A 43,546-nucleotide genomic window follows, 5' to 3' on the forward strand; every position below is an offset into this window, starting at 1 on the left:
GCCACGCCGTGTGGTAAGCCAGCAGCGAATAGGCCGCCGCGTGCGACTTGTTGAAGCCGTAGCCGGCGAACTTCTCCATCAGGTCGAAGACCTCGTCGGCCTTGTCCTGGCTGATGCCGTTTTTGGCCGCGCCCTCGCGAAAGATTTCGCGGTGCTTGGCCATCTCCTCGGGCTTTTTCTTGCCCATGGCGCGGCGCAGCAGATCGGCGCCGCCCAGGCTGTAGCCGCCCAGCACCTGGGCGGTCTGCATCACCTGCTCCTGGTAGACCATGATGCCGTAGGTCTCGGCCAGCACGGGCTCCACCAGCGGGTGCGGGTACTCCACCGGCTCGCGGCCGTGCTTGCGCGCGACGAAGCTGGGGATCAGGTCCATCGGGCCCGGGCGGTACAGGGCGTTGAGGGCGATCAGATCCTCCAGCCGGGTGGGCTTGGCGTCGCGCAACATGCCCTGCATGCCGCGCGATTCGAACTGGAACACTGCCTCCGTGCGGCCCTGCTGGAACAGCTCGTACGTGGCGGCGTCGTCCAGGGGAATGCGCTCGAAGGCGAAGTCGCGCTGATCCGGGTGGCGCGCGACGATGAAATCCTTGGCCAGCTCCAGGATGGTCAGCGTCGCCAGCCCCAGAAAGTCGAACTTGACCAAGCCGACCGCCTCCACGTCGTCCTTGTCGTACTGGCTGACGGTGGAGGTGCTGCCGGGCTGCTGGTACAGCGGGCAAAAGTCGGTCAGCTTGCCGGGCGCGATCAGCACGCCACCGGCATGCATGCCCACGTTGCGCGTCAGGCCTTCGAGTTTTTGCGCCAGTTCGATGAGCTGGCGCACCTCCTCCTCTTTCTGCACGCGCTCGGCCAGCAGCGGCTCCATTTCGATGGCGTAGTTGTTTTTGTCGCCCTCTTTCTTGGGGTTGGGCGGGTACTGCAGCGTGACGCTCATGCCCGGCTTGTTGGGCACGAGCTTGGAGATACCGTCGCAAAAACCGTAGGCGAAGTCCAGCACCCGGCCGACGTCGCGAATCGCCGCGCGCGCCGCCATGGTGCCGAAGGTGGCGATCTGGCTGACCGCGTCCTTGCCGTACTTGTCCTTGACGTAGTCGATGACGCGGTCGCGGTTGGTCTGGCAGAAGTCGATGTCGAAGTCCGGCATCGACACCCGTTCGGGGTTGAGGAAGCGCTCGAACAGCAGGTTGTAGCGCAGCGGGTCGAGGTCGGTGATCTTCAACGCATACGCCACCAGCGACCCGGCGCCGGAACCCCGCCCCGGCCCGACCGGGCAGCCATGCGTCTTGGCCCACTGGATGAAGTCCGACACGATCAGGAAGTAGCCCGGAAATCCCATCTTGACGATGGTGTCGAGCTCGAAGTCCAGCCGCTGCAGGTAGCGCGGGCGCTGGCGGTCGCGCTCGGTCTCGTCCGGGTAGAGGTGCAGCAGCCGCTCCTCCAGCCCCTGGCGCGAGACGTGGCGAAAGTACGCCTCGGTGTCGAGCTGGCGACCGTCCACCGGCGGGATGGGAAAGTCCGGCAGGCGCGGCTTGCCCAGCGTCAGCGTGAGGTTGCAGCGGCGCGCGATTTCCACTGTGTTGGCCAGCGCCGAAGGCAGATCGGCGAACAGCGTCGCCATCTCGGCCGCGGATTTGAAGTACTGCTCCCGCGTGAAGCGCCGCACGCGCTTGGGATTGGCCAGGATTTCGCCTTCGGCGATGCACACACGGGCCTCGTGCGCCTCGTAATCCCCGGGGGCCAGAAACTGGATCGGGTGTGTGGCCACCACCGGCAGGCCCAGCCGCGCGGCCAGCGGCACCACAGCCTGTACGTGGCGCTCGTCGTCCGCCCGGCCGGCGCGCTGCACCTCCAGATAAAAACGGTGCGGGAACGCCTGCGCCAGACGCAAAGCGCATTCGGCGGCGCGTGCCTCGTCGCCGGCCAGCAGGGCATGCCCGACCGGGCCCGCCGCGGCGCCGGAGAGCAGGATCAGTCCCTCCGAGAGCGACTGCAGCCACGACCAGCGCACGAAGGCCTGGTCACGCACCACGCCCTGGGTCCAGGCACGGGCCAGCAGCTCGCACAGGTTCAGGTAGCCTTGGTGCGTTTGCACCAGCAACAGCACGCGCTGCGGAGCGGGCGCGGGCCCGCCAGCCGGCGGGGGGACGCGGGTGTCACCCTCCAGCCCTTCCAGGTTCACCTCGGCGCCCAGCACCGGCTTGACGCCGGCCGCCCGCGCCGCCTTGTAGAACTTGACGCCCCCAAACAGGTTGTTGAGGTCGGTGATGGCCAGCGCGGGCTGGCCGTCCGCGGCGGCGCGTTCGATCGCGTCGTCGATGCGCGTCGTGCCATCGACGACGGAAAACTCGGTGTGCAGGCGCAGGTGGACGAACATGCGCCCGATTGTAGGGAGCGGACCGCCGCCGCCCCCGGGTCTTCAGCCCCGCAGGCGGGCCGTCACCTCGGCCACGCGCTGGCCGAACAGGCGGGCGGTCTCCAGGTCGCCTGGCAGCATCTCCTGCGCGCTGGCATCCGATGGGGTGGTGGCCATCGCGCCGGCCGACGATCCGACATAGTTGACATCGTTGCGCTGGGCGGCCTTGGCGTTCGACGGCATCAGGCCGGTGCCCACCCAGATGCCGCCGTGCTGCATGGCCAGCGTAAACAGGTAGTGCAAGGTGGAGAGCTTGTCGCCGTTCATGGTCGCGCTGTTGGTGAAGCCGGCAAAGACCTTGTCCTTCCACTTCTGCACGAACCAGGCCTTGCTGGACGCATCGGCAAACTTTTTGAACTGCCAGCTCACGCTGCCCATGTAGGTGGGACTGCCCATGACGATGGCATCGGCCGCGTCGAGCTGTTCCCAGCCGCCTTCGGGCAGGTTGCCGTCGGCATCGATGGCCAGCAGTTGGGCGCCTGCACCTTCGGCGACGGCCTGCGCCATGCGTTGGGTGTGGCCGTAACCGGAGTGGTAGACGACGACGATGTGAGGCATGAGAAAACTCCTTGAGGTCGATGAACGGCCCCCAGCAGGGGGGGGTGGACGATCACCGGGGGGTGATCGGAAACAACGGGCGCCGGCGCGCCACCATCAGCGCGCCAGATCGAACAGCAACACCTCGGCATCCTCGCCATCGGCGAGGGTGACGGCCGCCTCGTCGGCGACCATGGCCGCATCCCCGCGGCCGAACGGCTGACCGTTGATGGCGATGCGCCCGCGCACCACGTGCACATAAGCCAGCCGGCCGGGGGCCAGGGCATGCGTCGCCGACTCGGCACCGTCGAACAGGCCGGCGTACAGCGCCGCGTCCGCGTGGATGCGCACCGGCGGATCGTCGGCGCTGGCCAAGGCCTCGGCCCGCTGAACCGGCACCGCGATCGGCCACAGCCGCCCGCGCTTGCTGGCCGCGGAAAAGGCCTTCTGCTCGTAGCCGGGCTCGATACCGCGCACATGGGGCTCGATCCAGATCTGCAACAGATGCGTCGGGCCCTGGGCATGGTTGAACTCGCTGTGCATCACGCCACGGCCGGCGCTCATGCGCTGCACCTCGCCGGCGCGGATCGTCTCGACATGGCCCATGCTGTCGCGGTGCGCCAGCTCGCCCCCGAGCACATAGGTGACGATCTCCATGTCCCGGTGCCCGTGCATGCCGAAGCCGGCCCCCGGCGCAATGACGTCTTCGTTGATCACGCGCAGGTTGCCCCAGCCCATGTAGCGGGGATCGAAATAACCGGCAAACGAAAACGAATGGTGGGTCTGCAACCAACCGTGGTCGGCGTAGCCCCGCTCCTGACTGGCGCGCTTGGCGATCATGGCATGTTCCCGATGGGGATGGCGTTGGGTGAACTGTAGGGTGACAGACATGGACCTACAGCGCATGAGGTTTGATGGCATCATTCAAATCGTTTGAATATCGAAGGCCTGATGCGCGCCCAGCCCCCAACCCCAACCGCCCGTGCGGCGCGGGCCGCCCTCGGCCCGGACCAGCTCGCCCTGCTGGCGACCATCGCCCGCTGCGGCAGCTTTGCCGCAGCCGCCCGCGAACTGGGCCTGGTCCCCAGCGCGCTGACCTACCGCGTGCGGCAGATCGAGGACGCGCTGGACGTGCTGCTGTTCGACCGGCGCGCGCGCCGCGCCCAGCCCACCCCCGCTGGCGAAGAGCTGTTGCGCGCCAGCGAACACCTGCTGCGGGAGTGGGACGCCGTGGCGCAGCGCGTGCGCCGTGTCGCCACGGGGTGGGAATCCGAGCTGACCATCGCCGCCGATGCCGTCATCGACCCGCGCACCCTGCTGGAGCTGTGCGAGGCCTTCTATGCGCTGGGCGCGCCCACCCGCTTGCGGCTGCGCAGCGAAACGCTGTCGGGCACGTTGGAGGCACTGCTCACCGGCCAAGCGGATCTGGCGCTGGGGGTGGCGCTGGATCGGCCACCGGGCGGCGATGTGCGAATGGAACTGCTCGGCGAGGTGGCCTTTTGGTTCGTGGTGGCACCGTGCCATCCGCTCGCCGACGCGCCCGAGCCGCTGACGCCGCATCTGATCCGGGAGCACCGCATCGTGGCGGTGGCCGACTCGGCCCCGCGTGGCGGGCTGACCCTCGGGCTGCTGCCCGGTCAGGATGTGCTGACCGTGCCCACCATGCAGATGAAGCTGGAGGCGCAACTGCGCGCGCTGGGGTGTGGCTGGCTGCCCCAGCCCCTGGTGCAGCCGTATCTGGACGCCGGCCATCTGGTCCTGCGCCAGACCACGCTGCCGCCGCGTACCGCACGCACCGCCTATGCTTGGCGGGCCGCAGCGGCCCGGCGGGGCGCCAGCCGCCCGGTGGGGCCGGCGCTGCAGTGGTGGCTGCAACGACTGGCCGAACCCGTCACCCGCGAGGCCCTGCTGATGCGACGACCGCGTGGCTAGCCCCGGAGTGCCCCGTGCCGGTCAGTTCCCCCTGCGCCGGCCGCTGCGGCCTCAGGGTCTGCTAGATTGCACCCCATCCCCCACCCGAAAGCCTGCCATGCCCCGCCGCCCCGCCCCGCCCACCCCCCCATCGCGCACCCGGCATCTGCGCCGGCCAGTCACGGCCCCCCAACCGACCGCCCCGACCCCCGCCGCGCCGCGGCACGTGGCGGTGGTGGGGGCGGGAATCGCCGGCATCACGGCGGCGCGCACGTTGGCGCAGGCGGGCTGGCGGGTGACGGTGTTCGAAAAAAGCCGGGGCGCCGGCGGTCGCATGGCTACGCGCCGCACCGCGTTCGGCGGCTTCGACCACGGGGCGCAGTTCTTCACGGTGCGCGACGCGCGCTTTCGGCTCGCCCTCGATGCCACCGACGCACCGGTGGCCCCATGGGACGCCAGCCTGGTGCGTGTGCTCGATGATCTGGGCCGTCACGTCGTCGCTGCACCCCTGCCGCGCGAGACGCGCTGGGTCGCCACCCCGGGGATGAGTGCGTTGGTCAAGGCCTGGGCGGAGCCGCTGGTGGACGGCCCGGGCGGAAAGTGCCACTGGGAATCCCGCGTCGTGCGACTGGAGCCGGACGCCATCGCCCCCGCGCACTGGCAAATCCGGGTCGAAGGCCCCGATGACACCCCCGCCGTGCATGGCGGCTTCGATGCCGTGCTGTTGGCCATCCCCGCGCCGCAAGCGCTGGAACTCTTGCGAGCCAGCGACCTGACCGCCGACTGGCAGGCGCGCTTGGCGCAGGACGTGGCCATGGCCCCCTGCTGGACGCTGATGGCGGCCTGGCCCCAGGCCATGCAGCCCGGGCTGAACGGGCTGGGGCCGCGCTGGCACGCCGCCCGCAGCGACCACCACCGCATCGCCTGGGTAGCGCGCGAACCCAGCAAGCCGGGGCGCGATCCCGTCGAGCGCTGGGTGGTTCAGGCCAGTCCGGCCTGGTCGGCCGAGCACCTGGAGGACGACCCCGACCGCATCACCGCCAAGCTGCTCAAGGGCTTTGCCGAGATCACCGGCATCCACGCCACTCCCACCCACGCCGTCGCCCACCGCTGGCGGTATGCGCAGACCCAGCGGCCCCTGGGCGAGCCCTGCCTTTGGGATGTCCGGCGCGGGCTGGGCTTGTGCGGCGACTGGTGTCTGGGGCACCGGGTGGAGAGCGCATTCCTGTCCGGGCTGGAACTGGCGCTCACCGTGTTGGAGGGCTGAGGGTGCGGCCCGGCACGGCCTATCGCGGACGCTTTGCCCCCTCGCCCACGGGTCTGCTGCACGCCGGCTCGTTGGTCGCGGCCCTGGCCAGTTGGCTGGATGCGCGCGCCCATGGTGGCGCCTGGCTGGTGCGCATCGAAGACGTGGACCGGCCGCGTTGCGTGGCGGGGGCGGATGCCGCCATTCTCGAGCAACTGCGCACCTGCGGTCTGACGCCGGATGAACCCGTGTGGTGGCAGTCTCGGCGAGAGGCCGCCTACACCACCGCCCTGCAGCGCCTGATCGACGCGGGATGGGCGTACCCGTGCGCCTGCACGCGGCAGGACATCGAAGCCGCCTGGCTCGCCCGCGGCGTGCCGCGCGCGCGCCACAGCGCCCGCCCCTACCCCGGCACCTGCCGGCCGGAGCACGGCGGCCTGCGCGGCCGCGCGCCGCGCGCATGGCGGCTGCACGTCGGGCGGGTGATCGCCGAGCGGGGCCTGCCGGTGCCTTTGACCTGGCGCGACCGGCGCCTGGGCCCTCAGGCCCAGGACGTCGAGGCGGCCGTGGGCGACTTCGTGCTCAAACGCGCCGATGGCCTGTGGGCCTACCAGCTCGCGGTGGTGGTGGACGATGCGGCGCAGGGCATCACCGACGTGGTGCGTGGCGAGGATCTGGCCGACAACACCGCGCGTCAGATCGTGCTGCAGCAGGCTCTGGACATGCCGACGCCACGCTACCTGCACACCCCGCTGGTGCGCGACGCCCGGGGCGAGAAGCTCTCCAAGCAAAACGGCGCGCAGGCGCTGGATCTGCGCGATCCGCTCGCCGCGCTCGCAGCCGCTGCCGCCGTGCTGGGGCTGCCGGGTCCGGCGGCCCCCGAGGTGCCTCACAGCCTGCAGGGCTGGATCGATGCGTGGCGGGAGCGCTCTCTACAATTCGGCCCGTGACCGCATCCCCGCCTCTCCCCCCTACGCCCGCAGCCCCACCCGGTGTGGCCCACCCCAAGACCATCCGCAGCTTCGTGCTGCGGGCCGGCCGCACCACGACCGGTCAGGCCAAGGCGCTGCAGACATTGGGTCCCCGCTACCTGCTGCCCTATGCCCCGGCGCCGCTGGATGCCGACACGGCCTTCGGCCGCCACGCGCCGCTGGTGCTGGAAATCGGCTTTGGCATGGGCGAGGCCACGGCCCACATCGCGCGCGTGCGGCCCGACGACAATTTTTTGTGCTGCGAGGTGCACGAGCCCGGCGTCGGGGCGCTGCTCAAGCGCATCGGTGAGCAGGGCATCGCCAACATCCGCATCCTGCAACACGACGCGGTGGAGGTCCTCACCCACATGCTGCCCGAGGCGTCTTTGGACGGGGTGCACATCTTCTTTCCCGACCCGTGGCACAAAAAGCGCCATCACAAGCGCCGGCTGATCCAGCCGCCGTTCGTCGCGCTGCTGGCCAGCCGGCTCAAGCCCGGCGGCTATGTGCACTGCGCCACCGACTGGCAGCCCTACGCCGAGCAGATGCTGGCCGTGCTGTCGGCCGAACCGCGGTTGGCCAACACCAGCACCGATCCTGCGCTGGCGGGTTACGCGCCGCGCCCCGACTACCGCCCCTTGACCAAGTTCGAGCAACGCGGCTTGCGCCTGGGCCATGGCGTGTGGGATCTGGTCTTTGTGCGCCGCCATGGATGAGGCCCGGGTCTGGGACGACCTGACCGCGCTGGCCGAGCGCGCCGTGGGCCTATCGGACCCCAACCCGCGTGTGGCCTGCCGGCTGGTGCTGCCCGATGGCCGCGCCTTCGACGGCCACACCCAGGCCGCAGGCGACGCCCACGCCGAGGTGATGGCGCTGCGCGCCGCGCAGGCCGCCGGTGCCGATGTGCGCGGCGCGACCGCCTATGTGACGCTGGAGCCCTGCAGCCACCACGGGCGCACGCCACCGTGCTGCGATGCGCTGATCGCCGCCGGCGTGGCGCGCGTGGTCGTGGCGGCCATCGACCCCAATCCCCGCGTGGCCGGCAGTGGCCTGCAGCGCCTGCGCGCCGCCGGGGTGGTGGTGGACCAACTGCCCGACGACCACCCGGCCGCGCGGGCGACGCGCGAGCTCAACATCGGCTTTTGGCAGCGCATGCGCCACGGCCGCCCCTGGGTGCGCATGAAGGTGGCGGCCTCGCTGGACGGCACCACCGCGCTCCCCAATGGCGTCAGTCAGTGGATCACGGGCGAGGCCGCGCGGACCGACGGCCATGCCTGGCGGCGCCGGGCCGGGGCGCTGCTCACCGGCATCGGCACCGTGCGCAGCGACGACCCGCGGCTGGACGTGCGGCACGTGCCCACGGCCCGGCAGCCGCTGCGCGTGGTGCTCGACTCGGCGCTGGAGATCGACCCCGCAGCGCGCATCCTGCAACCGCCAGGAACGGTGATCGTCTACACCGCCAGCGATCCGACCACCGCCGCGGCCCAGGTCGACAAGCGGGCTGCGCTGGCGGCGCTGGGGGTGACCGTGGTGGACCGCCCCGGTCCACCCAAGGCGGCGGGTGGGCAGCCCAAGGTGGATCTGGCCGCGGTGCTGGCCGATCTGGCCGCGCGGGAGGTCAACGAGCTGCACATCGAATCCGGGGCCAAACTGAATGCCTCGTGGTGGCGCGCCGGGCTGGTGGACGAGCTGCTGCTGTATCTGGCGCCACGCCTGCTGGGCACCGGCGTCGGCTTGACCGACCTGGGGCCGCTGACGCGGCTGGAGGATGGCTGGTCCCTGTCCTTCACCTCGGTACAACCGGTGGGGCCAGACCTGCGCGTGTTGGCGCGCGTGCCGGGCCGCACCCCGTTTTGACGCCTGCCACCCCGCGATGGCCCGGCTGCCCAAGAATGCGGACATTCCCATGCGCGACGGGGTGTCGCCCAGTTGCGTGGCGCTGCCGCGGCTGCGGCAAAGCCCCTGGCCCACGCTGCTGGAGTTTTTGGCCGAGCGGCTGCCGCGCATTCCTCGCGACGAATGGCGGGCCCGCCTGCGCGCGGGCGAGGTGGTGGATGACGATGGGCGTGCGCTGGACGAGCACACCCCCTACCTGCACGGTCAGCGCGTGTACTACTGGCGCACGCTGGCCGAGGAAGCGCGCATTCCGTTTCGGGAAGTGGTCCTGTTTCGCGACGCGCATCTGTTGGTCGCCGACAAACCGCACTTCCTGCCCGTCACGCCGGGCGGGCGCTATGTGCGCGAGACGCTGCTGGTGCGCCTGAAGCAGGCGCTCGGCTTGCCGGAGCTCAGTCCGCTGCACCGCATCGACCGCGAGACCGCGGGGCTGGTGGTGTTCAGCGTGCGCGCCGCCGAGCGGGATGCCTACCAGCGGCTGTTTCGCGAACGCCGGGTGGACAAGATCTACGAGGCCATCGCCCCGTGGCGCGACGATCTGGCCTGGCCTCAGCGGCGCGTGAGTCACCTGCGCGAGGACGAGACCGCCTTCTACCGCATGCGCGAGGCCGCCGCCGAAGAAGCCCTGCCGCCCAACAGCGAAACCTGGATCGAGCCGCTGGAGCGCCTGGGCCCGGACGGCCGCTACGCCCGCTACCGGCTTCGCCCCGTCACGGGCAAGCGCCACCAGCTCCGGGTGCATCTGCATGCGCTGGGGCTGCCCATCGTCGGCGACCAGTTCTACCCCGTGGCCCGGCGTGGCCCCGACGACCCCGAGGACTACACGCAACCGCTGCAACTGCTGGCCCAGGTCCTCGCATTCGACGATCCGGTCACCGGCCAGCGGCGGCACTTTCAAAGCCGCCTGCGGCTCGATTCGCACAACCTTCCACCCGCCAGCGCCCAGGCATGAACCGTGCGCGCCAACCCCTGGTCGATGCGCTGAAAGTGCTGGCCGCGCAATGCATCGTCTGGCACCACCTGTCGGCCTACGGCCCCCTGTCGGATGCCCTGTGGACCCAGGCGCCGGCCCTGGCCGACGCCCTGTACGACCACGCCCGCAAGGCGGTGCAGGTGTTTTTGGTGGTGGGCGGCTTTTTGGCGGCGGGCACGCTGCTGCGCGCCACCGATGGGCGACTGCTGCGAACCGCGCTGCTCCAGCGCTACCGGCGTCTGGTGCCACCGTTTCTGGTCGCAATGATGTTGGCGGCGGGGCTGGCCACCGTGCTGCACCCCTGGCTGTCCGACGATCTGCGCTTGCAGTCGGCCACGCCGGGGACTTGGTTGGCCCATGCGCTGCTGCTGCACGACATCGTCGACGTACCGGCCATCGCCGCCGGTGCATGGTATGTGGCCATCGATTTTCAGCTCTACGCGCTGGTGGCGGGGCTGGCCTGGATCGCCACCCTAGTGGCGCCTGCACCACGGCGAAACGCGCTGGCCCTGGCGCTGCTGATCGGCTGCATCGCCGTCTCGCTGCTGCACGTCAACCGCCACCCGGACCTGGACCTGTGGGCGCTCTACTTCATCGGCAGCTACGGACTGGGGGTGCTGGCGGCCCAGGCGGTACGCGGGCCGCGTTGGCCGTGGTTGATGGGGATCGTCGCCATCGGTGCCGCGGCCCTGGCCGTGGAGTGGCGCGACCGTATCGCCCTATCGCTGGGAGTGGCCGTACTGCTGGCGGGGTGGGCGCGCCCGGCGGCACCCGGCCCGGCATCAACCGATCCGGCGTCGCCCGCGCCGAGCATCCAAGCGCCCGGCGCGGCGTCCAACTTGGCGCGCGGTTTGACCTCCCGGTTGGCCGCCGCGTTGGCCGCCGGGGCGGAGCGCTCGTATGCCCTGTTCCTCACCCACTACACGGCGGTGCTGGCTGGCAATGCGGCGCTGGCGCGTTGGCCGGCGCTGACCGGGCACGCGTGGGCATTGGCCGCGGTGTGCTGGGGCGCCAGCCTGCTGCTGGCCTGGGCGTTCGAACGCGCGGTGGAGCGCCCGTTGGCGCGGCGGCTGCGCTGACCGGGCACCCCGCCCCAGCGCCTCACTGCCCCTGGCCGAATGCATAGCCGCGCGCCGTCAGCGCCTGCAGCGGACCCCTGACGTCGGCATGGGTTGCGACGCGATGGAACAGCCCATCGGTCATCTTCATGGTGTGGTCCTTGGTCCTGCAGGTCACCTTCTTGCGGCCGTGGCGGCGCGCGTACCCGAAGGCGTAGCGCACGATCCGCTCGCACCCTGGGTGCGGCGTGTTGATCGGACCTTTGAGGAACACGCGGGTGCAGCGCAGGCTGTCCCCGGCTTCGGGCGCGATGCGCGCGACGGTGATGGGGACCGGTTGGCTCCTCTCGATCCTTCTCGAGGGGTTGACGATGGGCGCAGCGTGGCCGATCATTTCATCGACTTAAATCATCATTTCTGATTTTTTTACATTGATTTTTTTGAATGAATAAGATTCGCCCCCCGCGCGTCACCTTCCACCAACTGCGCACCCTGGAGGCCGTGGTTCGGCTGGGCTCCATCACCCGTGCGGCGGGCGAACTGCATCTGACGCAGCCCACCGTCTCCGCCCAAATCCACGAGCTGCAATCGGCGCTGGACACGGCGCTGGTGGAGCCGGTCGGGCGCGGTATCCGCCCCACCGAGGCCGCGCGCCTGTTGCAGGCAGCGGCGCTGGACATGTTTGCGCGCTGGCAGCGCTTCGAGGAGGATCTGCAGGCCCTACACGGCCTGGAGCGCGGGCTGCTGCGCATCGCCGGCGTGACGACGACCGAGTACTTCATCGCCCGCTGGCTGCGCCGCTACACCGACAGCCACCCGGGCATCGAAATCGAGCTGGCCGTGGACAACCGCGATGCCGTGGTGCGCCGCCTGCGGCAGGACGAGACCGAGCTGGCCGTGATGATGATGCCGCCGGACAACCTGCCCCTGCAGAGCGTACCCCTGATGCGCAACCCGCTGGTGCTGATCGGGCCGGCCGGGCATCCGTGGGCCGGCGCCCGACGCGTGCCCCGCCAATCGCTGGACGGCCAGCCCATGCTGATGCGCGAAGCCGGCTCCGGCACCCGTCTGGCGACCGAGGCCTATCTGCGCACGCACGGCCTGACCCCGAAGCTGCGCGCGACGCTGGGCAGCAACGAAGCCATCAAGCACGCCGTGGCCGCGGGCCTGGGGCTCGCCGTGCTGTCGCGGCACGCCCTGGCCGAGGACCCGGCCCAGGACGGCGTGGCCGTGCTGCCCGTGGCGGGTTTTCCGATCGAGCGGCGCTGGCTGCTGGTCTGGCGCAGCGACCGGCGCCTGTCACTGGCCGCGCGCCGCTTCGTCGAGCACGTGCAGGACCATCCGCCCAACGCGGACGCGGCCCCCACGGGCAAAAACCGCAGGCGCTAGGCCAGGCCCAGCCGTCAGGCGCGCTCGGCGACCCAGGCTGCGACGCTAGCGAGCGCCTCACCCAGCCGGCTGGCGTCGGTGCCTCCGGCCATGGCCATGTCGGGCTTGCCGCCGCCCTTGCCGCCCACCTGCTGCGCCACCGCATTGACCAGCTCGCCCGCCTTCAGTCCCCGGGCCACCGCGTCGGGGGTCACCCCCGCGGCCAGTTGCACCTTGCCCGCCTCCACGCTGGCCAGCACCACCACGGCGTGGCCCAGCTTGTCCTTGAGCTTGTCCACCGTCTCGCGCAGGGTCCTGGCATCGGCGCCGTCCAGGCGCGCGGCCAGCACGCGGATGCCCTTGACCTCCACCGCCTGCGCGGCCAGCTCGTCGCCCTGGGCCGACGCCAGCCGGCCCTTGAGCGCGGCGACTTCCTTCTCCAGCGCACGGATCTGCTCCAGCGACTGGCCGATGCGGCCGACCAGATCGGGCACCGGCGCCTTGAGCGTGGCGGCGGCCTCGTGCACCTGGGCCTCCAGGCCCTGCAGATAGGCCAGCGCGTTCTCGCCGGTGACGGCCTCCACGCGCCGCACCCCGGCCGCCACCCCGCCTTCGGCGACGATCTTGAACAGACCGATGTCGCCCGTGCGCCGCACATGCGTGCCGCCGCACAGCTCGCGGCTGCTGCCGATGTCGAGCACGCGCACGGTATCCCCGTACTTCTCGCCAAACAGCATCATCGCCCCGGCCGATTTGGCGGACTCCAGATCCATCACGCGCGCCTGCGTGTCGGTGTTGGCCAGAATCTCGGCGTTGACGCGCGCCTCGATCGCGCGGATCTGCTCGGCGGTGACGGGCGCGTTGTGCGCAAAGTCAAAGCGCGTGCGCTCGGCGTTCACCAGCGAACCCTTTTGCTGCACATGCTCACCCAGCACCTCGCGCAGCGCCTTGTGCAGCAGGTGGGTCGCGGAGTGGTTGCGCATCGTCGCCGCGCGCCGCGCCAGATCCACCTGCGCCTGCACATGGTCGCCCACCGCCAGGGTGCCCTGCTCCAGGGTGCCGTGGTGGCCGTACACATCGGCCTTGATCTTCTGGGTGTCGGCGACCGCAAAGCGCGCCGAGCCGCTGGTGATGACGCCCGCGTCTCCGACTTGGCCCCCGCTTTCGGCGTAGAAGGGCGTGGTGTCCAGCACCACGACGCCGCTTTGGCCGTGCTTGAGCTCCGCCACCGGCGTGCCCTCGACGTACAGCGCCACGACCTTGGCCGAGGTCTGCAGCGATTCGTAGCCGACGAAGGCGTTCGACGGACCCGCATAATCCAGCACGCGGTCCATCTTGAACTTGCCCGCGGCGCGCGCCTGCGCCTTCTGGCGCTCCATCGCCGCCTCGAAACCCGCCACGTCCACGCTCACCCCGCGCTCGCGGCAGACGTCGTTGGTCAGATCCAGCGGAAAGCCGTAGGTGTCGTGCAACTTGAACGCCACCTCGCCCGGCAGCGTCCCCTGACCACCGGCCAGGGCGCCGTCCAGAATCTCCATGCCGTGGGCCAGCGTTTCGAAGAAGCGCTCCTCCTCCGCCTTGAGCACCTCCATCACCCGCTGCGCGTTGGCGGCCAGGTTGGGGTAGGCCTCGCCCATCTGCGCCACCAGGTCCGGCACCAGCTTGTGGAAGAAGGGCGCCGTGCAGCCCAGCTTGTAGCCGTGGCGGATGGCGCGGCGGATGATGCGCCGCTGGACGTAGCCGCGTCCCTCGTTGCTGGGGATGACCCCATCGGCCACCAGGAAAGCCGTGGCGCGGATGTGGTCGGCAATCACGCGCAGGCTGGGGCTGTCGAGGTCGCGGGTGCCGGTGGCGCGCGCGGCCGCGGCGATCAACGCGCGGAACAGGTCGATCTCGTAATTGCTGTGCACGCCCTGCAGGATGGCGGCCAGCCGCTCCAGGCCCATGCCCGTGTCCACGCACGGCGCCGGCAGCGGCCGCACCGAGCCGTCCGGCTGCATGTCGAACTGCATGAACACGTTGTTCCAGATCTCGATGTAGCGGTCGCCATCGGCCTCCGCGCTGCCGGGCGGGCCGCCGGCCACCTCCGGGCCGTGGTCATAGAAGATCTCCGAGCATGGCCCGCAGGGGCCGGTGTCGGCCATCATCCAGAAGTTGTCGCTCTGGTACTTGCCGCCCTTGTTGTCGCCGATGCGCACCACGCGCTCGGGCGACAGGCCGATCTCCTTGGTCCAGATGTCGTAGGACTCGTCGTCCTCGTGGTAGACGGTGGCCCACAGCCGCTCGGGCGGCAGCCGGAACACCTCGGTCAGCAGCTCCCATGACCACTTCAGGCTCTCGCGCTTGAAGTAGTCGCCGAACGACCAGTTGCCCAGCATCTCGAAGAAGGTGTGGTGCCGCGCGGTGTAACCGACGTTTTCCAGGTCGTTGTGCTTGCCGCCGGCGCGCAGGCAGGCCTGCACCGACGCCGCGCGCACATACGGACGCTTGTCGGTGCCCAGGAACACGTCCTTGAACTGCACCATGCCCGAATTGGTGAACATCAGCGTCGGGTCGTTGCCCGGGACCAGCGGGCTGGACGGCACCACCGTGTGCCCACGCCGGGCAAAGAAGTCCAGGAACGTGCGCCGGATGTCGGCGACGGAAAAGAACGGTCGGTCGGCGGCTTGGCTCATGTCGGTCGGGAAGCGTTGGGGTAACCCTTCATTTTACGGGGCCCAGCCCGCCGCGAGGGCCTGGGTCAGCTCCGCCGCGGGCTGCGGGCGGCACAGCGGTGCGGCCTGCCCCGCCCACAGCGGCGACCAGTCGTCGCGCCCGGCCGCCTCGGCTTGCGCGCGCAGCGGCGCCAGCGCATGGGCAGCCAGCGGAAAGTCCGGCGCATCGGCGCACCAGCCCACTGCCCCGTCGGCGAGCGCACGCATCGCGTGGTTGACGATGCCGCGCGCCGGCCGTCCGGTAAAGACGTTGGTCAGCGCCGTGTGCGCCGCGCGCGGGCCCTGCAGCGCGGCGCGGTGCAGGGAATGCGGGGTCGCCTCCGGACACAGCAGGTAGGCGGTGCCGACCTGCACCGCGGCCGCGCCCAGCGCCCGTGCCGCCGCCACCCCGGCGGCGTCCGCGATCCCACCTGCAGCGATCACCGGAACCCGCACCGCGCGCACCACCTGCGGCAGCAGCGCCATCGTGCCGAGCTGCGTGGACATATCCTCGGTCAGGAACATGCCGCGGTGGCCGCCCGCCTCGAGGCCCTGGGCGATGATGGCGTCGGCGCCGTGCGCCTCCAGCCAACGGGCTTCCTCCACCGTGGTGGCCGACGACAGCACCACCGCGCCCCACGACTTTACCCGGGCCAACAGCTCCGGCCCCGGCAGACCGAAGTGAAAGCTCACCACCGGTGGCCGGAAAGGCGCCACCAGTTCCGCCACCGCGGCGTCGAACGGCGCACGCGCGGCCACCGCCGGCCCGGCAGGCGGGGTCAGGTCCGCGGCACGGTAATGCGGCGCCAGCCGCGCCATCCACACGGCCTCGCGCGCCGCATCATGCCTTGGCGGCGCGTGGCAAAAGAAGTTCACCGCCCACGGCCCGCGCGCCCCGTCGCGCAGCCGCTGCAGCTCCGCGCGCAGCGCATCGGGCGACAGCGTCGCGGCCGGCAACGAGCCCAAGCCCCCCGCCGCCGTGACCGCCAGCGCCAAGGCGCTGCCCTGCGAACCTGCCATCGGCGCCTGGATGATGGGCAGACGCAAGCCCAAGCGGTCGAGCCAATCGTTCATGACCCCATTGTGAGGCACACGACGATCCCATAGAACACACACGGGCTGCCGCCGTCGGCCCGCCCCGGCTGCGCTATGCTGCCCGCATGACCCTGCCCCAGCCGCGACTCAATCTGATTCTGGCCCGCGCCGCCAACGGCGTCATCGGCTGCACCCGCGACGGCCACCCCGCGATGCCTTGGCATCTGCCGGAGGATCTGGCGCACTTCCGCCGGCTGACACAGGGCTGTCCGGTCATCATGGGCCGCACGACGTGGGCGTCGCTGCCGCCGCGCTTTCGCCCGCTGCCCGGGCGCGTCAACCTGGTGCTGACGCGCGACTCGGCGCGGGCGGCGGAACTGGCCGCCGCCGGCGCGGTGCCGGTCGAAAGCCTCGAGGCGGCGCTGGCGCACTGCCGCACGCTGCGCGGGCCGGACGGGCAGCCACCCGCGGAAGCATGGGTGATCGGCGGCGCGCAGGTCTATGTGCAGGCTGAGCCGCTGGCGCGCCGCGCCATCGTCACCGAGATCGCGCGCGCCTTCGACGGCGACGCCTTCGCCCCGGTGCTCGGCCCCGGCTGGCGCGAGACGGCGCGCGAGGCGCACGTCAGCGCCGACGGGCTGCCGTTCGCCTTCGTGACCTACGAGCGGGATTGAGCGTCAGCCTGCGCCAGCCGCTGCAGCCACTGCCTCAGCAAGGCTCGGTAGCTTGGCAGCGCGGAGAAAATCGCCTCGGCCAAGGCTTCATCGTAGGTGTGCGCCGTCAAGTTCCGATGGTCGACCATCGCGAGCGCCTGCCGCGCCTCGTCCTCAGTCAGCAAACCGTTTTCGAAGCAGGCCCGCACGACCGGCTTTGGTGAGGCCAGCTCGACGCCATAGTGCTGCTGCAGCACGGCCTGCGCCGCCTTCCAGACCGCCTCGAAGGTGTATTCGAAGCGCTGGATCGAGGCGTCGCGCACGAGCGGCGAGACCGGCAGGGCGGCCAGCTCCTCCAGCGTCGCAAGCGCCCGGCTGGCCACCTCCAGCCGCCGGATCAGTCGGTCCATGCGACACCCTCGCGCTCGATCGCTTGCCGCAACGCCGGTGCTGCACGGGCGAGGTCGACCAGGTCGACACGGAACGGAATGCTGGATTCCTCCAGCGCCTCGCGCAGCGCGGCCAATTCGTCCAGCGGCAGCGGGCTGCCCGAGCACAACGCCACGTCGATGTCCGACTGCGGGCGCGCGTCCCCTCGCGCCCGCGAGCCGAACAGACGGAGCTGCGCCCCGTGGCGGCACGCCACAGGCTTCAGCAACCCGAGGATGACGGCCCGATCGCGCGGATCGAGGCCGCTCCAGCCGGCCAAGGTACCCATGGCAGCCATTGTAGGACGCCGGAAGGCGTCTTGGTGCGCGGGCCCGTCACCCTTGGGGCGGCGGGCGCAGGTAGCGCTCGTCGGACCAGGTGGCCAGCCACTGCGGGGCGAACGCCACGAACACCGCCGCGAACAGCCCGGTCAGGAACGCATCGCCCCACGCCATCAGCCAGCGCGCCACCAGCGCCTCGTGCACGGTGACGCCCTCCATGAGGTGATGAATGCCCTCGTACAGCGCGCCGGAGGCAAACAGCGCCACCGCGGTGCCGAGGAAGCCGCGCCCCAGCGTGTAGATGAACACGTTGGGCGGCAGCCAGCGCCGCAGCGCCCAGCCGATCAGCAGCGCCAGGGTGGCCGGCACCAGCCCGACCCAGACCCACTGCGACAGCACCGCCTCCCAGCCCGCCTGCCCCAGCAGCCAGACCAGCAGCGCCACCAGCAGCAGCACCGGCACCGCCAGCGGCCAACCCAGCATCAACACCAGCAGACTGGCCCCAGAAAACTGCACGGCCATGCCCTGCGGCAAATGCTGGGGCAACAGCCAGAACCACGGCAGCAGCGCCGCCGACGCCAGGGTGGGCGTGAACAAGGGGCCGCGCAACAGCCGCCAGGGCCGCACGGCCAAGGCGGCCACCAGCGCCACCCCCGTCAGCAGGAGTTCGAACGTGACCACAGCGGCCGAATGGTACGCCGCCGAACGCTGGCAGGGCTTGCGATGGATCAATGGCCCTGCCCGTGCCCGCGGATCCCGGCCGCGATCACAGGCCCGGCAACCCGCCGGGCAGGCCCTTCATGCCGCCCAGGCGCTTCATCATCTTCATCAGGCCGCCGCCCTTCATCTTCTTCATCATCGCCTGCATCTGCTCAAACTCCTTCAGCAGGCGATTGACCTCCTGCACCTGCACACCGGCGCCGGCGGCGATGCGGCGCTTGCGGCTGGCCTTGATGAGCTCGGGCTTGCGCCGCTCCTCGGGCGTCATCGAACAGATGATGCCCTCCTTGCGGCGGATGTCGCGCTCGGCGCGGTCGAGGTCGGCCTCGCCCGCCTTGGCCGCCAGTTGCGTCGGCAGCTTGTCGAGCAGGCTGGAGAGCCCCCCCATCTTCTTCATCTGCCGGATCTGCTCGAGGAAGTCCTCCAGGTCGAAGCCGCCGCTCTTGACCTTGGCGGCGAGCTTCTGCGCCTGCTGCAGGTCCACGCCTGCCGTGACCTGCTCCACCAGCGCGACGATGTCGCCCATGCCGAGGATGCGGCCGGCGTGGCGCTCGGCGTCGAACAGCTCCAGCCCGTCGAGCTTTTCGCTGACACCGGCGAACTTGATCGGCGCGCCGGTGATGGCGCGCACCGACAGCGCCGCCCCGCCACGCGAGTCGCCGTCGAGCTTGGTCAGCACGATGCCGGTCAGCGGCAGCGCCTCCTTGAAGGCGCGCGCGGTGTTGACCGCATCCTGCCCCTGCATCGCATCGACGACGAACAGCGTCTCGACGGGCTTGAGCTCGGCATGCAGCGCGCGGATCTCCTGCATCATCGCCTCGTCGATCGCAAGGCGCCCGGCGGTGTCGACGATCAGCACGTCGAAATAATGCTTGCGCGCATGGTCCAGCGCCGCGCGCGCGATGTCCAGCGGCTTCTGGTCCGGCGAGCTGGGGAACCACTCCGCCCCGGCCTGCTTCGTCACCGTGCGCAGCTGCTCGATCGCCGCCGGGCGGTAGACGTCGCCGCTGACGGTGAGCACCTTTTTCCTGCGCCGCTCGATCAGCCACTTGGCGAGCTTGGCGGTCGTCGTCGTCTTGCCCGCGCCCTGCAGGCCGGCCATCAGGATCACCGCCGGCGGCTGCGTGGCCAGGTTGACGTCGGCCACGCCCTCGCCCATCGTGGCGGCGAGCTCCCGGTGGATGATGCCCACCAGCGCCTGCCCCGGGGTCAGCGAGCCGACCACCTCCTGCCCCAGCGCCTTGTCCTTGACACGGGCGATGAAGTCGCGCACCACCGGCAGCGCGACGTCCGCCTCCAGCAGCGCCAGGCGCACCTCGCGCAGCATGTCCTGCACGTTGGCCTCGGTGATGCGGGCCTGGCCGCGGATCTGCTTGACCAGGCGCGACAGTTTTTCGGTAAGGGCGGATGCCATGGCGGGGCTTCGTTACACTAGGCGGATGATTGTACCGGTCAGCCCCTGGTGGACGGTGGCGCCCGCGCTGGGCGCTGCGGCGGGCTATGCCGCGCTGGCCGCCGGCGCGGCCCGGCTGGGCCGCGCCGCCGTCGCGTGGCTGACGCTCGGCACCGTGCTGCTGCATGGCCTGGCACTGGCGGCGGCGTTCTCGGCGACACCGGTGCGCTTTGGATTTGCGCTCACCCTGTCGGTCACCGCCTGGCTGGTGCTGGCGGTCTATGCGCTCGAAACGCGGCTGTATCCCCAACTGGGCACCCGCTGGACGCTGGCCGGCCTGGGGGTGCCCGCGGTACTGCTGGCGCTGATCTTTCCCGGCACGGCCTACCCGGCGCTGGCGTCGCCCTGGCTGCCGCTGCACTGGGCGCTGGGCTTTGCGTCCTACGGGCTGCTGGGCGCGGCCGTGGCCCACGCCTGGATGATGCAGCGCACCGAGCAGACCATCCGGCGCGGGGGCGCCCAGCCCACCGCGCTGCCGTTGCTGGCGCTGGAGCGGCTGACCTTTCGTTTCGTCACCGGCGCCTTCGTGCTGTTGACGCTGACGCTGCTGGCGGGGTGGTACTTCACCGAACTGCTGCAGCCAACCGCCGGCTGGATCACCCACAAAACGGTCTTTACGGTGCTGTCGTGGGCGGTGCTGGCGGTGCTGCTGTGGGGCCGCTGGCGCTGGGGCTGGCGCGGCCGGCTGGCGGTGCGCATGCTGTACGCGGCCGGCTCGCTGCTGCTGCTCGGCTACGTCGGCTCGCACTTTGTGCTCGAGGTCATCCTGCGCCGCGGCGGCTGACCCCCCGCGCCCGTTTCCATGTTCAAGTGGTTGCTCGTCATCGCCGTCGTCGTGCTGGGGTATGTCTGGTGGCGACACCAACGCCAACTGGCGGCACACGAACGCACCGCTGAACGGGCTGCTGAAAGCGCCCGACAAAACGGCGCTGGCCCCGGCGCGGCACAGCCCGACACCATGGTCCGTTGCCGCCACTGCGGCGTACACCTGCCGGCCGCCGACGCGGTGCGCGGCGGCCTCGGCCCCTATTGCAGCGATGAACACCGCCGCCTCGCCGAAGGCTGAGGACACCGACAGCCCCCCCTTCGCCCCGTCGTGGTACGCGCCGGCGGACCCGGACGCCGCAACACAACCGTGGCCCCAGTATTCGACAGGGGAGGACGGCCCCGTCTCGCCCCGGCTGTGGCGGCTGCTGATGGGCGCGCGGCTGCTGGTGGCCACGGCGCTGCTCCTGCTGCAAGCCGCGGCTTGGTGGTACGGCAGCGGTCCGGGCTGGATCGTCGCCGTGTGCGGCGCGCTGGCGCTGGTCAGTGCGGCTGCCGTCACCCTGCCGCCCGTGTCGACGCGCGGCGGGGTGGGCGCGCCACGCTGGCTGCTGACCGTGTGGGCCGATCTGGGCGTATTCGCGGTTCTGCAGGTCTTTGCGCCGGGCAACCTCAATTTCACGCCGTTGTTCGTGTGGCCGGTGCTGTTGGCCGCCGTCATCGGGCCGCGGCTGCTTGCGCTGGGGTGCGCGGCCGCCGGCACGCTCGCGCTGCTGGCAGCCGCCTGGCACGATGGCCGCGGCGCGTTGGGCACCGCGGAATGGATGCAAGCGGGCGTGACCGGCAGTGGCCTGTTCATCGTGGCCTGGCTGGCCAGCCACCTGACCGCGCGCTTGGTCGGCGAGCACGATGCCGCACGGCGCAGCCGGCAACTGGCCGATCTGCACCGCCAAATCAATCGCCTCATCGCCACCGGTCTGGGCGAAGGCATCGTCGTCATGGAGGCGGGCGGCGCCATTTGGTACGCCAACCCCGCTGCCACACGCATGGTGGGGGTGGACCGTCCGACGCCCGATCCAGAGCGCGAGGCCGACGATGCCGCGGGCGCCGGGCGTTGGTTGCGCCAAAGCCCGGCGTGACCGCCGCTGGCGGCCTGGGCCCGCGGGACCTTGCGCCGGCTGGCGGCACCTCACCCAAACGGTCGCCCCGTCCCCACGAGCGAATTGACCCTGCCCTTGCCCAGCGGCGCTCAGCGGCGCGTGCGGGTGCGCTTGCACCCGCTGGGCACGCCCCAGCGGCTGGAGGCGGCCGTGCTGTTCCTGGAAGACCTGCACGACATCGAGCAGCGCGTGCGCACCGAAAAGCTCGCCGCCATGGGCCGCATCTCCGCCGCCGTCGCGCACGAAATCCGCAACCCGCTGGCCGCCATCGCCCAGGCCAGCGCCCTGCTGCAAGAGGACGAGGCCACGCCGACCCAACGGCACCTCATCGGCCTGATCGAGCAGAACGTGCGGCGTCTGAACCGCACCGTGGACGACGTGCTGGAGACCGCCCGCATCCCCTGGCCCGACCACCAGCCGCTTCTGCCAGCGCTGCCCCTGGACAGGACCGTGGACGACGCCTTGGCGGACTGGCTGCGCCAACGGCCCCAGGGGACGCGGCTGCAGCGCGACGCCCGGGCGGGTAACACTACCATCGCCTTCGACCCGGAACACCTGCGGCGCGTGCTGGTCAACCTTCTGGACAACGCGGACCGGCACGCCAGCCCCGCCGCAGGCGCCATTCGGGTGGAAACCTCGACCGATGACGGACGGGCCCGCGTGACCGTCTGGAGCGACGGCGACGAAATTCCCGCCCCGGTGCGCGAACACCTGTTCGAGCCGTTTGCCTCCTCCTACAGCCGCTCCAGCGGGCTGGGGCTGTATCTGTCGCGGGAGCTCTGCCAGCGCTACCATGCGGAGCTGAGCCACGAACGCAGCCCGCGCGACGGCCGCCCCGGCAATGCTTTCGTGATCCGCCTGCCCGTCGCCGACGCCACCCCATGACTCCCCGCGAGGCCCCAACCCTGCTCATCGTCGAGGACGAGCCCGACCTGCGCCAGTTGTACGAACTGGCGCAGGTCAAGGTGGGGCTGGCCGTCGACGCAGCGGGCGATCTGGCGCAGGCACGCGCCCACCTGGCCCGGCGGCGCTACAGCGCCGTCGTGACCGACATGCGTCTGCCCGACGGCACGGGGCTGGATCTGCTGCGCGACCTGGCGCGCGACGGCCGGGGGGAGCGCGCCATCGTGATCACGGCGTACGGCTCGGCCGACAATGCGGTGGAAGCACTCAAGGCCGGCGCCTTCGACTACCTGACCAAACCGGTGGCACCCGCCCGGCTGCGGCAGGCCATCGCCACCGCCCTGGATGCCGCTCAACCGGGCGGGGGCACGGCGGGGCAAGCCAACCCGGCGCAGCGACTCGCGAGTGCGGCGGGTGGCAAGGCCATCCTGCCCTCCGGCGACGGACCGGCCGCCCTGCAGCGGCTGATCGGCTCCTCCCCCGCCATGCAGGCGGTGCGGCAGACCATCCAGCGCGTCGCGCGCACCATGGCGCCGGTGCTGGTGACGGGCGAATCCGGCACCGGCAAGGAGCTCATCGCCCGCGCCCTGCACGCCTGCAGCCACCGCGCCGGCGGCCCTTTCGTCGCCGTCAACTGCGGTGCGATCCCCGCCGATCTGCTGGAGAGCGAACTGTTCGGCCACCGCCGCGGCGCCTTTACCGGCGCTAGCGCCGACAAACCTGGCCTGTTCCAGGCCGCAGCGGGCGGCACCCTGTTTCTGGACGAGGTATCCGACCTGCCACTGCCCATGCAGGTCAAGCTGCTGCGCGCCCTACAGGAGCGCGCCGTGCGCCCGGTCGGTGCCACCTCGGAAGAAGCGGTGGATGTGCGCATCGTCAGCGCCACCCACAAAGATCTGGCCCGCCTGGTGCAGACGGGGCAATTTCGGCACGATCTGTACTACCGCCTGAATGTCATCCCCATCCACGCCCCCGCGCTGCGCGAGCACCGCGAGGACCTGCCGGCGCTGGTGACCGCCCTGCTGGCCCAGTTGGCCCTGCGCGACGGCCTGCCGCCCCCCCCACCCTCACCCCTGCGGCGCTGCAGCGCCTGCAGGCGCACCCCTTCCGCGGCAATGTGCGCGAGCTGGAAAATCTGCTGGAGCGCGCACTGGCGCTGCACCCCGGCCCCACGCTGGACGCCCCGGCGTTCGAGCTGGAGGCCGCCGCGGACCCCTTGGGCACGGCCCCAAGCCCGTACTCGACACCCCCGCAGCCACCCGGGACCGACCCGACTCCGGGTTCCGACAGCGAAGCGCCCCTGCCGCGCGCTCAACTGGAGGCCCTGCTGCACCGCAACCGCTGGAACCAATCGCGCACCGCGCGCGAGCTGGGCTGGACGCTGGCGAAGCTGCGCTACTGGATGCAGCGCATGGGGTTGGGGTAATCCAGCAACCATCCACGAACCCGCGCCAGGATGCCCATGACCTCCCCCCTCGAAGGCCGCCTCGTCGTCGCCATTTCCTCGCGTGCACTGTTCGACTTCGAGGCCGAAAACCGCGTCTTCGAAGAAGGTGATGACCGCGCCTACATGCAACTGCAACTGCAGCGGCTGGACCAGCCGGCCGCACCGGGCGTGGCGTTTTCGCTGGTGCGCAAGCTTCTGGGCTTCAACGACGCGCGGGCGCAGCGGGTGGAGGTGGTGATCCTGTCGCGCAACGACCCGGTATCGGGTATGCGGGTGTTTCGCTCCGCCACGCACTACGGGCTGCCCATCCAGCGCGGCGTGTTCACGCGCGGCGCGCCGCCGTGGCGCTATCTGCGCCCATTGCGGGCCAACCTGTTCCTGTCGGCCAACCTGGACGATGTGCGCGCGGCGCTGGATGCGGGCGTGCCGGCCGCGCAGGTGTATCCACACGCGCAACGCGCGTCGGAGGCACACCCGCACGAGGTGCGCATCGCGTTCGACGGCGACGCGGTGCTGTTTTCGGACGAGGCGGAGCGCGTGTTTCAGGCCCAGGGCTTGGACGCCTTTCAGGCGCACGAAAGCGCCAAGGCCGCGCAACCCCTGCCGGGCGGCCCTTTCAAGCCGCTGCTGCAGGCGCTGCACCGGTTGCAGCAGGAGGGCACCGACACCATGCGCATCCGCACGGCACTGGTCACGGCGCGCAGCGCCCCCGCGCACGAGCGCGCCATTCGCACGCTGATGGACTGGCACATCGAGGTGGACGAAGCGCTGTTTCTGGGCGGTCTGCCCAAAGGCGAGTTCCTACGCGAGTTCGAGCCGGATTTTTTCTTCGACGACCAGACACGCCATGTGCACAGCGCCGCCGAGCACGTGCCGGCCGGGCATGTGGCCGCAGGGGTGGCGGGCAGCGTCGCGGTGGGATAATGCCCGGATGATCACCTCGGTTCTGGCCATTGCCGCCGGCGCCAGCGTGGGGGCCCTCGTGCGCTGGTGGCTGGGGCTTGCGCTCAACGCCGTGCTGCCGCACTTGCCCTTGGGCACGCTGGCCGCCAACTGGGTCGGCGGCTATGCGATCGGGGTGGTGGCGGCGTTCTTTTTGCACCATCCGGACATCGCGCCGGCATGGCGGCTGTTCGCCGTCACGGGCCTGCTGGGCGGATTGACGACGTTTTCCAGCTTTTCCATCGAAATGACCTCGCTGCTGCAGGACGGCAAGCTGCTCTGGGGTCTGGCCGGCATCGCCCTGCACGTGGGGGGATCACTGATGCTGACGGCGCTGGGCATGGCCAGCTACGCCTGGTGGCGCGCCCTGTGATCAACCCCTCCCCGACATTGACCCGTTCTTCGCGATGACAACCCCTTCCCTTTCCCCGGATCCGCTGGCCCAGCGCTTCGTGCAATTTGCGCTGGAAGCCGGTGTGCTGCGCTTTGGCGAGTTCAAGACCAAAGCTGGGCGGCTGAGCCCCTATTTCTTCAATGCCGGCCTGTTCGACGATGGGGCCAAGCTCGGGCGGCTGGCGGAGTATTACGCCGAGCGCATTCTGGCCAGCGGCGTGGCGTTCGACATGATCTTTGGCCCCGCCTACAAGGGCATTCCGCTGGCTGCGGCGGTGGCGGTGGAGTTGGCGCGGCGCGGCCACAACAAGCCCTTTGCCTTCAACCGCAAAGAGGCCAAGGACCACGGCGAGGGCGGCACGCTGGTCGGCGCCCCGCTGCGCGGTCGGGTGCTCATCATCGACGACGTGATGAGCGCGGGCACCGCGGCGCGCGAGTCGATCGCGCTCATCCACGGTGCGGGGGCCACACCGCACGCCATGGCGATCGCGCTGGATCGGCAGGAGATGGCCACCGAAGTGGGCCCCGACGGCACCGTGCGCGACGTGCCCTACAGCGCCGTACAGTATGTGCAACGCGAGCTGGGCCTGGCGGTGTACGCCATTGCCAAGTTGGACGATTTGCTCCAATATCTGCTGCAGCAGGACGACTCTGCCGTGCGGGCCCACCGAGAACGGGTGCAGGCCTACCGCGCGCGATACGGCGTGGCGTGATCCGGTGCGCCGTCGGCGGGATCGGCCCCTTTCACCCGTTTACACAACGACAACGGGGTAGCACCCCGCCCGCCGATCATGCCCATGCCCTGTCCGTCCCGCCCGGTCCATGTCCGCGCATCCCGCCGTTGGTTGATCGCCGCGGCCGTGGCGTTGGGGTTGCCGTGCACGACATGGGCGCAAAGCACCGCGCCTCGGCCCGCCAACGGAACCATTTACACCTGTATCGATGCCCAAGGCCGGCTGCTGTCGTCGGACCGGCCGATTGCCGAATGCCGCGACCGCGTGCAACGCGAGTTGACCCCGACCGGCACAGTGCGGCGGGTCATCCCGCCCCCGCCCACGCCCGAGGAGCGCGAGCGCGAGCGCGAGGCCGCACGTCAGCGCAGCGAGGCCGAGGCCGCCGCACGCGCAGCGGAAGAACGCCGGCGCGAACAACTGCTGCTGACGCGCTACCCGGACGAGGCTGCGCATCAACGCGCCCGCGCCACCGCCTTGCAGCAGGTGCAGGCCGTCATCGACAGCGCCCGGCAGCACACCGCGCAGCTCGAGCGCGAAAAGCAACGGCTGGACGAGGAACTGGAGTTCTACCGCCGCGACCCGCACAGCGCACCGCCGGCGCTCAAGCAGCGCCTGGCCCAAAACGCCGAGCAGCGGCAACTGCAGGCGCAGTTCCTGGCCGATCAGGAGCGGGAGAAGACCCGCATCGAAGAACGCTACGACGCCGAACTGCGCACGCTGCGCCGGTTGTGGGCCGCGCCCGCAGCGGACGGATCAGCGCGGGGTGCCGCACCCGCCGTCACCCGCTGACCCCCGCCGGGGGCGGCGGGCAGCGCGAGCCGGGCGTCACCCCAGCGCGCGCTTGAGCAGTTCGTTGACCTGCTGCGGATTGGCCTTGCCCTGAGTGGCTTTCATCACCTGCCCGACCAGCGCGTTGAAGGCTTTGTCCTTGCCCGCGCGGTATTCGGCCACGTTCTTCTCGTTGGCAGCGATCACCTGGGCGATGATCGCCTCCAGCGCGCCGGTGTCGTTCATCTGCCGCAGGCCCTTGGCCGCGATGACCGCATCCACCCGGGCCATGGCCGACGGCCCGTCGAGCCCGTCGCCCGGTTCGGCCCACAGCGCATCGAACACCTGCTTGGCCGCATTGTTGGACACCGTGCCGTCGCTGACGCGTTGCAGCAGCGCCCCCAGCAGCACGGGCGCCACCGGGCAAGACTCGATGCCGATCTCCGCCGCATTGAGTCGGCGCGAGACCTCGCCCATGATCCAGTTGCTCGCGGCCTTGGGCGCGGCGCCGGCGCGCACCGTGGCCTCGAAGTAGGCCGCCATGGCCGGGCTCTGGGTCAAGGTGGTGGCATCGTAGTCGGGCAGACCGTGCTCGCGCACCAGGCGCTCGGCCATCGCCCGCGGCAGCTCGGGCATCTCGGACTGCACGCGCGCTACCCACTCGGCGGGGATCACCAGGGGCGGCAGGTCCGGGTCGGGGAAGTAGCGGTAGTCGGCCGCATCCTCCTTGGTGCGCATGGCGCGCGTCTCGCCCGTGTCGGGGTCGAACAGCACCGTGGCTTGCTCGATGGCGTGACCGTCCTCCAGTTGCTCGATCTGCCAGCGGACCTCGTAGTCGATGGCCTGCTGCATGAATTTGAAGCTGTTGAGGTTCTTGATCTCGCGCCGCGTGCCCAGCGGCTGGCCGGGCTTGCGCACGGACACATTGGCGTCGCAGCGGAACGACCCCTCCTGCATGTTGCCGTCGCAGATGCCGATCCAGGTGACGATCTTGTGCAATTCCTTGGCGTAGGCCACGGCCTCGGCGCTGGAGCGGATGTCGGGCTCGGTCACGATCTCCAGCAAGGGGGTGCCGGCGCGGTTGAGGTCGATGCCGCTCATGCCGTGGAAGTCCTCGTGCAGCGACTTGCCCGCGTCCTCCTCCAGATGGGCGCGCACCAGGCGCACGGTGCGCCGCTCGTCGCCCAGGTAAAACTCGATCGCCCCGCCCTGCACCACCGGGATTTCGTACTGGCTGATCTGGTAGCCCTTGGGCAGATCCGGGTAGAAGTAGTTTTTGCGCGCGAACACGCTGCGCGGCGCGACATGCGCCCCGACCGCCAGTCCGAAGCGGATCGCGCACTCGACGGCGGCGCGGTTCATCACCGGCAGCGTGCCCGGCAGCGCCAGATCGACGGCGCAGGCCTGGGTGTTGGGCGCGGCGCCAAAGGCCGTGGCGGCGCGGCTGAAGATTTTGCTGCGGGTGGCGAGCTGGGCATGGGTCTCGAAGCCGATGACGACCTCGTAGCCCTGAACGAGAAACGATGCGCTGGTCATGGATCAGGCCTGACGCGGGAGGGTGATGCTGGCCGGGGCACGGGTGTGCCAGTCGGTTGCGCGCTGGAACTGATGGGCCGCGTGCAGCAGGCGCGACTCGGCCAGGTGCGGACCGATGAGCTGCAGGCCCACCGGCAGACCGCCCGCGCCAAAGCCGGCAGGCACGCTCATGCCCGGCAACCCCGCCAGCGACGCCGGCAGGGTGTAGATGTCGGCCAGGTAGGCCGACAGCGGATCGTCCGCCTTGTCGCCGATGGCCCAGGCGACGGTGGGCGCCACCGGCCCGGCGATCAGGTCGCATTGCTCGAAAGCGCGCAGGAAGTCCTCCGCGATCAGACGCCGTATCTGCTGCGCCTTGAGGTAGTAGGCGTCGTAGTAGCCATGGGAGAGCACATAGGTGCCGATGAGGATGCGGCGCTGCACCTCGGCCCCGAACCCCTCGCTGCGCGAGCGACGGTACATGTCGAGCAAATCGGTGTACTCGGCCGCGCGGTGACCGTAGCGCACCCCGTCGTAGCGGCCGAGGTTGGAGCTGGCCTCGGCCGGGGCGATGATGTAGTAGGCCGGGATGGCCAGTTCGGTGCGCGGCAGGCTGACGTCCACCAGCGTGGCGCCCAGGCGCTCGAACTCCGCCAGCGCAGCGCGCACGGCGGTCTGCACATCGGCGCTGCAGCCGGCACCAAAAAACTCCGTCGGCAGACCGATGCGCAGCCCCTGCAGCGGGCGGCCCGCGCTGGCCCCGGGCAACGGCTCGTCCAGTCCACGGGTGTAGTCCTCGGCCGGGCGGTCCAGACTGGTGGAATCTCGATCCGGGTCGGGCCCGGCCATGGCCGACAGCAGCAGCGCACAGTCCAGCGCCGAGCGCGCGATCGGCCCGGCCTGATCCAGGCTGGAGGCATAGGCCACCATGCCGTAGCGCGAGCAGCGGCCGTACGTCGGCTTGATGCCGGTGACGCCACAAAATGCGGCCGGCTGGCGGATCGAGCCGCCCGTGTCCGTGCCCGTCGCGCCCGGCACCAGGCGCGCGGCCACCGCGGCGGCAGAACCACCGGACGACCCCCCGGGCACGCGCGCAGGATCCCAGGGGTTGCGCGCCGGACCGAAAGCGGAGTTGTCGTTGCCCGAGCCCATGGCGAACTCGTCGCAGTTGAGCTTGCCCAGCGTCACCGCGCCGGCCCCGGGGTGCCCGTCGGCGCCCCCGCCCAGCCGGGCCACCACGGTGGCATCGAACGGGCTGCGGTAGCCGGCCAACATGCGGCTGCCCGCCGTGGTCGGGAAGTCGCGCGTGACGAAGACGTCCTTGTGCGCAATCGGCACACCCAGCAGCGGGGTGTGCTCGCCGCGCGCGCGCCGCTCGTCGGCTTGGCGCGCCTGGGCGAGACTGGCCGCCTCGTCCACGGCCAGGAACGCACCCAGCCCCTCGTGCGCGCGCACGCGCTGCAGCAGTGCCTGGGTGGCTTCGACGCTCGAGACACGGCCCGCGGCCAGCGCGGCCGCCAGCTCGGCCACGCCCATCTGGTGCAGTTCCATGCTCATTCGATCACCCGGGGCACGAGGTACAGGCCGTCCTCGACGGCGGGGGCGCTCGCCTGGTTGGCTTCGCGGCGGTCGGGCTCGCTCACGACGTCGTCGCGCAACCGCAGCGCCACGTCGGTGAACACCTCCACCGGGTGCGCGAGCGGCACGACGCCCGTGGTGTCCACGGCTTTCATCTGCTCGACGATGTCGAAAAACGCATTGAGCTGGCCGAGCATGCGCTCGGCCGTCGGGCCGTCGAGCGCCAGCCGCGCCAAATGCGCGAGGCGGTCGACATCCTGTAGGGTCAGTGACATGGTGTAACGCGGCGCGTGGATAAAGCGGGTAAGAAGTGCCTTGCGGTATTATCCCGGGTTTCGCGATACGGCCTGCCCGCTTCCTGGCGCCCACCCCTTGCAGGCAGGCTGCACAGGACCTCACACACCATGTTCGAATCCCTGCGTCGGCATTTTTCGACCGACCTTGCCATCGACCTGGGCACGGCCAACACGCTCATCTATGTGCGCGGCAAGGGCATCGTGCTCGACGAACCTTCGGTGGTGGCGATCCGCCACGAGGGCGGCCCCACCGGCAAAAAGACCATCCAAGCCGTCGGCAAAGCCGCCAAGGCCATGCTCGGCAAGGTGCCAGGCAACATCGAGGCCATCCGCCCGATGAAGGACGGCGTGATCGCCGACTTCACCGTCACTGAGCAGATGCTCAAGCAGTTCATCAAGATGGTGCATCCGCGCTCGATGCTCAAACCGAGCCCGCGCATCATCATCTGCGTGCCGTGCGGCTCCACGCAGGTGGAGCGGCGCGCCATCCGCGAGTCGGCACTGGGCGCCGGCGCCTCGGAGGTCTACCTGATCGAGGAACCGATGGCCGCGGCGATCGGCGCCGGGTTGCCGGTGGCGGATGCGGCCGGCTCGATGGTGGTGGACATCGGCGGCGGCACCACCGAGGTCGGCGTCATCAGCCTGGGCGGTATGGTCTACAAGGGCAGCGTGCGCGTCGGCGGCGACAAGTTCGACGAGGCCATCATCAACTACATCCGCCGCAACTACGGCATGCTGATCGGTGAGCCCACCGCCGAGTCGATCAAGAAGACCATCGGCAGCGCCTTTCCCGGCTCCGAGGTCAAGGAGATGGAGGTCAAAGGCCGCAACCTCTCCGAGGGCGTGCCGCGCAGCTTCACGATCAGCTCCAACGAGGTGCTGGAGGCACTGACCGACCCCATCAACAACATCGTCAGCGCCGTCAAGACTGCGCTGGAACAGACCCCGCCGGAGCTGGGCGCCGACATCGCCGACCGCGGCATGATGCTGACCGGCGGCGGCGCGCTGCTGCGCGACCTGGACCGCCTGCTCAATGAGGAAACCGGCCTGCCGGTGTTCGTGGCCGAGGACCCGCTGACCTGCGTGGTGCGCGGCTGCGGCATGGCGCTGGAGCAGATGGACCGGTTGGGCCACAGCATCTTCACCAGCGAGTGACGGACCGCTCGCGGCCCCCGTCGCCGACCGCCGCTTAGCCATCCGCCATGCCGCTGGGCACCGTCGACCGCACGCCGCCCCCGTTTTTCAAGCAGGGCACGCCGGCCCTGACGAAGCTGCTCGTCCTGAGCGCCCTGGCGGTGCTGCTGATGGTGGTGGACGCCCGGCTGCGCTGGGCGGCTCCGTTGCGTGCAGGGGTGGCGACGGTGCTGTACCCGGTGCAGTGGCTGGCGCTGCAACCCGTGCGCGCCGTGCAGTGGGTGGGGCAGCACTTGGCGTCGCTGCAGGCCGCTCAGCGCGACGCCAGCGAGGCGCGCGCGCAGCTTGCGCAGCAGGCCGAGCGCGCCGGCTTGGTCGAACACCTGGCCCAGGAAAACCGCGAGCTGCGGCGGCTGCTCGGCCTGCGCGAGCGCGTCTCGCCATCGGCGCAGGGGGCCGAGATCCTGTATGCATTGCCGGACCCCTACGTGCCCGCGGTGGTGATCGACCGCGGCGCGCTGCAAGGTGTGCGCGAGGGAGCGCCGGTGATGGACGGCTTTGGCGTGCTGGGACAGGTCACGCGCGTCTATCCCGGCACCAGCGAAGTGACGCTGCTGGCCCACCGCCAGCTCGCCATCCCCGTGCTCAACACCCGCACCGGCGAGCGCTATCTGGCGTATGGCAACGGCAGCCGCGACGAGCCGGGGCTGAGCCTGCGCTTCGTGCCGGTGCAGACGGCCACCCGAGCAGGGGACGCGCTGGTGACCAGCGGCATCGATGGCCTGTACCCGCCGGGTCTGCCGGTGGCGACGGTCAGCACGGTCAGCGCCGAAGGACGCGAGGGCTTTGCCCAGGTACTGGCCCAGCCCGCCGCCCGCATGCGCGACGCGCTGCACGTGCTGGTGCTGCAGCCCGCGCAGGGAGAGGCGCCAGCGCCGACGACGGAGCGCCATCCATGATCCTGCCACGCGGTCAGGCGCTGCTGCTGCCAGCCAACCCGGCCTTCATCTGGGGGTCGCTCGCCGCGGCGTTTGTGCTGCTGGTGCTGCAGGGACAGCTCACGGCCGCGGCATGGCTGCCGGACTGGGTGGCGCTGGTGCTGGTGTTTTGGACCATCCACCAGCCGCTGCGCATCGGCGTGGGTGTGGCGTTCGTCGCCGGACTGTGCGTGGATGTGCACCAAGGGGTGTTGCTGGGCCAGCATGCGCTGGCCTACACCGCCATGGGCTATCTGGCGGTGACGCTGCACCGGCGGGTGCTGTGGTTCGATCTGCGCGGCCAGACGCTGCATGTGCTGCCGCTGTTTGGGGCGGCCTTTGGTGTGCAGGCGCTGGTGCGGCTGCTCGCCGGCCACGGCGCCCCCCCTGCGCTGGCCTGGCTCGCCCCGTTGCTGACGGCCGCGTTGTGGATACCCGCGACCTGGGTCCTGCTGGCCCCGCAGCGCCGCGCGCACGACCCGGACGAGACCCGTCCCCTCTGACCTCGCTCACCCTCACCCCCTGCGACCGGCGATGACCGAGTACCAAGACGCCGATATCCGCATCGCGCGCTTTCGCTGGCGCGCGTGGGTGGCGCTGGCGGCGGTGCTGGGGGCGTTCGGTCTGCTGGCGCTGCGCGCGTGGCATCTGCAGATCCGCGAGCACGAACGCTACGCCGCCCAGGCCGAGGGCAACCGCACGGCGGTGCTGCCCATCACCCCGCCACGCGGGCGCATCGTCGACCGCAACGGCATCGTGCTGGCGGAAAACCTGCCCGTTTATGCACTGGAAATCGTGCCCGCCCGCACCCCGGATCTGGACGGCACGATCGAGCGTCTGAGCGAATGGGTCTCGATCACACCGCGCGACGTGCAGCGCTTTCGCCGCCTGCTCGCAGAATCCAAACGCTTCGATTCGATCCCGCTCAAAACCCGCCTGAGCGAGGAGGAAATGGCCCGGATCGCCGCCCGCCTGTGGATGCTGCCGGGCGTGGAAATCCAGGCGCGGCAGTTGCGACGCTACCCCCTGGGCCCGACGGCGGCGCATGTGCTGGGCTACATCGGCCGCATCAGCCAGCGCGACCGCGAGGCGATGGACGACTGGCCCGAGGACAAGGTGGCCAACTACCGGGGCAGCACGCACATCGGCAAGCTGGGCGTGGAGCTGGCGCAGGAGGAGCGGCTGCACGGCCGCACCGGGTTCGAGCGGGTGGAGACCTCCGCGTCGGGACGCGCCGTGCGCCGCCTGGACGTGACCCCCCCCCAGGCAGGCGAAACCGTGCGGCTGTCCATCGACGTGCGCCTGCAGCATTTGATCGAGCGGCTGTACGGCGAGCGCCGCGGGGCCCTGGTGGCGCTGGACACCCAGACCGGTGAGGTGCTGGCCCTGGTCAGCATGCCCAGCTTCGACCCCAACCTGTTCGTCGATGGCATCGACGTCGACAACTGGCGCGCGCTCAACGAATCGCTGGATCGCCCGCTGCTCAACCGCGCGCTGCGCGGCACCTACCCGCCCGGCTCCACCTACAAGCCGTTCATGGCGCTGGCGGCGCTGGAGCTGGGCCTGCGCACGCCCCAGACCGCCATCCACGACCCCGGCTACTGGATGCTGGGCAACCACCGCTTCCGCAGCCATGGCGAGCATGCGCTGGGCATGGTGGACCTGCGCCGCAGCATCGTCCTGTCCAGCAACGTCTACTACTACACGCTGGCGCACGAGATGGGCGTGCAGGCCATCCACGACTTCATGGCGCCGCTGGGCTTTGGGCAGCTCACCGGCATCGACCTGCCCGGCGAGGTGCGCGGCATCCTGCCCAGCCCGGCGTGGAAGCGCGCCACCTATCGCACGGCCGAGCAGCAGCGCTGGCACCCGGGCGAAACGATCTCGCTCGGCATCGGCCAGGGCTACAACAGCTTCACGATGCTGCAACTGGCCACCGCCATGGCCGCGCTGGCCAGCGGGGGGACGCGGCAGACGCCGCACGTCGTGCTGGAGACGCTCGCCCCCGGCCCGGACGGGGGCGTGACCTCGTCGCGGGTGCAGCCGCCGGGCCGGCCGCTGGGCTACCGGCCTGCGCATGTGCAAACCGTGCTGGACGCCATGGCCGCCGTGACCACCGAAGGCACGTCGGCGCGGGTATTCGCCGGCGCGCCGTACCGCAGCGGCGGCAAGACGGGCACGGCGCAGGCCGTCACCATCGGTCAGCGCGAGAAGTACGACGCCCGCCGGCTCGCCGAATTTCAGCGCGACCACTCGCTGTACGTCGCCTTCGCGCCGGCCGAGTCCCCGCGGGTGGCGCTTGCCGCCATCGTGGAAAACGCCGGCTTTGGTGCAGCCCATGCCGCCCCGATCGCGCGCCGGGTCTTCGACTATCTGCTGCTGGGCCTGTACCCGAGCGAGGAGGACATCGCCGCCACGCAACGGGGCCAGAGTGCCGCGCCCATCGGCGTGCCGCGCCGCATCCAGGACGTGCCCTGGCCGCCCGCGGATCACGGCACGGCGCCGTAAGCGTCCCAGGTGGTTTTGGCAATCAGGGCAGCGACCACGGCGATGAACACCCCGCGCACGAAGCCCGTGCCGTGCTTGAGCGCCAGCCGCGTCCCCAGCAGGCTGCCGGCCACGTTGGCGGCGGCCATGGCCAGACCGTAATGCCACCAGACGTGCCCCTTCCAGGCGAACAGCGCCACCGCCGCCACGTTGGACGTGGTGTTGAGCAGCTTGGCCGAGGCGCTGGCGCTCAAAAAATCGTAGCCCAGCCAGCGCACGAACAAAAACACGAAGAAGCTTCCCGTGCCCGGGCCGAAGAAGCCGTCATAGAACCCGATGGTGCCGCCCACCGCACAGGCGGCCAGCGTTTCGGCCCGGCCGGCATAACGGGGCCGGTGATGGAGGCCCAAATCCTTTTTGGCCAGGGTATAGAGCAGCACGGCCCCCAAGATGAACGGCAAGGCCCGCCGCAGCAGCTCCGCCGAAACCTGCGTCACCACCCACGCACCCAGCCAGGCACAGACCAGGCAAACGGCCGCCGCGGGCAGCAGCGCCGACCAGCGCATCTGCACCCGCCGCGCATAGCGCCAAGTGGCCGTTGCCGTGCCCCAGACCGAAGCGCTTTTGTTGGTGCCCAGCAAGGTCGCCGGCGGCGCATGCGGGAACACCGCAAACAGCGCAGGCACCAGAATCAGCCCGCCGCCGCCCACGATGGAATCCACAAAGCCCGCCAGCAGCGAGGCGCTCGTCAAGATCAGCCATTCCATCCCCCCGATTGTCGCCGGCGGCCCTCGACGCCCCGTGTCGCGCGCACAAAAAAGGCCCGGGCGCCTGCGGCAACCCGGGCCCAACCCCCAAAGACGATGGGTGTTTGGCGATACGAAACCGATCAGCGGTTGTAGGCCGACTCGCCGTGGCTGGTGATATCCAGACCCTCGCGCTCTTCCTCTTCGGTCACGCGCAGGCCCAGGATCATGTCCACGATCTTGTAGGCGATCACGGCCACGACCGACGACCACACGATGGTGATGATCACGCCTTCGGCCTGCACCCAGAGCTGGTGCGCGATGCTGAAGTCCTCGGCCCCGGTGCCGCCCAGGCCCGGTGCGGCAAACACCCCGGTCAGCAGCGCGCCGACGATGCCGCCCACCCCGTGCACGCCGAACACGTCCAGCGAATCGTCCGCGCCCAGCATCTTCTTCAGGCCCGTCACGCCCCACAGGCACAGGAAGCCCGCCACCAGCCCGATCACGATCGCGCCCATCGGGCCCACCGAACCGCACGCCGGGGTGATGGCCACCAGGCCTGCCACCGCACCCGAGGCCGCGCCCAGCATCGACGCTTTGCCCTTGTGCAGCGCTTCGCCGATCGACCAGGCCAGCACCGCGGCGGCCGTGGCCAGCAGCGTGTTCAGGAAGGCCAGCGCCGCGCCGGCGGTGGACTCCAGGTTGGAGCCGGCGTTGAAGCCGAACCAGCCCACCCACAGCAGCGAGGCACCCACCATGGTCAGCGTCAGGCTGTGCGGCGGCATCGCCTCGCGGCCGTAGCCAATGCGCTTGCCCAGCATGTAGGCGCCCACCAGGCCCGCCATCGCGGCGTTGATGTGCACCACGGTGCCGCCGGCAAAGTCCAGCGCGCCCTTGCCGAGCAGGTAGCCGCCCGGGCCCCAGACCATGTGCGCGATCGGCAGGTAGCTGAAGGTGAACCAGATCGCGCTGAACAGCAGCACGGCGCCGAACTTGATGCGCTCCGCGAACGAGCCCACGATCAGCGCGCAGGTGATACCCGCAAACGTCGCCTGGAACGCGACGAAGATCAGCTCGGGGATCTTGACGTTCTCGGTAAAGGTGTCCGCCAGCGACGCGGTCGTCACCCCCATCAGGAACACCTTGTCGAGTGACCCGATGATGGCCCCCTCGCCGCCGAACGCGAGGCTGTAGCCGTAGATCGCCCACAGCACGCTGATCAGCGAAAACACCATCATCACCTGCATCAGCACCGACAGCATGTTCTTGCTGCGCACCAGGCCGCCGTAGAACAGCGCCAGGCCCGGAATGACCATCATGATGACCAGCAGCGTGGAGGTCATCATCCAGGCCACGTCGCCCTTGTCCACCGTCGGCGAGGCCGCTGCCGCGCCGGCCGCGGCGGGAGCCGCCTCCGCAGCCGCCGGTGCGGCCGCCGCGCCATCGGCCGGCGCGGCCTGGGCGGCCACCGGCGCATCTTTGGGCGCCTCGGCCGTCTGGGCCAGCGCAGCGCCGCCCCACATCAGTCCGAGGCCCAGACACAGGCTCATCAGCAGTTTTTTCATGGGAATCCCCTTGAGGCTTTGGGAACGTGAGGGTTCAGTGAAATCAGAGCGCGTCGGCGCCGGTCTCGCCGGTGCGGATGCGGATGACCTGCTCGATCGGGAAGACAAAAATCTTGCCGTCGCCGATCTTGCCGGTGCGGGCGGCCCCTTCGATGGCCTCCACCACCCGATCGACGAGGGTGTCGGCCACGGCCGCCTCGACCTTGACCTTGGGCAGGAAGTCGACCACGTACTCCGCGCCGCGGTACAGCTCCGTGTGGCCTTTCTGGCGGCCGAAGCCTTTGACCTCAGTGACGGTGATGCCCTGCACACCGATGGCCGAGAGCGCCTCGCGCACCTCGTCCAGCTTGAAGGGCTTGATGATGGCGGTGACCAGTTTCATGGCTGTCCTTTCCTTGGGGTTGCTCGCCTTGCTGCTTGGCTCCGCAATCCGTCAAGCACAAGCCGTGCCAACCACCGAGTGCCCACCTGCCCCCCATGGCGTGGCATCATGTCGGCGAACGGCAATCGAACGGACAGGGAGGACGACCGACCATGGGCTTGTGCGTGGTGCGCAGCCGCACCCTCGTGGGGCTTGCGGCGCAGCCGGTGCACGTCGAGGTGCATCTGGCCAACGGCCTGCCCAGCTTCACCCTCGTGGGGCTGGCCGACACCGAGGTGAAAGAGGCGCGCGAGCGCGTACGCTCCGCCATCCAGAACAGCGGGCTGGAGTGGCCCTCCTCCCGCCGCATCACGGTCAACCTGGCACCTGCCGACCTGCCCAAGGAGTCCGGTCGCCTCGATCTGCCCATCGCCCTGGGCATCCTGGCGGCCAGCGGCCAACTCGATCCGCAGGCCCTGGCCACCCACGAATTTGCGGGTGAGCTGTCCCTCAGCGGTGCCTTGCGCCCCGTCCGGGGGGCGCTGCCCATGGCATTGGCGCTGCGCACCGAGACGGCCCGCGGTGCCGCCGAGGCCTCGCTGGTCCTGCCCGCTGCGAGCGCGGAGGAGGCCGCGCTCGTCCCCGGCGTGACGGTCTATCGGGTGGCGCATTTGCTCGACGTGGTGCGGCGCTATCCGGCGGCCGGCTCCGCCGCGGCGGATGGCACCGGGTTGGGGTGGCAGCGGGCCGCGCCATGCACCACATCGGTGCACGACGACACCGCCGACCCGGATCTCGCGGACATCAAAGGGCAGGCGGCAGCCCGCCGCGCCCTGGAGATTGCCGCCGCAGGCGGCCACAGCCTGTTGCTGTCTGGTCCACCGGGCACCGGCAAGTCCATGCTGGCGCATCGGCTGGCGGGTCTGCTGCCCCCGCTGAGCGACGAGGAGGCGCTGGAGACCGCCGCGATTGCCTCGCTGGTGGGGCGGTTTCGGCCCGAGGCCTGGCGCCGGCGCCCGATGGCCGCCCCGCACCACAGCGCCAGCGCGGCGGCGCTGGTCGGCGGCGGCTCGCCACCGAGGCCCGGCGAGATTTCGCTCGCCCACCACGGGGTGCTGTTTCTGGACGAACTGCCGGAGTTTGCGCGGGGCGCGCTCGAGGCCCTGCGCGAGCCGCTGGAAACCGGTACGGTGCGCCTGTCGCGCGCCGCGCGGCAGGTTGAATATCCGGCACGCTTTCAGCTCGTGGCCGCCATGAACCCCTGCCCCTGCGGCTACCTGGGATCGACCACGCGCGCCTGCCGCTGCACGCCGGATCAAATTCAGCGCTACCGCAACCGGCTCAGTGGCCCGCTGCTCGACCGCATCGATTTGCAGGTCGAGGTTCCGGCGCTGCCACCCGACGTTTTGCTGTCCGCGCCCGCGGGCGAGCCCTCGGCCGCCGTGCGCGAGCGGGTGCGGGCCGCCCGCGACCGGGCCCAGGCGCGCCAGGGCCATCCCAACCACGCCTTGCAGGGCGATGCGCTGTTGCGCCATGCCGCAGCCGACGAGGCCGCACGCCGACTGCTGCAACAGGCGGCCGCCCGGCTGGGCTGGTCCGGCCGCGCCACGCACCGCGCGCTGCGTGTGGCGCGCACCATTGCAGACTTGGCGGGCTGTCCGCAGGTGGAGCCGGCACATGTGGCCGAAGCGCTGCAGTACCGTCCCGCCGCAGCGGGAATGCCGCCATAATCGCTCGCACCGCCTTGACCACGACGCAGCCCCCATGTTTGCCGCCGCCTCGGCCGACCCTGCCCCCCACCCGACCGCCGCCGACGGCAAGCCCCTGCCCCCGCTGCGCTGGCCCACGCCGCCTTACATCGGCTACGGCGGCACCGACGCGGCGGACCAGCCCCAGGCCTGCGAGGTGGAAGGCGTCAACGGCCAGACCCGGACCTGCCTGTTGGTCGCGCTGGAGCCCGAGCGCCGTGTCGCGCACATCCAGGTGCCGCCGTCGCGCACGGTCATGCCGCTGCGCTTCGACATGTTCCGACGCCTCACGCTGACCGAGCCGCTGGCGCCCGTGGAGCTGACCGATACCCAGCCGCCGGACAGCACCTTCGAGGCTCTGGTGCGCTACCGGCCCCGCCTGCCCTACCGCCTCACGCTCGCGGACGGCTCCACGCGCGAGGGGGTCACCATCGGGCAGGTGGAATCGGAGGCCGGGGTCTTTCTGTTCGAGCCCATCGACGACGATGATCGCGTGCGGCGGACCTTCCTGCCGCGCGAGGCCTACCGCGAACTGCACGTCGGCGAGGCCATCGGCCGCGTGCTGGTGGAGCAGCAGGCCCTCACCCCGGAGCAGGTGGAAATCGCCGCCCGCGAACAGGAGGCCATGCGCCAGCGCAAACTGGGCGACTATCTGGTGATCAAGGAGGTCGTCAAGCCCGAGCAGCTGCTCATGGCGCTGGAGGAGCAGCACCGCATGCCGCTGGTGCGCATCGGCGAGGCGCTGACGGCGCTCGGCTTCATCAGCCCAGACCAACTGCAGGAGGCGTTGGAGAAGCAGAAAAAGGAGCGCAGCGTCCCCCTGGGCGAACTGCTGGTGCGAAGCGGCCAGCTCACGCGCGAGCAGTTGCGCGTGGCGCTGGCGCGCAAGATGGGCTACCCGGTCGTCGATCTGAAGCAGTTTCCCATCGATGCCGACGTGCTGCGTCGGGTGCCCCTGGCCACCGCGCGCAAGTTGCGCATCGTGCCGCTGCTGTGGCGCGCCGGCACACTCATCATCGCGGCCGAAGACCCCTCGCGCCGCGCCACCATCGACGAGCTGGAGTTTTTGCTGCAGTGCAAAGTGGTGCCGGTCCTCTCCAGCAGCACGCTCGACAACCGCACCATCAGCGAGGCCTACGCGCGCTTCGGTCTGGACGCCGGTGCGCCCCCAGTGGCCGACGCCCCCAGCGCGGGCGAAACGTCCTCCGAACAACTGCTCGAGTCGTTGGAGCTGGGCGCCGAGGACGATGCCGATGCCCAAGCCCCGGTCGAGCAGTCCGACAACTCGCTGGTGCGCCTGATCAACACCATCATCATCGAGGCCCACCAGCAGGGGGCGTCGGACATCCACATCGAGACCCACCCCAACCGGCGCAAGGTGCGCATCCGCCTGCGCAAAGACGGGCGCCTGCGCCCCTACATGGAGCTGCCCCCCACCTACCGAGCGGCGCTGGTCGCGCGCCTCAAGATCATGTGCGACCTCGACATCTCCGAGCGCCGCAAGCCGCAAGACGGCAAGATCGACTTCGCCAAATTCTCGCCGCAGCACCGGCTGGAGCTGCGCGTGGCCACCATCCCCACCTATGGCGGGGCCGAGGACGTGGTGCTGCGCATCCTGTCGTCGGCCAAACCGGTGGCCGTGGATGAACTGGGGCTGACCCGCGAGAACCACGCGCAGCTGCTGCAGGCCGTGCAACGGCCGCACGGCATGGTGCTGTGCGTCGGGCCGACGGGCTCGGGCAAGACGACCACGCTGCACTCGCTGCTGCAGCACATCAACACCCCGGACCGCAAGATCTGGACGGCGGAGGACCCGATCGAGATCGCCAACCCCGACCTGCGCCAGATCCAGATCAACCCGCGCATCGATTGGACGTTTGGCAAGGCGCTGCGGGCCCTGCTGCGGGCGGATCCAGACGTCATCATGGTCGGCGAAATCCGCGACGAGGAAACGGCGCAGATGGCCATCGAGGCGTCGCTCACCGGCCACCTGGTGCTGTCCACCCTGCACACCAACAGCGCGGCAGAAACCGTGGTGCGGCTGCTGGACATGGGCATGGATCCGTTCAACTTTGCCGACTCGCTGGTGGCGGTGCTGGCGCAGCGGCTGGTGCGCCGCCTGTGTCCCCAGTGCATGCGGCGGGAGCCCGCCACCGACGCGGAGCTGGAGGAGCTACTCCAGGACTACCGGCACGCCTTCCCCGAGGATCTGCGTCCCCCGGCCGAGGCGGTGCGGGCGGAATGGCGCACCCACCTCGGGGAGGGCGAGACACCCCAACTCGGCCGCCCGGTGGGCTGCCCCGCGTGCGACCACAGCGGCTACAAGGGACGCACCGGTATCCACGAACTGCTGACCATCGACGCCGCCTTACGCCGTCTGATCCAGACCAAGGCCCCATCCGAGGCGCTGCAACACACGGCCGTGGCGCAGGGGCACTTTCGCACCTTGCGCCAGGACGGGATCCTGAAGGTGCTGCAGGGCCTCACGACCATCGACGAAATCCGCGCCAGCACGGCGCACTGAACGGGGGACCAAACGGGGGGATCAAAGGGTGCCCCCGGGCAGCACCCAGACCGGGGCTCGCGGGTCAGCGCGCCGCCATGGCCGGGGCATCCGGCGGCGTCCAGCCGCCGCCCAGGGCTTTGAACACCTCCACCGTCGCCGCCAGCTGCGCCCGGCGATTGGACAGCACCTGCAGTTGGGCAGCGTGGGCGTTACGCTGCGCGTCCAGCAGCTCCAAATGCCCCACATAGCCGGCATCGAAGCGCCGGCGCGCCAAGTCCAGCGCCTGATCGGTCGCTCGGGCGGCGGCCAGCACCTCGGGCTCCGACTCGCGCGCCGCGCGCAGATTGGCCAGCGCCTGGGCGACGTCCTTGAACGCCGCCTGTACGGCTCCCTGGTAAGCGGCCAGCGCCTCGCGCTGGCGGGCCTCGGCCTGCTCCACCCGCGCGCGCCGCAGTCCGGCGTCGAAAATCGGCCAGTCCAGCGCCACCCCCAGCGTCCAGATGCGCGATGCGCCACGCAGCAGGTCGGACAGCGCCGCGCTCTCGCCCCCCGCCAGTCCAGTCAAGGCAATCGAGGGGAACAGCGCGGCCCTGGCGACGCCGATCTGGGCCTGCGCCGCCACGAGCTGTTGTTCGGCCTGGCGCACGTCCGGGCGCCGCTCCAACAAGGCTGAGGGCAGCCCGGCCGGTGGCACGGGCGGCCGCGGCAGGTCGCGCACAGGGGCCGCATCCAGCACCAGGCCAGGTTCGCCCACCAGCAGCGCCAGTTGGGCCTGGACCTCGGCGCGCTGGCGCTGCAGCTCACTCAATTGAACGGCCGCCTCGGCGCGTGCGCCCTCGGCCTGCGCAATCTCGAGCCGGCTGCCCAGCCCATGCTCCAGGCGCAACCGCAGCAGCCGCAGCGACTCCTCGCGGGTGCGCAGGGTCTCACGCGTCAGGGCGATCTGTTCGTCCAGCGTACGCAGGGCAAACTCGCCCTGCGCCACCAGCCCTGCGACGGTCTGCCGCACCACCTCTTGCGCGTAGCGGCTGGCCAGCACCTCGGCCCGGGCGGCCTCCGACGCGCGGCGCAGCCGCCCCCAAACATCCAGCTCGAATCCGGTGGACAACGCCAGCCGCTGCCGATCGACGGTGCTGCCGCCCCCCGCTTGTCCGGTGGTGGCGCTGGTGCGGCTGCGCGTGGCGCTGCCTTGCGCCTCCACCGCGGGCCAGCGGGCGGCGTCGGCCTGCATCCCCAGGGCCTCGGCCTGCTCCACCCGGGCCACCGCCTGAAGGATGTCGGCGTTGTGGGCCAGCGCGCGCTCGACCAGGTGCGTCAGCCGCTGGTCGCCAAACTGCGTCCACCAATCGGGCGCCACCGTCGCCGCTGCCGGGGTCTGGGCTGGGACCGCATCGTCCAGCGCCTGCGGATACTGCGCCGGCAGCGCGACCTGCGGACGCTGGTAGTCGGGGCCGACGGCGCAGCCGGCCAAGGCCCCCACGGCCAGCCAGGCGGCCAACCCAGCACCCGGCCGGACAGCCCCCGGTGCCTTGCGCACCATGACTGCACCATCCGCCGGTCGGCGCAAGGCGCCATCGCGCGAGCAAAACGTCGTCATACCGGCAACTCCTCGGTCTCGGCCGGGGTGTGGGTGTGCTGCGGCCGCGGCTTGCGCGCCAGCAACGCAAAGAACAGCGGCACGAAGATCGGGGCCACGAAGGTGGCCACCAGCATGCCCCCAAACACCCCGGTCCCCATCGACTGCCGAGCGGCCGCGCCGGCCCCCGTGGCCAGCACCAGCGGCACCACGCCCAGCACGAAGGCCAGCGATGTCATGACGATGGGCCGGAACCGCAGCCGCGCCGCCTCCAGCGCGGCATCGGCGGCCTTCTTGCCGTGCTCCAT

The 43,546-nt window shown here is 70.6% G+C and carries 41 protein-coding genes and 1 pseudogene (1 of these 42 only partly in view); 24 read left to right on the plus strand and 18 right to left on the minus strand.

The window, feature by feature from the left end; translation table 11 throughout:
• The 3 genes from dnaE to ACK4TH_RS02925 form a co-directional block, all read right to left on the minus strand.
• Nucleotides 1-2,374 carry the 5' portion of a DNA polymerase III subunit alpha gene (gene dnaE / locus ACK4TH_RS02915; protein ID WP_409622433.1) on the minus strand. It extends 1,196 nt beyond the left edge of the window, so 2,374 of the gene's 3,570 nt are visible here — the first part of the coding sequence; it begins with the start codon at nt 2,372-2,374; its stop codon lies off the left edge, out of view.
• Between the two features lie 42 nt (nt 2,375-2,416).
• The gene (locus tag ACK4TH_RS02920) at nt 2,417-2,971 is read right to left on the minus strand and encodes a flavodoxin family protein (RefSeq protein WP_409622436.1); all 555 of its coding nucleotides are present in this window, start codon (nt 2,969-2,971) and stop codon (nt 2,417-2,419) included.
• A 96-nt stretch (nt 2,972-3,067) separates the two neighbouring features.
• A complete protein-coding gene (locus ACK4TH_RS02925) occupies nt 3,068-3,790 on the minus strand; it encodes a pirin family protein (RefSeq protein ID WP_409622439.1) in 723 nt (240 codons plus the stop codon).
• 111 nt (nt 3,791-3,901) lie between these two features.
• On the opposite strand from ACK4TH_RS02925, the gene ACK4TH_RS02930 reads away from it, so the two are divergent.
• The 7 genes from ACK4TH_RS02930 (at nt 3,902) to ACK4TH_RS02960 (ending at nt 11,026) form a co-directional block, all read left to right on the plus strand.
• The gene (locus ACK4TH_RS02930) at nt 3,902-4,882 is read left to right on the plus strand and encodes a LysR family transcriptional regulator (RefSeq protein WP_409622549.1); all 981 of its coding nucleotides are present in this window, start codon (nt 3,902-3,904) and stop codon (nt 4,880-4,882) included.
• A gap of 97 nt (nt 4,883-4,979) precedes the next feature.
• The gene (locus tag ACK4TH_RS02935) at nt 4,980-6,128 is read left to right on the plus strand and encodes an NAD(P)/FAD-dependent oxidoreductase (RefSeq protein WP_409622442.1); all 1,149 of its coding nucleotides are present in this window, start codon (nt 4,980-4,982) and stop codon (nt 6,126-6,128) included.
• Nucleotides 6,125-7,057: a tRNA glutamyl-Q(34) synthetase GluQRS gene (gluQRS, locus tag ACK4TH_RS02940; protein ID WP_409622552.1), complete on the plus strand. Its 933-nt coding sequence runs from the start codon at nt 6,125-6,127 to the stop codon at nt 7,055-7,057. The genes ACK4TH_RS02935 and gluQRS overlap by 4 nt, the downstream gene beginning before the upstream one ends.
• Nucleotides 7,045-7,794 carry a tRNA (guanosine(46)-N7)-methyltransferase TrmB gene (gene trmB / locus ACK4TH_RS02945; RefSeq protein WP_409622555.1) on the plus strand — a complete coding sequence of 250 codons (750 nt, stop codon included), beginning with the start codon at nt 7,045-7,047 and terminating at the stop codon, nt 7,792-7,794. Before gluQRS ends, trmB begins: the two co-directional genes overlap by 13 nt.
• Nucleotides 7,787-8,935 (plus strand): bifunctional diaminohydroxyphosphoribosylaminopyrimidine deaminase/5-amino-6-(5-phosphoribosylamino)uracil reductase RibD, encoded by a 1,149-nt coding sequence (gene ribD / locus ACK4TH_RS02950; protein ID WP_409622444.1) that lies wholly within the window; start codon nt 7,787-7,789, stop codon nt 8,933-8,935. Before trmB ends, ribD begins: the two co-directional genes overlap by 8 nt.
• A 16-nt stretch (nt 8,936-8,951) precedes the next feature.
• Nucleotides 8,952-9,926 (plus strand): pseudouridine synthase, encoded by a 975-nt coding sequence (locus ACK4TH_RS02955; protein WP_409622447.1) that lies wholly within the window; start codon nt 8,952-8,954, stop codon nt 9,924-9,926.
• A complete protein-coding gene (locus ACK4TH_RS02960; RefSeq protein ID WP_409622450.1) occupies nt 9,923-11,026 on the plus strand; it encodes an acyltransferase family protein in 1,104 nt (367 codons plus the stop codon). The genes ACK4TH_RS02955 and ACK4TH_RS02960 overlap by 4 nt, the downstream gene beginning before the upstream one ends.
• Nucleotides 11,027-11,048: 22 nt before the next feature.
• On the opposite strand, the gene ACK4TH_RS02965 is transcribed toward ACK4TH_RS02960, so the two are convergent.
• The gene (locus ACK4TH_RS02965; RefSeq protein ID WP_409622453.1) at nt 11,049-11,399 is read right to left on the minus strand and encodes a hypothetical protein; all 351 of its coding nucleotides are present in this window, start codon (nt 11,397-11,399) and stop codon (nt 11,049-11,051) included.
• A gap of 50 nt (nt 11,400-11,449) precedes the next feature.
• Between ACK4TH_RS02965 and ACK4TH_RS02970 the strand changes: the two genes are divergently transcribed.
• Entirely contained in the window at nt 11,450-12,394 is a 945-nt protein-coding gene (locus ACK4TH_RS02970) for a LysR family transcriptional regulator (protein WP_409622456.1), read from the plus strand.
• A 14-nt stretch (nt 12,395-12,408) separates the two neighbouring features.
• Here ACK4TH_RS02970 and alaS read toward each other — a convergent pair whose 3' ends face one another.
• Together alaS and ACK4TH_RS02980 are read right to left on the minus strand one after the other, a co-directional pair.
• Complete coding sequence (alaS, locus tag ACK4TH_RS02975) at nt 12,409-15,048, minus strand: alanine--tRNA ligase (RefSeq protein WP_409622459.1); 2,640 nt, start codon at nt 15,046-15,048, stop codon at nt 12,409-12,411.
• Nucleotides 15,049-15,081: 33 nt separating this feature from the next.
• A complete protein-coding gene (locus ACK4TH_RS02980) occupies nt 15,082-16,140 on the minus strand; it encodes an NAD(P)H-dependent flavin oxidoreductase (RefSeq protein ID WP_409622461.1) in 1,059 nt (352 codons plus the stop codon).
• A gap of 86 nt (nt 16,141-16,226) precedes the next feature.
• Between ACK4TH_RS02980 and ACK4TH_RS02985 the strand changes: the two genes are divergently transcribed.
• Complete coding sequence (locus ACK4TH_RS02985) at nt 16,227-16,775, plus strand: dihydrofolate reductase (RefSeq protein ID WP_409622464.1); 549 nt, start codon at nt 16,227-16,229, stop codon at nt 16,773-16,775.
• On the opposite strand, the gene ACK4TH_RS02990 is transcribed toward ACK4TH_RS02985, so the two are convergent.
• From ACK4TH_RS02990 to ffh, 4 genes are all read right to left on the minus strand, one after another.
• Nucleotides 16,760-17,164 (minus strand): HI0074 family nucleotidyltransferase substrate-binding subunit, encoded by a 405-nt coding sequence (locus ACK4TH_RS02990; protein WP_409622467.1) that lies wholly within the window; start codon nt 17,162-17,164, stop codon nt 16,760-16,762. The two genes, ACK4TH_RS02985 and ACK4TH_RS02990, sit on opposite strands and share 16 nt — an antisense overlap.
• The gene (locus ACK4TH_RS02995) at nt 17,152-17,472 is read right to left on the minus strand and encodes a nucleotidyltransferase family protein (protein WP_409622470.1); all 321 of its coding nucleotides are present in this window, start codon (nt 17,470-17,472) and stop codon (nt 17,152-17,154) included. Before ACK4TH_RS02995 ends, ACK4TH_RS02990 begins: the two co-directional genes overlap by 13 nt.
• Nucleotides 17,473-17,518: 46 nt before the next feature.
• Entirely contained in the window at nt 17,519-18,145 is a 627-nt protein-coding gene (locus tag ACK4TH_RS03000) for a hypothetical protein (protein WP_409622473.1), read from the minus strand.
• Between the two features lie 85 nt (nt 18,146-18,230).
• Nucleotides 18,231-19,598, minus strand: coding sequence for a signal recognition particle protein (gene ffh, locus ACK4TH_RS03005; RefSeq protein ID WP_409622476.1), 1,368 nt, complete (start codon nt 19,596-19,598; stop codon nt 18,231-18,233).
• A gap of 25 nt (nt 19,599-19,623) precedes the next feature.
• Here ffh and ACK4TH_RS03010 point away from each other — a divergent pair, with 25 nt between their 5' ends.
• From ACK4TH_RS03010 to ACK4TH_RS03050, 9 genes and pseudogenes are all read left to right on the plus strand, one after another.
• Nucleotides 19,624-20,421 carry an inner membrane protein YpjD gene (locus ACK4TH_RS03010; protein ID WP_409622479.1) on the plus strand — a complete coding sequence of 266 codons (798 nt, stop codon included), beginning with the start codon at nt 19,624-19,626 and terminating at the stop codon, nt 20,419-20,421.
• An 18-nt stretch (nt 20,422-20,439) separates the two neighbouring features.
• Nucleotides 20,440-20,703 (plus strand): PP0621 family protein, encoded by a 264-nt coding sequence (locus ACK4TH_RS03015; protein ID WP_409622482.1) that lies wholly within the window; start codon nt 20,440-20,442, stop codon nt 20,701-20,703.
• Entirely contained in the window at nt 20,675-21,541 is an 867-nt protein-coding gene (locus ACK4TH_RS03020; RefSeq protein ID WP_409622485.1) for a PAS domain-containing protein, read from the plus strand. The genes ACK4TH_RS03015 and ACK4TH_RS03020 overlap by 29 nt, the downstream gene beginning before the upstream one ends.
• A gap of 84 nt (nt 21,542-21,625) precedes the next feature.
• Nucleotides 21,626-22,447, plus strand: coding sequence for a sensor histidine kinase (locus ACK4TH_RS03025; RefSeq protein WP_409622487.1), 822 nt, complete (start codon nt 21,626-21,628; stop codon nt 22,445-22,447).
• Nucleotides 22,444-23,891, plus strand: a pseudogene (locus tag ACK4TH_RS03030) (sigma-54-dependent transcriptional regulator). The gene ACK4TH_RS03025 and the pseudogene ACK4TH_RS03030 overlap by 4 nt, the downstream one beginning before the upstream one ends.
• 36 nt (nt 23,892-23,927) lie before the next feature.
• Entirely contained in the window at nt 23,928-24,836 is a 909-nt protein-coding gene (locus ACK4TH_RS03035) for a 5'-nucleotidase (protein WP_409622490.1), read from the plus strand.
• A 7-nt stretch (nt 24,837-24,843) separates the two neighbouring features.
• Entirely contained in the window at nt 24,844-25,227 is a 384-nt protein-coding gene (gene crcB, locus ACK4TH_RS03040) for a fluoride efflux transporter CrcB (RefSeq protein WP_409622493.1), read from the plus strand.
• Nucleotides 25,228-25,261: 34 nt separating this feature from the next.
• Nucleotides 25,262-25,960, plus strand: a complete 699-nt coding sequence (pyrE, locus tag ACK4TH_RS03045) for an orotate phosphoribosyltransferase (protein WP_409622496.1) — start codon at nt 25,262-25,264, stop codon at nt 25,958-25,960.
• 84 nt (nt 25,961-26,044) lie between these two features.
• Nucleotides 26,045-26,770, plus strand: a complete 726-nt coding sequence (locus tag ACK4TH_RS03050) for a DUF4124 domain-containing protein (protein ID WP_409622499.1) — start codon at nt 26,045-26,047, stop codon at nt 26,768-26,770.
• Between the two features lie 36 nt (nt 26,771-26,806).
• On the opposite strand, the gene gatB is transcribed toward ACK4TH_RS03050, so the two are convergent.
• The 3 genes from gatB to gatC are packed head-to-tail and all read right to left on the minus strand — an operon-like array spanning nt 26,807 to nt 30,117.
• Nucleotides 26,807-28,285, minus strand: coding sequence for an Asp-tRNA(Asn)/Glu-tRNA(Gln) amidotransferase subunit GatB (gene gatB / locus ACK4TH_RS03055; protein ID WP_409622502.1), 1,479 nt, complete (start codon nt 28,283-28,285; stop codon nt 26,807-26,809).
• A 3-nt stretch (nt 28,286-28,288) separates the two neighbouring features.
• On the minus strand, nt 28,289-29,821 hold the full coding sequence (gene gatA, locus ACK4TH_RS03060) for an Asp-tRNA(Asn)/Glu-tRNA(Gln) amidotransferase subunit GatA (protein WP_409622505.1): 1,533 nt from the start codon (nt 29,819-29,821) through the stop codon (nt 28,289-28,291).
• Entirely contained in the window at nt 29,818-30,117 is a 300-nt protein-coding gene (gatC, locus tag ACK4TH_RS03065) for an Asp-tRNA(Asn)/Glu-tRNA(Gln) amidotransferase subunit GatC (RefSeq protein ID WP_068610581.1), read from the minus strand. The genes gatA and gatC overlap by 4 nt, the downstream gene beginning before the upstream one ends.
• A 129-nt stretch (nt 30,118-30,246) precedes the next feature.
• Between gatC and ACK4TH_RS03070 the strand changes: the two genes are divergently transcribed.
• The 4 genes from ACK4TH_RS03070 to mrdA are packed head-to-tail and all read left to right on the plus strand — an operon-like array spanning nt 30,247 to nt 34,757.
• On the plus strand, nt 30,247-31,293 hold the full coding sequence (locus tag ACK4TH_RS03070) for a rod shape-determining protein (protein ID WP_143969526.1): 1,047 nt from the start codon (nt 30,247-30,249) through the stop codon (nt 31,291-31,293).
• Between the two features lie 47 nt (nt 31,294-31,340).
• Nucleotides 31,341-32,231 (plus strand): rod shape-determining protein MreC, encoded by an 891-nt coding sequence (gene mreC, locus ACK4TH_RS03075; RefSeq protein ID WP_409622510.1) that lies wholly within the window; start codon nt 31,341-31,343, stop codon nt 32,229-32,231.
• A complete protein-coding gene (mreD, locus tag ACK4TH_RS03080; RefSeq protein ID WP_409622513.1) occupies nt 32,228-32,752 on the plus strand; it encodes a rod shape-determining protein MreD in 525 nt (174 codons plus the stop codon). The genes mreC and mreD overlap by 4 nt, the downstream gene beginning before the upstream one ends.
• Nucleotides 32,753-32,783: 31 nt before the next feature.
• Nucleotides 32,784-34,757 carry a penicillin-binding protein 2 gene (gene mrdA, locus ACK4TH_RS03085; RefSeq protein ID WP_409622516.1) on the plus strand — a complete coding sequence of 658 codons (1,974 nt, stop codon included), beginning with the start codon at nt 32,784-32,786 and terminating at the stop codon, nt 34,755-34,757.
• On the opposite strand, the gene ACK4TH_RS03090 is transcribed toward mrdA, so the two are convergent.
• The 3 genes from ACK4TH_RS03090 to ACK4TH_RS03100 all read right to left on the minus strand — a co-directional run bounded on the left by ACK4TH_RS03090 (nt 34,739) and on the right by ACK4TH_RS03100 (nt 37,429).
• Nucleotides 34,739-35,503, minus strand: a complete 765-nt coding sequence (locus tag ACK4TH_RS03090; RefSeq protein ID WP_409622519.1) for a TSUP family transporter — start codon at nt 35,501-35,503, stop codon at nt 34,739-34,741. The genes mrdA and ACK4TH_RS03090 overlap by 19 nt on opposite strands.
• Before the next feature lie 122 nt (nt 35,504-35,625).
• Nucleotides 35,626-37,047 carry an ammonium transporter gene (locus ACK4TH_RS03095; protein ID WP_409622522.1) on the minus strand — a complete coding sequence of 474 codons (1,422 nt, stop codon included), beginning with the start codon at nt 37,045-37,047 and terminating at the stop codon, nt 35,626-35,628.
• A 43-nt stretch (nt 37,048-37,090) separates the two neighbouring features.
• Nucleotides 37,091-37,429: a P-II family nitrogen regulator gene (locus tag ACK4TH_RS03100; protein ID WP_068610594.1), complete on the minus strand. Its 339-nt coding sequence runs from the start codon at nt 37,427-37,429 to the stop codon at nt 37,091-37,093.
• A 152-nt stretch (nt 37,430-37,581) separates the two neighbouring features.
• Here ACK4TH_RS03100 and ACK4TH_RS03105 point away from each other — a divergent pair, with 152 nt between their 5' ends.
• Together ACK4TH_RS03105 and ACK4TH_RS03110 are read left to right on the plus strand one after the other, a co-directional pair.
• Complete coding sequence (locus tag ACK4TH_RS03105) at nt 37,582-39,138, plus strand: YifB family Mg chelatase-like AAA ATPase (RefSeq protein WP_409622525.1); 1,557 nt, start codon at nt 37,582-37,584, stop codon at nt 39,136-39,138.
• A 34-nt stretch (nt 39,139-39,172) separates the two neighbouring features.
• Complete coding sequence (locus ACK4TH_RS03110; RefSeq protein WP_409622528.1) at nt 39,173-41,680, plus strand: ATPase, T2SS/T4P/T4SS family; 2,508 nt, start codon at nt 39,173-39,175, stop codon at nt 41,678-41,680.
• Nucleotides 41,681-41,744: 64 nt separating this feature from the next.
• Here the strand turns inward: ACK4TH_RS03110 and ACK4TH_RS03115 are convergent, their stop codons facing one another.
• Together ACK4TH_RS03115 and ACK4TH_RS03120 are read right to left on the minus strand one after the other, a co-directional pair.
• Entirely contained in the window at nt 41,745-43,259 is a 1,515-nt protein-coding gene (locus tag ACK4TH_RS03115; protein ID WP_409622531.1) for an efflux transporter outer membrane subunit, read from the minus strand.
• Nucleotides 43,256-43,546: efflux RND transporter permease subunit (locus ACK4TH_RS03120; RefSeq protein ID WP_409622534.1), on the minus strand; the 291-nt coding region annotated here is incomplete at its 5' end. The genes ACK4TH_RS03120 and ACK4TH_RS03115, both read right to left, overlap by 4 nt.

Origin of the sequence: Tepidimonas sp., assembly GCF_046292505.1 — a bacterium.
In the GTDB taxonomy this organism is placed as follows: Bacteria; Pseudomonadota; Gammaproteobacteria; order Burkholderiales; family Burkholderiaceae_C; genus Tepidimonas.

Coding starts and splice junctions, on each gene's coding strand:
- ffh (WP_409622476.1), bottom strand. CDS start 19,598: ATGGCATCCGCCCTTACCGAAAAACTGTCGCGCCTGGTCAAGCAGATC.
- pyrE (WP_409622496.1), top strand. CDS start 25,262: ATGACAACCCCTTCCCTTTCCCCGGATCCGCTGGCCCAGCGCTTCGTG.
- ACK4TH_RS02920 (WP_409622436.1), bottom strand. CDS start 2,971: ATGCCTCACATCGTCGTCGTCTACCACTCCGGTTACGGCCACACCCAA.
- ACK4TH_RS02985 (WP_409622464.1), top strand. CDS start 16,227: ATGACCCTGCCCCAGCCGCGACTCAATCTGATTCTGGCCCGCGCCGCC.
- alaS (WP_409622459.1), bottom strand. CDS start 15,048: ATGAGCCAAGCCGCCGACCGACCGTTCTTTTCCGTCGCCGACATCCGG.
- ACK4TH_RS03010 (WP_409622479.1), top strand. CDS start 19,624: ATGATTGTACCGGTCAGCCCCTGGTGGACGGTGGCGCCCGCGCTGGGC.
- ACK4TH_RS03115 (WP_409622531.1), bottom strand. CDS start 43,259: ATGACGACGTTTTGCTCGCGCGATGGCGCCTTGCGCCGACCGGCGGAT.
- ACK4TH_RS03035 (WP_409622490.1), top strand. CDS start 23,928: ATGACCTCCCCCCTCGAAGGCCGCCTCGTCGTCGCCATTTCCTCGCGT.
- ACK4TH_RS02960 (WP_409622450.1), top strand. CDS start 9,923: ATGAACCGTGCGCGCCAACCCCTGGTCGATGCGCTGAAAGTGCTGGCC.
- ACK4TH_RS02980 (WP_409622461.1), bottom strand. CDS start 16,140: ATGAACGATTGGCTCGACCGCTTGGGCTTGCGTCTGCCCATCATCCAG.
- ACK4TH_RS02955 (WP_409622447.1), top strand. CDS start 8,952: ATGGCCCGGCTGCCCAAGAATGCGGACATTCCCATGCGCGACGGGGTG.
- ACK4TH_RS03070 (WP_143969526.1), top strand. CDS start 30,247: ATGTTCGAATCCCTGCGTCGGCATTTTTCGACCGACCTTGCCATCGAC.
- ACK4TH_RS03050 (WP_409622499.1), top strand. CDS start 26,045: ATGCCCTGTCCGTCCCGCCCGGTCCATGTCCGCGCATCCCGCCGTTGG.
- mreD (WP_409622513.1), top strand. CDS start 32,228: ATGATCCTGCCACGCGGTCAGGCGCTGCTGCTGCCAGCCAACCCGGCC.
- ACK4TH_RS03020 (WP_409622485.1), top strand. CDS start 20,675: ATGAACACCGCCGCCTCGCCGAAGGCTGAGGACACCGACAGCCCCCCC.
- ACK4TH_RS02925 (WP_409622439.1), bottom strand. CDS start 3,790: ATGATCGCCAAGCGCGCCAGTCAGGAGCGGGGCTACGCCGACCACGGT.
- ACK4TH_RS02970 (WP_409622456.1), top strand. CDS start 11,450: ATGAATAAGATTCGCCCCCCGCGCGTCACCTTCCACCAACTGCGCACC.
- crcB (WP_409622493.1), top strand. CDS start 24,844: ATGATCACCTCGGTTCTGGCCATTGCCGCCGGCGCCAGCGTGGGGGCC.
- ACK4TH_RS03110 (WP_409622528.1), top strand. CDS start 39,173: ATGTTTGCCGCCGCCTCGGCCGACCCTGCCCCCCACCCGACCGCCGCC.
- ACK4TH_RS02930 (WP_409622549.1), top strand. CDS start 3,902: ATGCGCGCCCAGCCCCCAACCCCAACCGCCCGTGCGGCGCGGGCCGCC.
- ACK4TH_RS03015 (WP_409622482.1), top strand. CDS start 20,440: ATGTTCAAGTGGTTGCTCGTCATCGCCGTCGTCGTGCTGGGGTATGTC.
- mrdA (WP_409622516.1), top strand. CDS start 32,784: ATGACCGAGTACCAAGACGCCGATATCCGCATCGCGCGCTTTCGCTGG.
- ACK4TH_RS03105 (WP_409622525.1), top strand. CDS start 37,582: ATGGGCTTGTGCGTGGTGCGCAGCCGCACCCTCGTGGGGCTTGCGGCG.
- gatB (WP_409622502.1), bottom strand. CDS start 28,285: ATGACCAGCGCATCGTTTCTCGTTCAGGGCTACGAGGTCGTCATCGGC.
- ACK4TH_RS03100 (WP_068610594.1), bottom strand. CDS start 37,429: ATGAAACTGGTCACCGCCATCATCAAGCCCTTCAAGCTGGACGAGGTG.
- ACK4TH_RS03095 (WP_409622522.1), bottom strand. CDS start 37,047: ATGAAAAAACTGCTGATGAGCCTGTGTCTGGGCCTCGGACTGATGTGG.
- ACK4TH_RS02995 (WP_409622470.1), bottom strand. CDS start 17,472: ATGGGTACCTTGGCCGGCTGGAGCGGCCTCGATCCGCGCGATCGGGCC.
- mreC (WP_409622510.1), top strand. CDS start 31,341: ATGCCGCTGGGCACCGTCGACCGCACGCCGCCCCCGTTTTTCAAGCAG.
- gatA (WP_409622505.1), bottom strand. CDS start 29,821: ATGAGCATGGAACTGCACCAGATGGGCGTGGCCGAGCTGGCGGCCGCG.
- ACK4TH_RS02965 (WP_409622453.1), bottom strand. CDS start 11,399: ATGATCGGCCACGCTGCGCCCATCGTCAACCCCTCGAGAAGGATCGAG.
- ACK4TH_RS03090 (WP_409622519.1), bottom strand. CDS start 35,503: ATGGAATGGCTGATCTTGACGAGCGCCTCGCTGCTGGCGGGCTTTGTG.
- gatC (WP_068610581.1), bottom strand. CDS start 30,117: ATGTCACTGACCCTACAGGATGTCGACCGCCTCGCGCATTTGGCGCGG.
- ACK4TH_RS02990 (WP_409622467.1), bottom strand. CDS start 17,164: ATGGACCGACTGATCCGGCGGCTGGAGGTGGCCAGCCGGGCGCTTGCG.
- ribD (WP_409622444.1), top strand. CDS start 7,787: ATGGATGAGGCCCGGGTCTGGGACGACCTGACCGCGCTGGCCGAGCGC.
- ACK4TH_RS02935 (WP_409622442.1), top strand. CDS start 4,980: ATGCCCCGCCGCCCCGCCCCGCCCACCCCCCCATCGCGCACCCGGCAT.